The 57,671-nt window shown below is 26.4% G+C and carries 55 protein-coding genes (2 of these 55 cut by a window edge); 53 read left to right on the forward strand and 2 right to left on the reverse strand.

Going from position 1 to position 57,671, the window contains the following annotated elements:
* From ARA19_RS00550 to ARA19_RS00575, 8 genes are all read left to right on the forward strand, one after another.
* Positions 1-1,316, forward strand: the 3' portion of a protein-coding gene (locus ARA19_RS00550) for an N-6 DNA methylase (RefSeq protein ID WP_055069027.1). The gene continues 3,601 nt to the left of window position 1, outside the view; 1,316 of the gene's 4,917 nt are visible here — the last part of the coding sequence; its start codon lies off the left edge, out of view; its stop codon occupies positions 1,314-1,316.
* A gap of 336 nt (positions 1,317-1,652) precedes the next feature.
* Complete coding sequence (locus ARA19_RS00555) at positions 1,653-2,039, forward strand: hypothetical protein (protein ID WP_055069028.1); 387 nt, start codon at positions 1,653-1,655, stop codon at positions 2,037-2,039.
* A 117-nt stretch (positions 2,040-2,156) separates the two neighbouring features.
* The gene (locus tag ARA19_RS17315; RefSeq protein WP_157452204.1) at positions 2,157-2,312 is read left to right on the forward strand and encodes a hypothetical protein; all 156 of its coding nucleotides are present in this window, start codon (positions 2,157-2,159) and stop codon (positions 2,310-2,312) included.
* The gene (locus ARA19_RS18165) at positions 2,312-2,446 is read left to right on the forward strand and encodes a hypothetical protein (protein WP_341381171.1); all 135 of its coding nucleotides are present in this window, start codon (positions 2,312-2,314) and stop codon (positions 2,444-2,446) included. Before ARA19_RS17315 ends, ARA19_RS18165 begins: the two co-directional genes overlap by 1 nt.
* Positions 2,447-3,156: 710 nt before the next feature.
* A complete protein-coding gene (locus ARA19_RS00565) occupies positions 3,157-5,139 on the forward strand; it encodes an ATP-binding protein (protein WP_055069029.1) in 1,983 nt (660 codons plus the stop codon).
* Between the two features lie 312 nt (positions 5,140-5,451).
* Positions 5,452-5,577: a hypothetical protein gene (locus ARA19_RS18055; protein ID WP_278321649.1), complete on the forward strand. Its 126-nt coding sequence runs from the start codon at positions 5,452-5,454 to the stop codon at positions 5,575-5,577.
* 148 nt (positions 5,578-5,725) lie between these two features.
* Entirely contained in the window at positions 5,726-8,125 is a 2,400-nt protein-coding gene (gene secA, locus ARA19_RS00570) for a preprotein translocase subunit SecA (RefSeq protein ID WP_055069030.1), read from the forward strand.
* A 17-nt stretch (positions 8,126-8,142) separates the two neighbouring features.
* Positions 8,143-8,400, forward strand: a complete 258-nt coding sequence (locus tag ARA19_RS00575) for a hypothetical protein (RefSeq protein ID WP_055069031.1) — start codon at positions 8,143-8,145, stop codon at positions 8,398-8,400.
* A 25-nt stretch (positions 8,401-8,425) separates the two neighbouring features.
* Here ARA19_RS00575 and ARA19_RS00580 read toward each other — a convergent pair whose 3' ends face one another.
* Positions 8,426-9,016, reverse strand: coding sequence for a helix-turn-helix domain-containing protein (locus tag ARA19_RS00580; protein WP_147574328.1), 591 nt, complete (start codon positions 9,014-9,016; stop codon positions 8,426-8,428).
* A 221-nt stretch (positions 9,017-9,237) separates the two neighbouring features.
* Here ARA19_RS00580 and ARA19_RS00585 point away from each other — a divergent pair, with 221 nt between their 5' ends.
* The 4 genes from ARA19_RS00585 to ARA19_RS00600 all read left to right on the forward strand — a co-directional run bounded on the left by ARA19_RS00585 (position 9,238) and on the right by ARA19_RS00600 (position 12,154).
* On the forward strand, positions 9,238-9,585 hold the full coding sequence (locus tag ARA19_RS00585; protein ID WP_055069033.1) for a hypothetical protein: 348 nt from the start codon (positions 9,238-9,240) through the stop codon (positions 9,583-9,585).
* A gap of 305 nt (positions 9,586-9,890) precedes the next feature.
* Positions 9,891-11,576, forward strand: coding sequence for an ATP-dependent helicase (locus tag ARA19_RS00590; protein WP_055069034.1), 1,686 nt, complete (start codon positions 9,891-9,893; stop codon positions 11,574-11,576).
* 12 nt (positions 11,577-11,588) lie between these two features.
* Positions 11,589-11,810 (forward strand): hypothetical protein, encoded by a 222-nt coding sequence (locus ARA19_RS00595; RefSeq protein ID WP_055069035.1) that lies wholly within the window; start codon positions 11,589-11,591, stop codon positions 11,808-11,810.
* A gap of 47 nt (positions 11,811-11,857) precedes the next feature.
* Positions 11,858-12,154, forward strand: a complete 297-nt coding sequence (locus ARA19_RS00600) for a hypothetical protein (protein WP_055069036.1) — start codon at positions 11,858-11,860, stop codon at positions 12,152-12,154.
* 42 nt (positions 12,155-12,196) lie between these two features.
* Here ARA19_RS00600 and ARA19_RS00605 read toward each other — a convergent pair whose 3' ends face one another.
* Positions 12,197-13,342 carry a replication initiation protein gene (locus tag ARA19_RS00605; protein ID WP_055069037.1) on the reverse strand — a complete coding sequence of 382 codons (1,146 nt, stop codon included), beginning with the start codon at positions 13,340-13,342 and terminating at the stop codon, positions 12,197-12,199.
* A gap of 1,022 nt (positions 13,343-14,364) precedes the next feature.
* Between ARA19_RS00605 and ARA19_RS00610 the strand changes: the two genes are divergently transcribed.
* From ARA19_RS00610 to ARA19_RS00810, 41 genes are all read left to right on the forward strand, one after another.
* A complete protein-coding gene (locus tag ARA19_RS00610; protein ID WP_055069038.1) occupies positions 14,365-14,583 on the forward strand; it encodes an RpnC/YadD family protein in 219 nt (72 codons plus the stop codon).
* A gap of 252 nt (positions 14,584-14,835) precedes the next feature.
* Positions 14,836-15,387 (forward strand): hypothetical protein, encoded by a 552-nt coding sequence (locus ARA19_RS00615; protein WP_055069039.1) that lies wholly within the window; start codon positions 14,836-14,838, stop codon positions 15,385-15,387.
* 80 nt (positions 15,388-15,467) lie between these two features.
* On the forward strand, positions 15,468-15,695 hold the full coding sequence (locus ARA19_RS00620; protein WP_055069040.1) for a hypothetical protein: 228 nt from the start codon (positions 15,468-15,470) through the stop codon (positions 15,693-15,695).
* A 13-nt stretch (positions 15,696-15,708) separates the two neighbouring features.
* Positions 15,709-15,999: a hypothetical protein gene (locus ARA19_RS00625; RefSeq protein ID WP_055069041.1), complete on the forward strand. Its 291-nt coding sequence runs from the start codon at positions 15,709-15,711 to the stop codon at positions 15,997-15,999.
* On the forward strand, positions 15,992-16,939 hold the full coding sequence (locus ARA19_RS00630; protein WP_147574329.1) for a hypothetical protein: 948 nt from the start codon (positions 15,992-15,994) through the stop codon (positions 16,937-16,939). The genes ARA19_RS00625 and ARA19_RS00630 overlap by 8 nt, the downstream gene beginning before the upstream one ends.
* A 2-nt stretch (positions 16,940-16,941) precedes the next feature.
* Positions 16,942-17,367, forward strand: a complete 426-nt coding sequence (locus tag ARA19_RS00635) for a hypothetical protein (RefSeq protein WP_055069043.1) — start codon at positions 16,942-16,944, stop codon at positions 17,365-17,367.
* A gap of 321 nt (positions 17,368-17,688) precedes the next feature.
* The gene (locus ARA19_RS00640) at positions 17,689-18,075 is read left to right on the forward strand and encodes a hypothetical protein (protein WP_055069044.1); all 387 of its coding nucleotides are present in this window, start codon (positions 17,689-17,691) and stop codon (positions 18,073-18,075) included.
* 23 nt (positions 18,076-18,098) lie between these two features.
* Positions 18,099-18,800 carry a ThiF family adenylyltransferase gene (locus ARA19_RS00645; protein WP_055069045.1) on the forward strand — a complete coding sequence of 234 codons (702 nt, stop codon included), beginning with the start codon at positions 18,099-18,101 and terminating at the stop codon, positions 18,798-18,800.
* 241 nt (positions 18,801-19,041) lie between these two features.
* Positions 19,042-19,998 (forward strand): hypothetical protein, encoded by a 957-nt coding sequence (locus ARA19_RS00650; RefSeq protein ID WP_055069046.1) that lies wholly within the window; start codon positions 19,042-19,044, stop codon positions 19,996-19,998.
* Positions 19,999-20,075: 77 nt separating this feature from the next.
* Positions 20,076-21,146 carry a beta clamp domain-containing protein gene (locus tag ARA19_RS00655; RefSeq protein ID WP_055069047.1) on the forward strand — a complete coding sequence of 357 codons (1,071 nt, stop codon included), beginning with the start codon at positions 20,076-20,078 and terminating at the stop codon, positions 21,144-21,146.
* Positions 21,147-21,226: 80 nt separating this feature from the next.
* On the forward strand, positions 21,227-22,336 hold the full coding sequence (locus ARA19_RS00660; protein WP_055069048.1) for a CHC2 zinc finger domain-containing protein: 1,110 nt from the start codon (positions 21,227-21,229) through the stop codon (positions 22,334-22,336).
* 634 nt (positions 22,337-22,970) lie between these two features.
* Positions 22,971-24,224, forward strand: a complete 1,254-nt coding sequence (locus ARA19_RS00665) for an acetate and sugar kinases/Hsc70/actin family protein (RefSeq protein WP_055069049.1) — start codon at positions 22,971-22,973, stop codon at positions 24,222-24,224.
* A gap of 89 nt (positions 24,225-24,313) precedes the next feature.
* Positions 24,314-24,874, forward strand: coding sequence for a hypothetical protein (locus ARA19_RS00670; RefSeq protein WP_055069050.1), 561 nt, complete (start codon positions 24,314-24,316; stop codon positions 24,872-24,874).
* Between the two features lie 333 nt (positions 24,875-25,207).
* Positions 25,208-25,792, forward strand: a complete 585-nt coding sequence (locus tag ARA19_RS00675) for a sigma factor (protein ID WP_207643329.1) — start codon at positions 25,208-25,210, stop codon at positions 25,790-25,792.
* On the forward strand, positions 25,789-26,109 hold the full coding sequence (locus ARA19_RS00680; RefSeq protein WP_055069052.1) for a hypothetical protein: 321 nt from the start codon (positions 25,789-25,791) through the stop codon (positions 26,107-26,109). The genes ARA19_RS00675 and ARA19_RS00680 overlap by 4 nt, the downstream gene beginning before the upstream one ends.
* A 38-nt stretch (positions 26,110-26,147) precedes the next feature.
* Positions 26,148-26,405 carry a hypothetical protein gene (locus ARA19_RS00685; RefSeq protein ID WP_055069053.1) on the forward strand — a complete coding sequence of 86 codons (258 nt, stop codon included), beginning with the start codon at positions 26,148-26,150 and terminating at the stop codon, positions 26,403-26,405.
* Between the two features lie 23 nt (positions 26,406-26,428).
* Positions 26,429-26,767 (forward strand): hypothetical protein, encoded by a 339-nt coding sequence (locus tag ARA19_RS00690; protein ID WP_055069054.1) that lies wholly within the window; start codon positions 26,429-26,431, stop codon positions 26,765-26,767.
* Positions 26,768-26,876: 109 nt separating this feature from the next.
* Positions 26,877-27,224 carry a PrgI family mobile element protein gene (locus ARA19_RS00695; protein ID WP_084764104.1) on the forward strand — a complete coding sequence of 116 codons (348 nt, stop codon included), beginning with the start codon at positions 26,877-26,879 and terminating at the stop codon, positions 27,222-27,224.
* Between the two features lie 37 nt (positions 27,225-27,261).
* Complete coding sequence (locus tag ARA19_RS00700) at positions 27,262-29,985, forward strand: VirB4 family type IV secretion system protein (RefSeq protein WP_055069056.1); 2,724 nt, start codon at positions 27,262-27,264, stop codon at positions 29,983-29,985.
* 1 nt (position 29,986) lies between these two features.
* Positions 29,987-32,944 carry a hypothetical protein gene (locus ARA19_RS00705; RefSeq protein WP_055069057.1) on the forward strand — a complete coding sequence of 986 codons (2,958 nt, stop codon included), beginning with the start codon at positions 29,987-29,989 and terminating at the stop codon, positions 32,942-32,944.
* Positions 32,945-32,977: 33 nt separating this feature from the next.
* Positions 32,978-34,912, forward strand: coding sequence for a C40 family peptidase (locus ARA19_RS00710; protein WP_055069058.1), 1,935 nt, complete (start codon positions 32,978-32,980; stop codon positions 34,910-34,912).
* 73 nt (positions 34,913-34,985) lie between these two features.
* On the forward strand, positions 34,986-35,294 hold the full coding sequence (locus ARA19_RS00715; RefSeq protein WP_055069059.1) for a hypothetical protein: 309 nt from the start codon (positions 34,986-34,988) through the stop codon (positions 35,292-35,294).
* A gap of 442 nt (positions 35,295-35,736) precedes the next feature.
* Positions 35,737-36,372 carry a hypothetical protein gene (locus ARA19_RS00720; RefSeq protein ID WP_055069060.1) on the forward strand — a complete coding sequence of 212 codons (636 nt, stop codon included), beginning with the start codon at positions 35,737-35,739 and terminating at the stop codon, positions 36,370-36,372.
* A gap of 322 nt (positions 36,373-36,694) precedes the next feature.
* On the forward strand, positions 36,695-37,684 hold the full coding sequence (locus ARA19_RS00725; protein ID WP_055069061.1) for a hypothetical protein: 990 nt from the start codon (positions 36,695-36,697) through the stop codon (positions 37,682-37,684).
* 235 nt (positions 37,685-37,919) lie between these two features.
* Entirely contained in the window at positions 37,920-41,360 is a 3,441-nt protein-coding gene (locus tag ARA19_RS00730) for a VirD4-like conjugal transfer protein, CD1115 family (RefSeq protein ID WP_055069062.1), read from the forward strand.
* A gap of 37 nt (positions 41,361-41,397) precedes the next feature.
* Positions 41,398-42,375, forward strand: coding sequence for a hypothetical protein (locus ARA19_RS00735; RefSeq protein WP_055069063.1), 978 nt, complete (start codon positions 41,398-41,400; stop codon positions 42,373-42,375).
* 76 nt (positions 42,376-42,451) lie between these two features.
* Positions 42,452-43,123 carry a hypothetical protein gene (locus ARA19_RS00740; RefSeq protein WP_055069064.1) on the forward strand — a complete coding sequence of 224 codons (672 nt, stop codon included), beginning with the start codon at positions 42,452-42,454 and terminating at the stop codon, positions 43,121-43,123.
* A gap of 1 nt (position 43,124) precedes the next feature.
* Positions 43,125-43,772, forward strand: a complete 648-nt coding sequence (locus tag ARA19_RS00745; protein ID WP_055069065.1) for a CPBP family intramembrane glutamic endopeptidase — start codon at positions 43,125-43,127, stop codon at positions 43,770-43,772.
* A gap of 133 nt (positions 43,773-43,905) precedes the next feature.
* Positions 43,906-44,103 (forward strand): hypothetical protein, encoded by a 198-nt coding sequence (locus tag ARA19_RS00750; RefSeq protein WP_055069066.1) that lies wholly within the window; start codon positions 43,906-43,908, stop codon positions 44,101-44,103.
* Positions 44,104-44,338: 235 nt separating this feature from the next.
* Positions 44,339-44,707: a hypothetical protein gene (locus ARA19_RS00755; RefSeq protein ID WP_055069067.1), complete on the forward strand. Its 369-nt coding sequence runs from the start codon at positions 44,339-44,341 to the stop codon at positions 44,705-44,707.
* Between the two features lie 670 nt (positions 44,708-45,377).
* A complete protein-coding gene (locus ARA19_RS00760) occupies positions 45,378-47,162 on the forward strand; it encodes a replication initiator protein A (protein WP_055069068.1) in 1,785 nt (594 codons plus the stop codon).
* Positions 47,163-47,419: 257 nt separating this feature from the next.
* A complete protein-coding gene (gene cas9, locus ARA19_RS00765; protein WP_242862364.1) occupies positions 47,420-50,605 on the forward strand; it encodes a type II CRISPR RNA-guided endonuclease Cas9 in 3,186 nt (1,061 codons plus the stop codon).
* An 881-nt stretch (positions 50,606-51,486) separates the two neighbouring features.
* Entirely contained in the window at positions 51,487-52,068 is a 582-nt protein-coding gene (locus ARA19_RS00770; RefSeq protein WP_055069070.1) for a hypothetical protein, read from the forward strand.
* Positions 51,993-52,658, forward strand: a complete 666-nt coding sequence (locus ARA19_RS00775; RefSeq protein WP_207643330.1) for a DnaA N-terminal domain-containing protein — start codon at positions 51,993-51,995, stop codon at positions 52,656-52,658. The genes ARA19_RS00770 and ARA19_RS00775 overlap by 76 nt, the downstream gene beginning before the upstream one ends.
* A gap of 173 nt (positions 52,659-52,831) precedes the next feature.
* Positions 52,832-53,197 carry a hypothetical protein gene (locus ARA19_RS00780; protein WP_055069072.1) on the forward strand — a complete coding sequence of 122 codons (366 nt, stop codon included), beginning with the start codon at positions 52,832-52,834 and terminating at the stop codon, positions 53,195-53,197.
* A gap of 370 nt (positions 53,198-53,567) precedes the next feature.
* Complete coding sequence (locus ARA19_RS00790) at positions 53,568-54,356, forward strand: hypothetical protein (protein WP_055069074.1); 789 nt, start codon at positions 53,568-53,570, stop codon at positions 54,354-54,356.
* Between the two features lie 42 nt (positions 54,357-54,398).
* A complete protein-coding gene (locus tag ARA19_RS00795; RefSeq protein WP_055069075.1) occupies positions 54,399-54,728 on the forward strand; it encodes a hypothetical protein in 330 nt (109 codons plus the stop codon).
* Positions 54,729-54,820: 92 nt separating this feature from the next.
* Positions 54,821-55,954: an RNA-guided endonuclease TnpB family protein gene (locus ARA19_RS00800; RefSeq protein ID WP_423230598.1), complete on the forward strand. Its 1,134-nt coding sequence runs from the start codon at positions 54,821-54,823 to the stop codon at positions 55,952-55,954.
* Between the two features lie 271 nt (positions 55,955-56,225).
* Positions 56,226-56,288 carry a hypothetical protein gene (locus ARA19_RS18245; RefSeq protein ID WP_084764118.1) on the forward strand — a complete coding sequence of 21 codons (63 nt, stop codon included), beginning with the start codon at positions 56,226-56,228 and terminating at the stop codon, positions 56,286-56,288.
* A 639-nt stretch (positions 56,289-56,927) separates the two neighbouring features.
* Complete coding sequence (locus ARA19_RS00805; protein WP_055069076.1) at positions 56,928-57,419, forward strand: hypothetical protein; 492 nt, start codon at positions 56,928-56,930, stop codon at positions 57,417-57,419.
* A 14-nt stretch (positions 57,420-57,433) separates the two neighbouring features.
* Positions 57,434-57,671, forward strand: partial view of a hypothetical protein gene (locus tag ARA19_RS00810; protein ID WP_055069077.1) — the 5' portion only. It continues 197 nt past the right edge of the window; the window shows 238 of its 435 coding nt (coding positions 1-238); the start codon lies at positions 57,434-57,436; its stop codon lies off the right edge, out of view.

Consider the following 57,671-nt stretch of genomic DNA (forward strand, 5'->3'; position numbering starts at 1 on the left):
TTAAAAGAGCTGAAAGTATATCTAATGGGGGAGTAAATCCTGCAATAGATAATATGCTTAAAATTACTAATGAAGGTAGAAAAATAGCTGTTGCTCCTAGATTAGTTGGGATAGACCAAGATTCTCCTAAATTATTAGCTGTAGCTGATGATGTAGCAGAAATCTATAGAAAATTCCCTAATGGAACTCAACTATTATTTTCAAATTTAGGTACTCCAAAAGATGATGGAAGTTATAGTGTTTATGATGAATTAAAAACACACATTATAAATAATGGCGTTCCAGAGCATGAAATTAAATTCATTCATGATGCAAAGACAACTGAACAAAGAACTAAAATGATTTCAGATTTTAATGAAGGAAACTTCAAAATTTTAATTGGTTCAACTTCTACGTGTGGAGAAGGTGTCAATTTTCAACAAAATATCAAAAGTTTGTCAAATATTGACGTACCTTGGAAGCCGTCTTCAGTAGAACAAAGAGTAGGTAGAGCTTTTAGATTTGGTAATGTAAATGAAGAAGTCTATGAATTTAGATATGTAACTAATTCAAGTTTTGATGCTTATAGCTGGCAACTTGTTGAATTTAAATCTAAATATATAGCTCAAATCCTTTCAGCAACATCTAGTTCTAGGGTAGCTGAAGATTTAGAATCATCAACACTTACTTATGAAGCTTGTAAAGCGTGTGCAGCTAATAATCCTAAATTATTAGAACTTGCAACTATGAAAGAGCAAATACAAAAGCTTCAAGTGATGGAAAAAGCTCATAAACATCAAATGCTTATGTCTATGCAACAAGAAAAAATGACAAAGGAACATTTAGCTTTCACAAAAAAATCTCTTGAAAAACTAAATGAAGATATTGCTGTTATGAAAGATACTGGAGACTTTATTATTAATCTTAATAATAAAGATTATTCAGATGATACTCTAGCAATAGAACAGTTAGGTTTAATAATGAAAGGAATTGATTCAAAGGTTATAGGTTATATTTATAATCTTCCTATAAAACTTGAAGTTACAACAACATCAGGTATGCTAAATAGAAGTTTTTATATTGGTTCTAATTATAATTATAAATTAGAATATAAAGTATATCCAAAAATGATGTTTAATTCTATTAAAAAAATAAATACATTATTAATAGAAAAAAGAGATTCTATGATTGAGAAAATAGAACAATATTCTAATGATTTAAGATTATTAGAAGGAAAAACAAATGTTGAATTTAAACATAAAGAAGAACTTCAAAACTTATTGTTATCTAAAAATAATTTAGAAACAGAACTTTCATTAGATGGAAATATAAAATAATAAAAAAAAGAACTCCAAATTATATTTTTAAATTTGGGGTTCTTTTTGGTTGGGGCATAAATAAATAAAGAAAATATTTATTTAAGACAATCTTTATATGTACAAACTTTATAAATCAAATAACATATTAATTATATCACAAAATCGGATATAATTCACACTTTTTTTACAATTTTAAGGTTCAATTTTTTTTTGTAAAACAACATATTTAAGATATAAAGGAAAATTTATTTTATTTAATATTTATATTGAAGTATTAAACAAACAAATTTTAATTAGCTTTAGCTAATGGAAAAAACAAATAAATAGCCAATAGGCTCACAGGAGGAACTGAAAATGAAAAATATTAGATTAGAAATTTTAAACTTTTTGCAATGGAATGATGAAGAAGGAAATTATTCTGATGAAAGACAAATTGCTTTAGGTAATAAACCTTTTACTCTTCAAGAAAGTAAAATTTTGCTTTGGCATACTTTATTTATTGATATCATCAAAGAGTTTGAAGTTATAAATCCTTTGAAAGTAAGCTATGAAATAGTTGAGGATTTAGTTTATTCAAATAACTTAAAAAAACTTTCTGATGCTATCTTAAATGAATTAGCTGAAGGGAAAAATGACGAGGAATCTTATTATGAAATTTTAAAGGCTGTTGCTCATGAGATTTCTCAAAAAAGAAAATTTTACTTTTTATTAAAAGGACTTTTAAATCAATCAGAAATGTAAAAAACAAAATAAGGACCATAAATATTAAAATAAAAATTTTTTTAATTTCAAATAATACACCTATTCAATTATGTAATAATATATAATTAAGTTGTATTATTTGAAAAGGAGGATTATATGGAGATGAGATTAAAAAAAGATGATTACTCAAATCTTTCAATTACAGAATTAATGACTTTACTAAAAAAAGCTTCTTCAGATGATGAGAGAAAATTCTTTTTTAATTTAGTTAATGAAGCAAGACACATTGCAGCGAAGAAGGTGGTTAAGTAGTGAATACTTATACTATATTTGCAGGTGTGAATGGAGCTGGTAAATCTTCATTATTCGCTTCAGATTATGCAATTTTAAATAAAAATGAGAGAAGAATTAACACTGATGAAATGGTTTCTAGGTTAGGAAATTAGACTGATGATAAACTTCAAGCTAAATGTGCAAGAGAAGCTATTAGGTTAATTAGATTTTATTTTGCTAATGGCGTTTCTTTTAACCAAGAAACAACTTTATGTGGTAAGTCAATAATCAGTAATGTAAAGAAGGCTAAAGAATTAGGTTATTATGTATCAGTACATTTTGTTACTGTAAACAGCTATAAAATAGCACAAGAAAGAGTTTCTCACAGAGTTGCTATTGGTGGTCATGGTATACCTAATGAAACTATAAAGAAAAGATATTTTGAATCTTTTGAGAATTTAAAAAAAATAATTCCTATATGTGATGAATTAATAATTTATGAAAATTCATTAACAGATGAAATGCTTAGAACTGTTTGTATTATTGAAAATGGTAATATAACTGCTAAAGATGATTTAGATGATTATTATTATATTTTTAAATTACTAGATTTATAATATAAAACAATAAGAAAGGACTCCGAAAACTAAAGCTATTTAGTTTGGGGTTCTTTTTTTGTTGTATAAAAAACTTAAAATCAGTTATTATTCACATATTGTTTACATTTTATAAGTTCAAAAAAATAATGTAAATTAGCATATTTAAGGTATACAGGAAAATTTATTTTATTCAATTATTATTGAAGGCTTAAATAAATTTAAATTAGCAGTAGCTAATGAAGGAAATAAATAAATAGCCAAAAGGCTCACAGGAGGAATAACAAATGAAAATCAAAGAAATCAAATTAAGACAATTTGGAAAGCACTATGAAAAGGATTTAAAATTAAGCAATATTACTTTAATTAAAGGTGATAATGGTTCTGGAAAATCAACTATTTTAGAAGCTATAAACTATGCTCTAAATGGACAAGTAAGACGATTACCTAAAAAATTAGAAAGTATTTCAAAGCTATCTAAAGATGGATCATTAAGTGTTGAGTTATCAACTGATGAAAATGTAATTACCAGAAGTATCTCTAAAGGTAAAAAACTTAGTGAAACATTAGAATGTAGCACTATAGATAATTCATTAACTTATACTGAGAAAAATTTAATTCTTAGTAATACTTATAATTTGGATGAACTGTTACTTAACCCATTGAATTTTATTAATTTATCATCATCAGATAAAAGTAAATATATTTTATCATTACTTAATGATGTTACTATTAATAAAAATAATATCATTTCAGAGTTAGAAACAAAATTCCAAAGCAGCCAATTAGCTTTAAATTGTATAAATGAACTTAAAGCTGAGGAAAGTTTAGTTGACTTATTGGATTCTTGTCTAAAGTTAGCAACTTCTCAAAAAAGATTACTTTCAAAAGAATTAAATGATAATACTGATAGTTTTAAAATTGAAGATTTGAAAAGGGATATTCAACTATTCGATTCAAAAGAATTAGAAAAGATTCCTCAAATTTCAAAAGAATTAAGTGAAATGAAATATAATCTAAAAATAGCTAATGATAAAAAGGAAAAAAAGATTGCTTTAAACAAGCAAATAGAAAATATTAAGAAAAATAATTCTACTTTAAATATAAAGGCTATTGAAAAGGAGTCTAAAGAGGTTTCAGATAAGTTAGGTAAATTATATTCTATAAAGCCTAATAATGAATTAGAGAGCCAATTAGACACTTTAAAAGATGAATTATTGAAAATAAAAGAAGAAGGACTTAGTATTAAATCAAAAATAGATGTTGCAAATGGCAATATGGCTAATTTAGTGAATTTGAATTTAAGAATAAAAACTATAAGTCAATCCAAAAGATGTGTTATAGATGATTCTATACCTTGTAATACTCAATTTAATAATTCCAGCAATAAGTTATTAACTGAAATTAATGAATTGAAAAATGAAATAATAGGATTACAAAATTCAAGAAATAAGTTAGCTCAAAAATATATAGTCAAAAATCAAGAAATTTCAAAGGTGAAGGAGCTTTATGAAAACGCTAAAGCTGAATACGCTAAAGCTCAATCAGAAATTCAATCCTTAAATAAAAAATCAGAGGATTTAAATAAAAAATCCAGAGAGATTCTTGAACATAGTTTAACGTTAGCTGCCTTAGAAAAATCTTTTAATGAAATAGTTTTAGAGGATACAACTATCTTATCTAAAATTATAGCTGTGAAAGAAGAAGAACTTAATCAACTTCATATAAAGAACAAACAGTATATTGAATTATCACAGGCTTTAAAATTAGCAGAAATGAATGATAAATCAAAGGATTTAAAGGAAAATGATTTAGTACAACTTAAAGCATTAGAAAAAGATATTAAGAAAATAAAGTTAGAACTTCTTGAAGAAGGAATTAAACCTATCGAAAATACAATGAATGAAATTCTTAAAGAATTACAATTCAACTATGTTGTATTTATAAATAATGATGGTAAAAAAGCTACTTTAGGATTCACTAAAAAGGATCAAGATGATAAAGATGTTAATGTAGAAATAGACATGTTATCTACTGGTGAAACTATGATTTTTATTTTAGCTTTAATTGGAGCAATCTATAAAAAGAAAAATTCTAATTTTAAGTTATTAGCATTAGATGATATTGATAACTTAGACAAGGAAAATCTTCATAAATTATTTAGTATGTCAAATGTTTTAGAAAAGTATTTTGATAATATTTTATTCATTGGAATTTTAAATGATTTAGATATATCAGAATATGAAAATATTAGCGTAATAAATATGTAAATTGATTTTCAAGATAAAATTTGCTTAAAAACAGAATAAAATAAATAAAATTAAAATAATAAAAGTAGGAATGGTATATTTAAATTAAATTTTACCTCTTCCTACTTTTTCTTTTAGGATAAAAATGTTATAATTCTAATAAAAAAACCCATAACTTATAAGTTACAGGTAATTTTGAAATCACTTTAATTAAATATTTTAGTGTCTTTTAATTATCAAGCACTCTTTTAATTATCAAACACATTATAGCATATAGTAAATAATTTTATCAATGAAATTATTAAATATTAACAATTAATGGGGTGAGTTAAATTGAGAGATAAAATAAATGAATTAAATAATTTGAAAAAAGAAATAGAAGAGATTTTTGATTTTTGTGATAACAAAATAGAAGATTTACTTAAAGAATTAGACAAATTAGAAAGTGAAATAAAATAGAACTTTGAACATATCAAAAGTAATATTACCATTCAAACTCTGAAGTTATACTTTGGAGTTATTTTTTTATTCCAAAGCCACTTTATGCGAATTGGAAGAATTTAATATATAATTAAGTACATAAAAACACACAAAAGAGGGATGATAAATGATTTTTAAGGATTATGATAATAGAACAATAAAGTTATTAGATAAACAAGCAAATAAAATTATCGAGTTAAATAAAAGTCTTGAAAAACTTTCAGATGAAGAACTCTCAAATAAGACATTAGAGTTTAAAGAAAGACTTAGTAAAGGGGAAACATTAGATAATCTATTGGAAGATGCTTTTGCGGTATGTAGAGAAGCTACCTATAGAGTTTTAGGAAAAAAACAATATAAAGTTCAATTAATGGGTGGAATAGCTTTACATCAAGGAAGAGTTGTAGAAATGAAAACTGGTGAAGGTAAAACATTAACAGAGTTATGTCCTGCTTATTTAAATGCTCTATCAGGAGAAGGTGTTCATGTAATTACTGTTAATGATTATCTAGCTAAAAGAGATAAAGAAGAAATGGAACCTCTATTCCAATTCCTTAATTTAAGCACAGGTCTTGTTATTGATGGGATAGAAAATAAAAAAGAAGAATATTATAAAGATATTACTTATAGCACTAATACTGAACTAGGATTTGATTATTTAAGAGATAATTTAGTTTATCGTTCAGAAGATAAAATGCAAAGGAAATTAAACTATGTAATCATAGATGAAGTAGATTCTGTACTTATAGATGATGCTAGAACTCCTTTAATAATGGCAGGTGCTGGGGATGAACCTAGTAAGTTGTATTATCTTGTTTCAAATATAGTATCTAAATTAAAAGAAGAAGATTATGAAAAGCAAGAAAAAGATAATTTTATATTCTTATCAGATAGTGGAATTGAAAAGATTGAAAAGATTTTAGGTATAGATAATTTAGCAGAAATTAAATATTCATTATTAAATCATATAATTTCTCAAAGTCTTAGGGCCTATTACTTAATGGAAAAAGATAAAGATTATATAGTTTCAGATGGAGAAATAATATTAGTAGATACCAATACAGGTAGAATTGCAGATGGTAGAAGATTTTCAGATGGACTTCATCAATGCTTAGAAGCTAAAGAGAGATTAAAGGTAAATGCAGAAAATAAAACTATTGCCAGCATAACATATCAAAATTTCTTTAGATTGTATAATAAAATTTCTGGAATGAGTGGTACAGTTAAAACTGAGGAGCTTGAATTTAGAGAAATTTATAATTTAGATGTTGTAGTAATACCAACTAATAAAACTATAAAAAGAATAGATAAAGAAGATAAAATTTTCTTAGATAATGATTCAAAATTAAATGCTGTTATAGAGGATATAATAGAGACACATAAAACTCAAAGACCTGTATTAGTAGGTACTCCGTCTATTGATAAATCTGAGGAATTATCAGCATTATTAATAAAAAGAGGAATTCAACATAGATTATTAAATGCAAAAACTAAAAAAGATGAAGCTGATATAATTAGCCAAGCTGGTAATAAAGGTGCTATAACTATAGCTACTAACATAGCTGGAAGAGGTACAGATATAAAAATCACAGATGAAGTTGATAATTTAGGTGGATTAAAGGTAATAGGAACTGAAAGAACTGAAAGTAGAAGAATAGATAATCAGCTTATAGGGCGTTCTGGTAGACAAGGTAATAATGGTGAGTCACAGTTTTATTTAAGTTGTGATGATAAGCTGCTTAATATATATGGAGAAGGTAAATTAAAGGCTAAACTTGAAAAAATGGGATTTGAAAATGGACAAGAAATTAAAAATAAAGTAGTTTCAAAGCAAGTTGATAAAGCTCAAAATGTTATTAATGCTATAAACTTTGAATCAAGAAAAGATACTATTAAATATGATGAAGTAGTAAACTCTCATAGAGAAATTATCTATAAAGAAAGAGATATTGTAATAAGTGAAAAAAATATAGCTATACATATATCAAATATAATATTGGATAGCACATTCCATATGGTAGCCGAAACTTTCAATGAAGCAACAAATTCTAATCAAGATATAACAAAGAAAAATATATTAGGTTTATCATTAGAATATGTTGATGAAGAGGAAAGAGACAAGTTCTTTGAAATTTTAATTAAAAAATTACCTAGCATATATCATTATGATTTTAGCTCTGCCATTTGGAGTGAATTGAAAAAGATTGATTATTTATCTGAAATAGTAGATTTTATAACTCATAAATTAATAGAATATGTTAATAATTCTATGAATAAATTGAATTTCTTAACTTATGAAACAATGAGAGGATTACTAATAGAATCAGTTGATACATCTTGGATTAATCATTTAAATGAAATGGAAGTTTTAAAGAAGGTAGTTAAGGATCAGTCTTATAACCAAAAGAAACCTATTGATGTTTACACATTAGAAGCAGGTGCTAAGTGTGATGAACTAATTAGAAATATTAGAGATACATTTATAGAGAAAATGTTCCATATAATTAATCTTAATTTAGAAGCTTAATGAGGTGCAGAGTAGATATGAAGACTTTAAAAAATTTTATAATATATGATAATTATTATTCAAAAAAATTTGAAAGAAAAATTGAAGCAAGAGTATTAAATATGAGTAAAAAATCCTTGTCTATAGATGAAATGACTTATAACGGAGAGAAATATGAGATAAAAGCAGAGCTTGTTGAATTAGCAGAAGGAGAAAGTAGAACAGTATATTTAATTGAGAAAATACTTCCTGAAGAAAAAATTTCATATGATGAATTAATGGAAGTATTAAATTGATGTTTAAAGAACCTGGATTTAAAATCTAGGTTCTTTTTGTTTCTAATTGGATGTTGTATTTCTCATACACAAATTTACTAAATTCTTCGTAACTAAATATATCTATCTTATTAGTACCCCCTAAATTGTAAACTAATAAAACTTTCTTTATACAGTCAATATTATCAACATATATTTCGCAGAATTCTATTTTTTCTAGTTCTAACAATCTTTCTATCCTATCACAATAATACTCTCCATTTCGTTCAACTCTTTGATATGGAGTATCATTAACCAAGTATTTTTGATTTTCTTCTTGAAATATATTAGGGCATTGTATTTTATACAAATATTCTATTTTGCTACTACCACTTAAAACATTTCTCTCCATTTTTAAATATCCCAAAGTATCCAGCTCTTTAAAAGCTGTTGCAATGGAAGTTTTTCCATCTGTTAATTCATTTTCTATCGTGTTTCTAGTCACTTTTTTATTGGTATAAGACATTAATTTCATTAACAAACCAATAGCTTTTAATGACATTCTAGTATCGTTTAAAGCCATATTAATTGTATCATTCTTGTTAGAACAGCATATAATTTTTGGCATTATTTCACTCCTCAATGGTCGTGCGGCCATTTTTTATGAAGTGTAATACTAAAAGTTTAACATTTTTCCCCTTGTTTATCTACCATAAAATTATATCAATTTCTTAAAAAAAGCCATATAAGAGTATATAATCACACTTATTCTTTAAAAGTCTACTTGATAGACTTTTAAAAGTCTGCAAAATATATTATATAATGATATAATTTTTTTATATTTTAAAAGGATTAAATTAAGATAATGAGGGATAGGAAATGTTACTTAGTAAAGAAAAATTCAATGAAAAAATAGAGGAAGAACTAAACTATTATGAAGGTAAGGTTTATAAGAGCCTTTTAACCTTTAAAGATAAAAATTCTAATATTATTTCTCCTAAAATTTTAGATGTTACACAAAAGAGTGGTTTAGGTAGATGTACCGTAATGAAATACATAAAAACATTACAGGAAAAGGGATATCTTTATATAGAAAAACAAAGGGTTGGAAGTGGTAACAAAAATATTTATACTTTAAATATAATTTGCAATTCACAATCACATTCTGGAGAATATGAAGTTGCTGATTGTCTTGAAACAGGACTTCAGCAAGTTATGGAGTTTTAATACAGATGGACAGTATATACTTTGGGAAATATATTAACTTAAAATAAAAGGACCAATAATCTTTTTTTAATAATAATAAAAGAGCACTTAGGCATTAAGTAATGCTTATAGTGTTCTTTTTATTTTTATTAACAAATTGTTTACAAATTTCAACTTCAAAATTTACCTGCAAATAAACATATTTAAGGTATATAGGAAATTTTATTTTATTCAATTGTATTGAAGTATTAAAAAATAAATTTAAATTAGCAATAGCTAATGGAGGAAAAAATAAATAGCTAAGTATAGCTCATGGAGGAAATAAAATGAAAAACAAAATGATAGGATTAAATGAAAAACAAAAATCTGTAGTTTCATGCGAAAGCAACAAAATATTATTGATAGCTTGTGCTGGTAAGACTTTAACAACAACAAGGAAGGTGGGAAGTCTTTTAGAAAAGAGATATGCACCTGAAAGGATTTATTGTATTAGTTTTACAAGAGCAGCCGCTAGAGAATTAAAGGAAAGACTTATCAAAGTAGATAAGCTTGGTAAAGATGTTAAAACATCAACATTTCACTCATTTGTAATTGAATTTTTCCAAAAGAAATATGGTGAATTTAGTATGATAGGTGATTCAGAAAAAGAGACTATATTAAATACTTTATCTAAGAGATTTAATATAAAATCACCTAAAAAGCTAATTGATGCTTATAAAAAATCTTTATTCAATGATGATAGAAATATCCAATATGCCATAGATGCTTATATATTTGAACTTAAACTATTAAAGCTAATGGATATAGATATTCTGTTACCTTGGTTCCTGAAAGAACTAGAAGAGGATGAAGAGTTTCTATTGGAAATAAGAAATTCAATTGATTACTTAATTTATGATGAATCACAAGATGTAAATGATTTGCAAAATTCTATTTTAGAAAAAATTATCCCAGCAGGTTCTCCAATAGGTTTTATGATGGTTGGAGATGATGACCAAAACATTTATCAATGGAATAACACTAGTGTTGAATATATCTTAGGATTTCCTAAAAGATATAATGCAACTGAACTATTGTTAAATGAAAATTATAGATGTTCAAATCAAATAATAGCTGCTGCTAATAATTTAATTTCACAAAATAAAAATAGATTTGCGAAAAAAATGATAGGAATGTTTGATGCAGAGGATATTAATTTAGAAAGTTTTGAAACTGAAACTGAAGAAATATTAAGAATTATAGGTATATCAAGCTCTTATATCACAGGAGATAGAAAATTAGCTATCTTATGCAGAAGTAATAAAGAGATTAAGGATATATATAAAGTTTTTAAATCACTTAATATTGATGTTAATACCTCTATAAAAGAAGAATTAAATAGAGAAATAATAGACAGGCTTAAACTTATAATAAATCCAGCTAATGACCTTTTAACTGAAAAAATCATTGGCACTGATAAAGATATTAAGATCTACGCCTTAGATAATAAAATTTCTTTATTCCAAGCTTATGTAGAACATGAAAATGAGATTGCATTAAAAATGCAACTCTTAAATACTGCATTAAATAGTAGTAAAACTGCTTATTCAATGTACTTATTGATATGTGAAAAATTAAATATGATACCAGACGAAAAAATAATGAAAGCTATTAATCTATGGACTTCTCGAATCAGGACTGAAACTAATAACATAAGTAATTTTGTTAATTATGCTGAAAGTAAAGAAGCCCAAGAAGCATTAAAAGAAGGAAATAGCAATATAAGTTTAACTACTGTTCACGCATCTAAAGGCTTAGAATTTGATGAAGTTATAATTTATAACTTTAACAATATTAATTACAGCTTTAAAGGTGACAAAGAAGAGAATAGAAGATTACTTTATGTTGCAATTACAAGAGCAAAAGAAAAGCTCAATTTCTTTTTTTCAAATGAAGTTAATAAAAATGGACTTGCATTAAGAACTGAAGTATCACCTTTCATTCAAGAAATAAAAAGCGAAAATAATATTTAGGAGATGACAACAATGGAAATGAAATATTTTAATAATGAACTTATAGTAATAGATGAGGAAATAGAAAAAAGATATGCAATAGGAGATACAGTTTTAATTGACGTAAAGTGTAATTATTATGGTGGATATAGTGGAAGAATATCAAGCTTAGAAGAAAATAGGCTTACAATTTCTGAACTTAATACACCATCATCATATACTGTTGCATTTGATTATATAAAAAAAATTGTATAAAACTAATTGATTTAAATAAAAAAATAATAACTAAAGGAGCAATACAAATGATGTTAATAACAAATAAAGAGGGTTTAAAAAAATATGAGGGAGATAATTTCACAGTCTTATTAACATTTGATAATAATAAGAATTTAATAAATTTTAATATAAAAAGCGAAGATAGTTATTTGCCAAAAATATTTCCTGTATTTGATGAAGAAGATTATGAAGTAATAGATTTTAAAATAGAAACTAAAGGTAGTGGAACATTTTATAAGGATGAAATAAAGAAAATTATAGCTGGCTATGAAAAAGCAGTAAGTATAATTGATGAATTAAAAGAAATAATAGAATTAAAATAAAATTAATAAAAGCTATCTAGGATATACCTAGATAGCTTTTTGCTATATATCTGATTTAGATATTTCTTCATTCATCTTATTTTCATAATCTAAATACTTATTTTTAAACACAGCAAAAAAGTATTTAAATGAATTTCCTTTAGAACCTATTAGTCCTTCTCCTTTTTTTCTATAAGTTTCATCTAAACTTTCTACTAAAATACTATTGAAATATTCAGCAGAAAAGTCTATCATATTAGTTAAACAATAATTTAAAAATTCTAATAAGTATTTATCTTCTATTAGTGATTCAGGAAGATTAACCCACTTATTGATTTTTGCAACTTCAGTTCTCTCTACATCTGAAGTTGTTTTTTTATTTTCTAAAATTTCCTCTTCATTATGCAAATTACTTTCTATATTTTCTTTTAATATTTCAGATGCTTCAGATACTTCAAAATTAACACCCTCAATAACTTTATCATCAATTAAATTCTTTTTCTTATTTTTAAAGTAAACCTTTGGCTCATGATCAAGTACGATAAATTTAATTTTACTTACTTTTCTGCCTTCCTTAATTTCTTTAAAATCAACTTCCATGTTTCCATGTTGCTGAATTTCCTTTACAGCTTGATTAATAACTCTTTGCTTAAAGTTTTTATATTGAGGATATTTGTCCATTGATGCACATATAAATCTTAATTGCTCTATTCTAAATTCTTTCTCAATAACTTCTCCTGTTTTGCTCCATAACCTTAATAATTCATAAATCCTTTGCGCATAAAAACTAGAAAACTTACTTATAATAGCTAAATTTAAAGGAGCATATACAGAGTATTTGACTATATGTTCATAAATTCTTTCTAAGAATATTAATTTAAATTCATTTTGAGTGATATTATGTTCTATTGCTGATACTAGAGAATAATCACATTCAATGGTATCACTATCATCAACATGTTCAAAAATAAGGCTTGTCCCTTTCAATGCTTCAAGCATTTTCTTTACTGATTCAACCTTCTTTTCATTGTTATTATTTATTAAATTTTGAAGTTCTGATAATTTTAATGTGCAGCTATAAATTCCATTCTTCTCTTTTTGAGCTGAAAATAATAAATGATAAAACACTCTATTTTCTACAGCTGTAAGTTCATAAGAAGTATGAACTAATTGTTTGCTTTGCATTAAAACTTTTACTTTGTCTGTCATAGCTTATATTTAGCAATATGTATTGCTAAAACAGCCTCCTTTCTTACTTTGATGTTATTTACATAAATTATTTTATCATAAAATTTCCCAAAAGGCAACATTATTTTAAATCCGTTACCTTTCTTTCTTAATCCGTTACCTTTAGAAAATCTTAATTTGTTACCTTTGAGCCTTAAAAATATTATTTCTAAAATAGAAATTTAAATAAAAGCTAGATATAATGCCATTTATACTAATTTTCTTAATCTGTTACCTTTTAATTTTTTAATTAATTCCCCACATTTCTTAATCCGTTACCTTTCTTTCTTAATCTGTTACCTTTTCTTCTTAATCCGTTACCTTAACACCCTCTAAAGCTAGTTATTTCAATGGCTCAAAAATCTCTAAATACTATTAAAGACTATATAAATACTATTTATATACTAAAGAAGAAGAAAGAGAGACTTAACTTTTCTTTCTCCTCCTCCTATTTTAAAAAAATAAATTTATTTTAGATTTATTTATTTTGTTATTCCTAGTAATTTAAATTGCTCTAACTTTAATTAATATAATTGGACCAATAAATCTTTTATCACAGCAAATAGAGAAAAAGGGTACACACACTAATATAAGCGTAATGTTTTTTGAGCACCTTATATTTGAGTATTTTTTACGTACATCTTCATAAAGAACTTTTTTTTACACACCTAAAAGTTATTTTATAGATTAATTTATATCATTATTCCTAACAATTAAGTTTATTACCCATTATTTCCTCAAAATAAGGTTATTATAGGAGTTTTCATTATTGTTTGGTATAAATTATTATGTAAAGCGAAAAACCTCTTAAAAACGATTTTAAACGTTAAATATAAAATTCAGAAAATAAATAAAAACCATACCTCCGAAAAGTAGGGTATGGATATTGTGCAATGTGGTAAAGAGACTAAATAGTAAATAGGGGTATATAATAATATTAATTTAAACAACAATCTATCTTTTACTAGGTTATATAATTATTATATTGGGAGAGGTGTTTCAGATTGCATATTAAATCTTTATATGATCCACTGGTTGAAAAAATAGGAGAAGAACGTGGAGAGAAACGTGGCGAAAAGCGTGGCGAAAAAATAGGAGAAAAGAAGGCATTAATAAAAGTAGCTATAAATTTATTAGATATATTGGATGATGAAACAATAGCTTTAAAAACAGGATTAAAAATTGAGGAAGTAAAGAAACTAAGAAAAGAGAATTTAAATTAAAATTCATAAATTGCTGATAGGCTGTGCTATGTTGGTTTTTTAACCAGCATACATGGTCTATTTTTTTATTATTTATTGTTCACAAATTATTTACATATTAGAGGTTCAAAAAAATAATGTAAATTAGCATATTTAAGGTATATAGGAAAATTTATTTTATTCAATATTTATTGAAGATTAAAAAAAAGTTTAATTAGCACTAGCTAATGGAGAAAAAAATAAATGGCTTTATAAGCTCACAGGAGGAAAAAAATGAATAAAAAGTACAACAAGAAATTTACAAAGTCTATGATTGATAGTATTGATTTTGCTATCAAAAGTTTTAAGGAAATTTTCAGTAGTAAGCTATCTAAGATTTGCTCTTTAATAGTTGCTATTGTAATCTTCATTTTTGGTGATTTTTCAGATATTGTTTTCATGCTTTTAGGTATGTTTACAGCTTATGTAATGTATAAGCACTATATCAATAAATTCATCAATAATTATCAATTTTCTTCAGAGAAAAAGGAAGAGGTAGTTATAGAAAATGAAGAAGTAATTGAGGAAGTATTCAACTTCGATTTAATTAACAGTAATGTTACTAGAGAAGATGATACTTATAAAATATTACTTAAAGATATTGTTAGCTTAACAGGGCAAAACATTGAAGAAATTAATATAATTCTCAATTATGAAAAAGTATATGCAACAATCAATGCTTTTGATGAAAAACAAAATTTTATTTTCAGAACTGTAAAAGCATTAGATAAAGGTGCAACGCTGGATACAAATTTTCTAATAGATTTAATTAATGAAAATTGTTAATTAGACCTTATAGACCTAGAAATAAAAATATGGATTTAAAGAAATAAATAAACAAAGAATGTTAGGAGTAAATAAATAAAATGAATATGCAAAATAAAGTTAAAGAATTAAGAATTAAAATAAAAAAATCTTTTGTTAACACAGGTAAAGAAGTAACTGTTGTTAATCATGGAAGAACATATAAAATAAAAGCTGAAAAAATCAATGGCTTATGGATGGGAGTTTTATATAACGAGCAAATTAATGGATTAGCTGTTAATAGAAGCGTTATTGAAAAAATGATAGAAACAGATGAAAGTATCATTTAAGTGAGGTATCCCAATGATAGAGATTGATTTTGAATATATTGAAAAAAGAAAAATAAATAAAGATGAATTATTAGCTAGAGAATTACTTAATGTTTCAGCAACAATTCGTGATGAATTTGATAGTGCAGCAGCTTTTAAAGTTTTAAATAAAGTTGAGAAAAAACATTTTGAACTAGCTTTTAAGATATTAAGTGAAAATGACAACCACCAATTAAAAGATATGGCAATGTTTGAAACTTTAATATCTAATATTCTATCAACTCCGATTATAGAAGATGAGGAGGATGATGAAATTTATGTATAAGAATTTAAATCTTTCAGAAATGTATACTTTAAAAAGAAATTTATATAGATTAGAAAATCTATATAATCTAAAAAACTTTTTTAAAGAACATGATTTAAACAACTTATTAGAAGAGCATAATGAAGAAATTCTCTTTGATGCTTTGAATGAATTTGAATGTCATGATATTAAGGAACTTAATTGCATTTTAAGTAATGAAGATATTCATAAAGTAATCAAATTTATAAATGATAGTTATAAAGAAGCGTTTAAATCAAATGATACAAAGAAATTTATAAGTTATTTAATTAGTAACATACTTTTCTTTAATTCAATAAATCAATATGATAATAGTTGCTTTGATTTTAACTCTCTATTTGATTCACTTTGTGAAACATTTAAAATCCCAGAAAACTTAAAGGAATCACTAATACACTTAACACAAGGGTTCTATTATCAGCAAAAAGCTCATAATGATCCAGAAGAGGATTGGGTAGATGATTATTTTTATCACTGTCCATTCGGTTTAGATTTTATTACTGTTGTGGAAAGATTAGCAGCTCATTTTAATGTAACTTGCGTTGGTATTAGCAAAGAGGAACTTGGAACTGAAGACTTTTTCTCTGATGGTTATGACAAATATTTTCAAAGTGAGTTTGAAGATATTAAAGATAGTCTTACTTTTACAGAGGAAGGTTATGTTGAAGAAGGTTCTTATTTTGATGCATTCCAGTCAGATGATTATGTCTTATATATAGAAAAAAATATAAGTGAGTTAACTCTGGATTTTCTTAAAAACATTGCGCCTAATTATAGTCCTTATCATCAATATATAGAATTTTTCCCTTTTAAACAAAGTGATAATACGGTGAAAATTTCCTTTAATGATGGAGCTATATTCCCAGGAGTATCTATAATGTTTTTAGTTTTACTTATATTAATGATGGTGGAGGAAATTTGAATATGATAATAGATATAAAATTAGATACAACTAGTAACACTGCATTAGTTACTAAAAATGTTAGTGGTGTGAAAAAAGAATTTACAGTAGCTACTTCTGACTTGATTGATAGTTTTAAATTGTCTAAAAGTAATACAGATGATAAAAACTTTAAGCCTATTATTGGTCTTATTCAACAAAAAAAGAATGGTTATGAGTTAATTCAAACTATACAAATAGCAAAACAAGGATTCATATATATTTTTAAGGTAGATAAAAAAAGAGTACCTTTTTATATATATGATAAATGTTATGGGGTATGTGGTATGCCTAGCTTACTAGTAGCTGTTAAAGTTGTTAATAAGAAATTTAACGGTATGTATGTACAAGCTATAAAGGAAAATACCATTATAGAAAATTCTAGCCCTTTATATATATCCTTTTTCTAACACATCTTGTAATACTGGAAGTGTTTGCTTTGGATTAAATTCTTTCGAGCAAAAACTAAATAGTATTGAAGATATAGTTAGGCTAATTGATTATTTTTATGAAATACCTAATACATCAGAAATGTTTAGAGTATTGAATAATAAGCCTAAATTACAATTTAGGGAGTTAGCATCCACTTTGAAAGATGAAGATTTTAATGATGACTTTTTAGTAGAGAATTCAAGTGTTCCTAATTATGAAATGTGGTTATCTCAAATTTTAAGATAAAAAGTATAGAAATAAATAAATAAAATTTAAGAGTAAGAATGGAGAATGAAATCATGGATTTATTAACAATGTTCAATATAGAAAAGAAAGAAGAAACAAAAGTAGAAACAAAGGTAGAAAAGAAAAAAGAAAACAATAGTAAAAAAACTGAAACAAAGACTAAGAAAGTTACTAAAAAATTAGATAACTTAAATGCTAATAAGGAAAAAGAATTAAAAAATTTCACTAAAGTTGAATTAAAGGCTTTTGGAGGAAGAATCAAGATGATTGAGGGTGAAGAACTTGAAAATATCAAACTTGATACTCTTCAAGAGGAATTAGTTGAATTAGGATATCACGAATTCGCAGCTAACGTTTTATGGTTAATAGTACCTAATAAAACTAAAACTGAAGCTGTATTAGTGGCATCATGTGGCGAAAAGTTCCATGCAAAAGGCTAAATTTTATATGGAGGTGGAATAAGATGGAGTATTCAATTTTTTTAATAGGCACAGGAGCTACTGGAAGTAACTTAATTGGTAATTTGGCTCAATATGCTATTGGTGAGAAAAAAATAAAAAATATAATTTTAATAGATGGTGATTTGGTTGAGAGTAAGAATTATCGAAATCAAAAATTCACAGCAAAAGATTTAGGGAAAAATAAAGCTAAAGTATTAGCTAATAGATACTCTAAATTAGATATTGATGTAAGCTATGTTGATTCTTATATAAAAGATAAAGAAAGCTTAATTGATATTATAAAAAACTATAACACAGCACCTATTATAATAAGTTGCATAGATAATAATAATGGCAGGATAATCTTAGACCAAGTGTTTAGAAGTGATGAAATTCCTAATTTAGTATACATTGATACTGGAAATGGAGATGAAACATCAAGATTAGGTCAAACAATTATTGGTGCAAAACAGGATTGTAAGATAATAGCTCCCCCGGTTGGAGATTATTTCCCTCAAATATTTGAAGGTGATAAAGATGTTGAAACTATAAAAGATTATAGTTGTTCAGCACAAATAGTTGAAAAACCTCAATGCCTTACAAGCAATGTTTTAAGTGCTACTACAGTCTTTTTAATACTTGTTAATTTAATAAGTTATAACAAAGTTGAAGGTAGATACTTTAAATTCAATGCTGAACATATTGGTATTGAGAAAGTTAGATAAAATTAAATAGTTTTTTTATAAGCAACCTTTAAGGGTTGCTTATTTTTTTACAAATATTAAAGTTCACAAATTATTTACAATTTTGAGGTTCAAAAAATTAATGTAAATTAGCATATTTAAGGTATAAGGGAAAATTTATTTTATTCAATTTATTGAAGTATTAAAAAAACAAAATTTAATTAGCAGTAGCTAAGGAATAAAAAAATAAATGGCTGTATAGCTCTAAGGAGGAAAATTTAATATGTTAAATGTAGATCGCTTATTCAAAGCTGGAAGAGAAACTAAAATTTTTGAGGTTGTAGATAAACTAAGTGTTAATGATTTTTATAATAACACTGGGTATCAAGATGTAACTTCTATTCATGAAAAAATGTCCAGAATAAAATTAGTTATAGTTGATATTTCAAAAGGTAAAGGTCCGTCAGCGTCAGTCGGTGAATTTAATCTTAAAGCGAGTGAATGGAACCAACACATGAGAACTTTACTTAATTTACAACGCTTTTTAAGTCTTTATCCAAAGAAAATTTTATCTATTTCAAAAGCTAATCCATATAAAAAATTTGAAAATGATTTTATAGAAGTAAAACATTTAAAAATAAGTTATCAAGATGGATTAAGAGTAGGAGTAAGATGGAAGTTTGAAATAATTACTGGAAGAGCTAAAGCCATGAGTGATGGTTTTGGTTATGAAAATAAGACTTTTCAAAAAATAAATAATGTTGATTTCTTACTTAGTCCAGAGGAATTAGAATCAATGATTACTTATATCACTAAGTATATTTCCTTATGGGAGCAATCATCATTTAATGAATTCATGCTTAATAAAAAAGAGTTTATTAAAAGATGTTGTGAAAATAACTATGATGAGAAAACAATTAAAGAATGGAATAAGAACCCTAATAGTTATAGAGATAATTCATTTAGGGGAAATACTTCTAATTCAAATCCATCTGAAACAATTAGGAACGTAAACTCAAATGTTAAAAGGGATATGGCTACACAAAGTAGTTACTCCTCACAGGTGAGCGTTAACCTAAATCAAGCACAAGGTCAGAAGGTAGGAAACCTTCAAAAATCACAGTTGACCTGTGAATCTTGTGGCTGTGAAGTTACATTATCTATTGCCAGCACAACTAAAAAACAGTTTGGCAAGGCTTTATGTGAGACATGTTTGGTTAAAGAAATATATAAAAAATAAATTTGAGAATTAAAGAATTGAAGAATTAAAGGAATAAAAAAATAAAAATTTTAGCGGAAAGATAGGAGAATAAGGATATGAAAATAGAAGGATTAAAGGAATTATTTTTAAAAGCAGAGAAGGTTTCAGAATTAGTAAAGGTGTCATCAGATGAGAATATGATAAAAGTATCAGCTAATTCAGGGAATATTTATTATACTGCTGGAGTTGCAAATGAGGAAAAAGAGGTAACAGAGTTTATTTTAGATAAAAATAGTATTAATCTTTTAAAAGCTATTGAAGTTGGAGAAGTAGCTTCAGTTACTGTTAAAGGCAACAAGATAGAGATTAAAGGAGGTTCTACTAAAGCAACATTAGTTCAATTAGAGGATACTGTTAAGGAGGTTAGCTTTGAAAGTCAAGCTATGGCTAGATTTGATATATCAAATATTAAAAAAGTTTTATATACTTGTGCTGTAAATAGCCCACATGCAATCCTTAATGGAATTTCATTCAAAACAGTTTGTGGTGATGTTGAAGTTGTAACGTGTGATGGAATAAGAACTGCTATAACAACTATACCATTGAATCAAGTTCCTAACATGGAAATGTTAGCTGATGGTTTAGAATTCGTAATATCAAAAAATGATATCACTAAAATTCTTTCTATAATGCAAGGTGAAATATGTCTTCTATATGATAAAGAAAAGAATGTAGCTACTTTCTTACAAGAAAACAACATGATATCTGTCAATTGTTTAACTGAGAAGTATATATCTTATAATAAAATATTAACAAATATACAAACACCAAATTATATTTTAGTTGATAAAGATGCTCTTTATAAAAACATTAATAGATGTGCCTTAGCTGGTAATTTAAAAGTATCTTTAGATATGTCTAAAGTAGAAGTTGATGTAATATCTAAAAGTGAAACTATTGAAATTGTAGATACAGTTAAAATAGCTGAAAGTAATTTAAATGAGAATATCAAAATAGATTTTAACCTTAAATATCTAAATGATATGATTAGCTCAATAAGAAGTGAAGTTGAAGAAGATGAAATAAGACTAGAGTTTAATTCACCTCTTCTTCCTATTAGATTTATTTCTGAGGATACTCAACACTTATTACTTCCAGTTGCTGATAAGAAAAAAATAGAAAAATAAACTTATAAATATGGACTTAAATAAGAAAAGAATTTATTTCTTTTCTTATTTTTTAAATGGAAATATAGGAGGAAAGATTGATGAATGAATATTCAAATGGAAATAACAATTATGATGATGTGAGATTAAGTATATTAACAGTTGCAGATAAATGTGGCATAGATTATGATATGAAACCTTATGCACATGGAAGATATTTAGCACACTGTCCTTTTTGTAACAGTGACAGTAAAAAGCTATCTTTAACAACTGATAATGGGAAAGGTTATAAAAATGTATATAGATGTTATAAATGTGGCGAATCAGGCTCAGCTATAAAACTTTATGCTACTTTAAAAGGCTTAAATAACAAAGAAGCTTTTAAAGAATTAATAACAGACGGAGATATTAGTAAAAATACAAAAATAGAAAAAATAATAAAAGAGGGAAATGAAATTCCAAGTTGTTTAGAAACAGCAGATCTTGATACATTGGATAAAGTATATAAAGATTTTATTAAACTTTTGAAATTGGACAGGAACTCATATGAAAATCTTAAAAGTAGAGGTATTAGTGATGAATATATAAAGGCAAAAGGGTATAGAAGTATTCCTTATAGCTATCAAGAAAGATATGAAATTACTAATAAATTAATTAATATGGGACATTCATTAGAGGGGATAGCTGGTTTCTATAAGGATGAATATAATAAGTGGACTTTTAACGGAATACAAGGATATTTAGTTCCAATAAGAGATTTAAAAGGCAGAATAAATTCATTTCAAATTATGATGAATCAAAAGGTCAAAAAATTAAGATACACTTATTTTACATCAAGCAAATATTCTACTGGAGCAAAAGCTCTTGCTGTACCTAATATTTCATCAGGTAAGAATACTGATTATGTTTATATAACTGAAGGACCACTAAAAGGAGATATAGCTAGTTTCTTTTCTGGGGATACATTTGCTTCAGTTCCAGGAGTGAATTCTGGTATAGATGTATTAATTGAATACTTGAAAGAAATAAATCCAATCAAAGCTATTATTTGCTATGACATGGATATGTATGAAACTCCAGAAGTTAAAAACGCTTTAATCAAATTAATCAATAGATTAAATGATATTGGAATATATTCAGAATTAAAACTTTGGGATAAAAAATATAAAGGGATAGATGATTATTATTATTCACTTAATAATGTAAAATAAATAAATTTATTTAGAATAAAGTTTTGATAACACTTCAATTATCAAGGCTTTATTTTATGTTTATATATTGTTTTTCTTAGAAGATAAATGGCTTAAATAAAGGACTTTCTATCAATAAAGCTAAAATAAGCAAATAAAAAAAATATAATAATTTAACTTATTAACTATTTAATTACTATATATATTTAATAATTAAATAAATTTACTATTATACTTTTTAACTTATTAAACAAATTTACTATTATACTTTTCAGCTTTTTTAAAAATTTAGTTTTATAATTTTTATATAGTACATTTTTTAAAAAGTATAATTCTTATATAGATTTAACAAATTAAAAAGTTAATTACACATAATAATAACTGTATTTAATTTTTTAATTTGTTAAATAGTAATAATATTTCATAATTATAATTATTAAAAAATAAATTAATTATTATATTTAAATTTTATATTAGTTAAATACTAAATAAATTTAATTAGTAAAAAATATATGTTATTTAACAAATTAAATATTATTATAATTTTATTTTTTTACTATTTTGAAATTCATATAATTAATTATTGAACTTTTTAAAAAATTATGTTAATATAGGTATGAAATCACAGTAAAAAAATATTTTGGAGGATGAAACAATGAGTGAAAATCAAGTAATAAAAATGAAAGTTGCTAATGATAATGGTAACGGAAATACGAAAATTTTAATTAACGGAAAATATACTGAACAACCTAATGTAATGTATGAAAGAGGAACAGCAGTTCCAGATACAAGCTCTTGGGATATTGAAACTATTAAGGATTTAAAAAACAATCTTATAATTGGTTTTTATAAGGAAGAAGCTAACTTCTTAGGAGAAAAAGAAATACAAGAAATTATATACCATATTGGTAATTGTGCTTTAAGAAGTGGTAGAAGACTTCAAGGGCTTAACATAGATGTTGATAATGATAAAGTTAAGAATGATATAACTATTCTTTCTACAATAGGTTACATGGCTGCTGAAGGTATAAAAAATAAAGTTGAAAAAATAGAAAAAGCTAATAATGGGAAACCATTTGAATTATCAGATATAGATGAAATAGGCTCTATAGAAATAGAAGCTGATTTAGCTACTTCAATTCCTATAAGAGTTTATACTGAAAAATTAGCTCTTCAATTAGCTAATAGATTTAAAAATAATGATGAAGCTTTTGAATTTAAGATATATATTCCTAAAAATAGATTTATAAATGTTAAAGTTAAATTTAATGAAGTTGATGTTGAGAAAGAAGGGGTTACATCTGCTTATTTCTTAGCTAATGCACAAGCAGATGTATTTGCAGAACACAATTCAGCTTTTAATGATAATTTAAGTGCAGATTTCTTTAGAGATAAAAATAACGAAATAATGCACATAGCAATCGGTGAGGGTACAACTGAATTCCCTAGAACAATCTTATATAATTGGTTACCTGAGTTTAAGACTGGAACTAAAAATGGAATAGGTCATGCTATGGTTGAATCAATTAACTTCTTAAAGGATATCCCTGGTACAGAAGATATTCTTGAACCAAAAAAATTAGCAAATATAGTTAGAAATAAAATGGAGAATGACAAGGATCATAGATTTTTCAATGAAATAGTTAAAAATCTAAATTCACCAATTTCAAGACAAGCTCGTGAAATAAAAGAAGTAATGATATCAGAACTTAATAGACAATCTCCTTCTCTTGTATGTGTATATGGCGGTGGTTCTATTATGATGAAATATAAACTTGAAAAAGAACTTAGAGAAGTTTGTGATGAAAAGAAACTAAAATTATTCTATGTACCAAAGAAATATGCTGTAAAATTAGAAGTTTATGGACTTTTCACAAAAGTTAGTTCTCCTAACTTTAAGGGACTTTAAAATTTAAGGAACTTAAAAATATATATAAAGGATTGAGTAACATCAATCCTTTATTACTAAAGAAATTATATTAGGATGGTGTGTTTATAATGGCAAGAAAAAAAATCAAATCAGAAAATGAAATAAAAAGAAAAGCTATACCTGTTGATGTTTCTTATCACAGTAAATTAAAGGTTTTAGCTTATTTAAAAGGTCAAACATTAACTGAATTAACAGAGAAAATATTTGATGATTATATAAAGAAACAAGAAAAAAATAATGGTTTAAATAGTATAATGGCTCAAATAGAGCAAGTAGAAAAAAAGCCAGCAAAAACTAAAACTGATAAAAGTGCTACTACAGAATTAGCAGCTACAGTAATGGAAGAAGAAACTATTGAAGAAGTAAAAATCAATTCTGAGCCAAAAGAAGAAATTAAAAATGATATTAAAGAAGAAAATAACGAGCAAGAAGTTTCTCAAATTAAAATTGAAACAGAAAAAGAGGTTGTTCAAGCACAAGAAGTTATCAAAGATGATGCTGAAGTTGAATTAAAGCAAGATTCTCAACCAGTTAGTGTTGAAAATGATTCCTCTAATACAATTTTTGTCTCACAAGAAGATGATGATGTTTTCCAAGTAGGAACTATATATGTTGATGAAGAAAATTAAAAGTAAATAAAATACATTTTTACAGAGATTTATGAAAAATCTCTGTTTTTTTATTGCCTTTTCTACAAAATATTTCCTCTAAATGTTAATAAATTGTTAAAACGAGCCGATTTTGTGGACTTTTTTTAATGGAATTGTTAATATTTAAAATGTAATTAAAAAAGTACCATTATTTATCGCAAAATTTTCTATTTTTTATTAAGTATAATTTTGCATTTTAATTACAGAAGGGAGTTAGTAATATGAATAAACTTTCTAAAAGCACTACACATGAAAAAAATAAATTAAACATTCAAGTCGGAGTTAAAGAAAAAATACTTATCTAAATAAATTTTGGATAAAACAGAACTTATTCTAAAAGCTCAAAATAACGATAAGGAATGTTTGGAGGAATTAATCAATAGTTATGAGTGCTATATGAAAAGTCTTATAAGGTTATTTAACCTCACATATGCTCAAGAAGAGGAAATATATAATAGTGCGGTCATTGGACTTCTAACAGCATTAAAGACTTTTGATATAAGCAAAGGATTTAAGTTGCATACATATGCAACTGGGTTTATCAAAAGAGAAATAGTAAAATTTATTAAACTAGAAATACTATCATTCTCCTATAAATACAATAAGGCTCATGGAACAGAAGCTGAGATTATTTATTTAGATAGCTTGTGTACAGAAACTGAAGTGTTTAGTGAAGTGATAGGAAGCGAAGATAAAATGTTACAAAGTGTAGAAAGTGAAATGTTTATCGAGTCAATACTCAATGAATTCCCTCGTGAGAAAGACTGGTTAAGAGAATTTTTCGTAGAAGATAAGAAGATATCTCTAATAGCTGAAGAAAAAAATGTTAGTATGTCTTATTTATATTCAAGAAAAAGAAGCTTATTACCTAGTCTAAGGAAGGAGGTGATTCTATGATACTGTCTTTTCTATCAGGAAGTTCACCTCAAGGTAGCGTTGCTAATCAAATAGGTATTCCAACCGTAACAACATCTCAAATGACAGATAAAGTTAATGGCATTACAACTCAATTCTATACTTTTTTTACAGGAATTTTTAATAATGTAGCTATAATTTGTTTGATTTTAGCTGTATTTGCTCTAATTTTAAGTGCTGTATTCTTTAAAAAAGGAATGAAAGCCGCAGGATTCTCAATCGCAGGAATAATAGCAGCGATAATCTTATTTATGAATGCTCCTTTATTAGTAGGTTGGATTTCAACAATGGCTAAATAGGGCAATCTTGCAACAATAAAATGTAAAGGGGAAAATACATGCAATTAAATCAATTACATCAAAGTACAGCCCAGTTCGTTAGCCATTTTATTAATGTATCAGTACCTTATATTTTAGTTATAGGATTACTTTTAGCGATATTTTCGCTATGTCTTATAAGTTGGAATATAATTGTTGCTAGAAATGGCGAAGAACGTTCAATGGTGCTAGATGGTTTTAAATGGGTTATAGTCGGAGTAATTCTATTAGGAGTTATAAGTCCACTAATAGCTTATTTCATAGTTAATTTTTATTAAAAAAGAATGGGAGAAAAATTGTAATGGAAAAAATAATTTTATTAATTAATCATTTTGTAGGAAAACTAAGTTTTTTAAGTGGTAGTTCTTTAAGCTCAACAGCTCAATCTTTAGGTATTCAAACAGCTAACACAAGTCAAATAGGACAAACTATTATTCCAGCTATACAAAAAGTTACTGAACTTGTTGCTTTAATAGCAGCAGTTGGTGTTGTTTCACTAGCGGCTATACTTATCATCACAGCTAGAAGACAAGAATCAAGATCAGATGCTATGATTCGTATAGTTTGGGTTGGTATAGGTTTATGTGTTGCTTTATTAGCTGTAGGAATCGTTGGATACTTAGTAACAGCAATAAGCTAAGATTTAGAATAATTAAATTTTGATAATACATTAAGTTAATTGTTTTAAATAGCATATTAAGTATTGATGGCAAGAGTGAACTTCTCTTGCCATTATATTTAAAAATATAATGCAGGAAGGATTTGATTATATGACACAATATAACATACCTTTTGACATGAAGTTCGAGGACAAAATTTTAGGTGGTAAATTAACACTAAAACAATTTGCTTACTATGTACCTGCTTTAATTCTAGGTGGAATGTTAATAACTCACTCATCAGCCTTTGCTAAGAAGGCAGGAACTATAAATATTGATTTTGGTTTATTGATTTATTACATAGTAATAGAAATAATCTTACTATTAATAGCTACTGTATTTGCTTTTACAAAAGTAAATGGTGATTCTTTAGCTGGATACTTAATTAAAAAACTTAGATTTCTATTAAGAAAAAGAGTTATAAGATTTTATAAGTAAAAATTTCAAATTTAAGGAGTAAGGAGTTGATGATTTAGTGGAGTTTAACAGTAAAACGAGTACCCATAAACTAGCAACCAAAAAAGATGCTAAGAAAATTCAAAAAACTGCAATTCACAAGAAAATGAATGAAGTTATTGGATTTCAAGAATTCTTAGATATAGAGGAGAAAGGAAGAAAAGTAACTGCTGTTTTAAAGTGTAGTTCAGGTTATTCTATGATAATAAGAGTTTCCTCTTCTGACCCTCACTTACTTTCAGATGATGATTTATTCGCATTTGAAACAACTGCATTATCCTTTACATACGCATTAGACTTCCCCGTTAAGTATAAGAGAAGTAGTAGAAAACAAAATTTTAAAAGATATATAGAATTTATAAATGCAATTTCTAAAAATGTAAAATGCTCTGAGTATGTAGAAGAATATAAAAATTATCTTATTGATGAATTAAAGATGATGGAAAATCAGACTGGAAGTAATATTAAACTAAATTATATAGTTGTTTTCTCTAATGATCCTAATGAAGCAGTTGCAAAGAAAGAGTTATTAGATAGAGCAAATTATATAATGAGAAATCTTCAAGATGCTAACTTTAGAACTAGCGTAGTAGCGAATTTTGATTTATTAGAATATCTATACAGAACATTCCATAAGGAATTAGATATTGATTTAGAAAAATTCATAGAACAAGACGCATTTAGCTTTGTTACTAAGAAAGTAGATGAATTTGGAAAGCCTTTTAGGGTTACAGATGAATTTCTTAGAAATGCTATGGCATCAATAGAGGGTGAAGCTAAGGCTGAATTACAAAAAAGAGAACAGCTAAAAGAACAAAGCCCTAAAGAATACAAAAAATACATAGCAAAACAACGCAAACTTAAAGAACTTGAAGAGAAAAATCACAAGAAATCCGTTGAAGAATATAATTTAACTCAAACTGGATTTGTTGAGATATTAAAACCAGATGTTTTCGTAGAAGAAGCAGATTATATAAGATTAGGAAGTAATAGTTACCTAAGATGCTTAGTAGTTAATACATTACCTTCCTCTCTTAATATAACTACCTTAAACAATTTAAATACATTAGAAAACATGGAACTCCATGTAGATTTAATCAAATTAAATGATGCTAGAATGAGTAAAACACTTAGGGCAGAATCCAATAAAGTTATATCTAATATATATCTAAAAGAAAAGGAAACTGGAACTAGGGAACACGCTCAAAGAAAGCTCGTATCAAATATGGAAGCAATTATCGAATCTATAGAAACTAATGCAGATAAATTATTTAGTTGTCAAGTAATAGTAGTTCTATATAGTGATGATTTAGCTGACTTAGAAGATAAGACTAAAACTATAAAAGAAAACTTCGCCAATCTAGGTATGGATTTAAGAGTTATGTTCTATGACCAAAAAATAGGTTTCATGAATACTTTACCAACACCATTTATGAAGTATAAAAGTAACATGAAGAATATAACTGCTGGAGGTGCTAGTTGTCTTTTACCCTCTGGATGTACCCATCTCAGGCATCCCGAAGGAAGATTTATAGGAAGAAGTTTATTAACTAATTACCCTGTGATTTTGGACCCATTTATATGCCAAAAGCCACATTTACCCGAAAGTGAAATGTATTCCAACCCTAATGTTTATGTGTGTGGAAAACCAGGTTCGGGGAAATCATCATTTATGAAAACTCAAATTTCAAGAAGCTCCTTCTTAGGAGATTTATATGTAGTTTTAGACCCCCACAATGAGTATCGAGAAGAAGCAAAAAAACTAGGTGGGAAACATATCTATTTAAAAAACGGTATAAAAACAGGAATAAATCCGTTAGAGATTAAAAGTATTATTGATGATGAAACAGGAGAAGAAATTGTACCTATTAACGAGAAAGTAGCCACAATAACAGCTATGATAAATAACTTCATTGCAACTTATCGTGCTGGAAATGGGCTAAAAGGAATTGAAATATCAACTGTTTCTGAAGCTGTTAAAACAATTTATGAGAAAAAAGGAATAACCACAAACCCTGAAAGCTTATTTATAACAAAAGATGGTATAAAAATAGATAGGTCTAGACCTACATTAAATGATTTGAGAATGGAACTTGAAGCAAGAAAGGGAGAAGTCCCAGAAATCACAGAAATAGCTGAAATGATGAAAATAATCACAGGAGATGGAATGATGAATTTATTCGACTGTGAAACAGATGAAGCAATAGCTAAGTTGCTAGATACAAGATTTGTTGTTTTCTCTCTTAGAGATTTAGATGATTTAACTAAAACCTATGCAATGACAACAATTCTAAACTGGTTATGGGCTATGTTTTCAGCGAAAGAAATGAAAAACATCCAAAAGAATATTGGACTTGACGAAGGTCATAGATTGGCAAAGCATAAACAAAGCTTAGAGTTATTAGAGGAATTCGCTCGTTCTGGGCGTAAGTTCTTAATCAGTCTAATAATATCCTCTCAATCAATTCAAGAGTTCTCTTCTACAATAGAAGGAAGGGCTATATTAGACTTTTGCAGTTTCAAATATATTTTTAGACAGGATGCAAGACTTTCAAACGAAATTGCTGAATATTTTGGATTATCAGATTCAGCTAAGAAGAGTTTACCAAACTTCCAAAAAGGACAATGTATTATTAGTACAGAGCTTGGAAACATAATGGCACAAGTAGATTTATTTGAAAAAGAAAAAGAATTTGCTACTACATCAGGTAATACTTTAGCTGAAAGTACAGGAGGTAGATAGCATGAACCAACAATTTCCCCAAATAATATCTATTTTACAATTAATCAGTGTAATTGCTATTTTGATTACACTGACAATAATTATTTTTAAATTAATAGTTTATAAGAAAAATTCAGATAAAAGAGAAGTTTTGATTGATGGACTTTCCAAATATGTAATTGGTGTTCTGATACTTGGTTCTTTAGGTCTTATAGTGAGTTTTCTATATGGATATTTAATGAGCCTTGGTTCAAATACTTTAAATTCAAGTGTTGCGAGCACCAATGCAAATATTGCTAAGATGGTATCAAATCCTACTGGAGATACAGGTGGATTTTTAGGATCAATGTTTGGAGCGTTTATTAAGGCTGTAGCAGATTGTATAAACTCAATCTTTGGTCTTACATCAATAAACAAATTAGTAACACCAGCAACAGCTTCTATTTTCACTCAACAACAATGGAATGTATTAGAAGGAATTTATGGTGTGCTAACAATACCAGCAGTAGCTTTATTTGCTGTAATGGTATTTAAAACAGGTATTTCATTTTTAAGAAGTTCATTAAGCCCTAAAGAGATAACAGCCGCTAAAGATAACATTTTTAGATGGTGCATTGTAATAATTGTACTAGCTGGAGGATTCTTATTATGCCAAATCATAGTTGCATTTGGTAATACATTATGGGATATATTCAATGAAACTGCTAAAAATGTAATTCCAAACTTAGATTTCTCTAAATTATCAAAGGATAGTAGTGGAACTTTATATGGAGGATTTGTTGCATTTTACTTCACATGGATAAATCTTAGAGTAAATGTACTTTTCTATATAAGAGATATAACATTAGCTGTATTTATAGTATTCACTCCTATAGCTATTACACTTTGGGGATTAGATAGAAATATTAACGCCTTTTCAATATGGCTTGGAGAGTTATTATCAAATGCCCTTATGGGATTCTTCTTATCAGTAACATTTACTGTATTTTCAGCTTTATTAGTTTCTTTACCAAAACATAATTCAAGTCAATTCTTATTCTTATTGGTGGGATTACCAATGACATTAAAAGTTGCAAGTGTTCTTAGAAATTCAGTCCAAGGTTGGATGACTAGAATGAGTGGAATTAATGAGGATGAATTTGCAAGAAGAGCTACTATTGGAGGTATGATAGGTGGAGCATTAGGAGTAAGTAGAGATATCCAAAACGCTAAAAGATTAGGTTCTGAGATTAAATCTACAGCTCAAAAACTAGGCAATAAAGTTGCTAAAGTTCCATCAAAAATTAATGATATACCAGAAAACTTCGCAGCTGCTAAAGCAGGAGTAGATGATATGGGAGCAACTATAAAAGATGGATTCTCTTCTAAAGCACAAGTTGTATCAGATAGTGGAAAGGTATTTGGTGGATTTTCAGCAAGTAATAAAAATAATAATTTAAATAATGTAGCTTCACAGGCTAGAAAAGACTTAATAGATAACGCAAGTAAAAATGGACAAACTATTAATCCTAATGGGGTTTCTGGATTAGGTAATGATGGATTAGAAAGTATTAATGGTACAGCAACTAAAAATGCTTTCCTTAAAAATCTTGAAGATTCTACTAATGAAAACCCATATTCAAGCCCTAGAGATAATATAGAAGATGCTAAGGACAGAACAATATCTCAAATTGAAACTGCTATGAAAAACGATCCAGATTATTTAGTAACAATGCCAGACTTTACTCAACAAGCAAAAGATGAAACAGATGAATTTATAGCTAATAATCCAGAAGAAGAAGGAAATAGAGACGATATTCAAGATAAAAACTTAAAAGTAGCTCAATCAGAATGGATTCAAGCTAAAGCTGAAAATGAATTTGCGAATAAAGTTCTAGGTATAGGAGATGTTAATAGATTTGAGAAAGATTCTAATGGTTTTGAACACTTAGCTAAGACACCAAATCAAAGTAACAATGATGGTTTAGCTACAGGACTTTCACACGCTGAAAGTAATTCTGATAAACCTAAGCCTACTATGGAAGATAAAAATAGAAGAAGAATGAATAATGCTATTACTAAACTAGCTTCTCAAAATCAATCTTCTTATGATAACATAGTAAATTCAGCTAATTCTGAAGGACAACAAGTTAGACCAAACTATACAATGACAAAACAATTTGAAAATGAAGTTGCTAAACATAATGGAGGATTAGTAAATTATAATCCTCAACCTTCAACAACTGTAAGCCAAGATACAACTCCTATAGATATTTATAGTGGTGGTTCAAGTTCAACAACTTCAACAGGAAGTGGAATGAACTCTGTAAGTGATACTAGTAGTAGTTCATCAAGTCCTATAAATACTAGTAGTTATGGTGATAGTTCAAGTTCAACAACTTCATCAATTCCAACAGCTTCTGTAGGAAGTGGAATGAACTCTGTAAGTGATACTAATAGTAGTTCATCAACTCCTATAAACACTAGCAGTTACGGTGATAGTTCAAGTTCAACAACTTCATCAATCCCAACAACTTCAGCAGGAAGTGGAATAAATTCAGTAAGTGATGCTAATTACAGTAGTAGTTCATCAGCTCCTATAAGCACTAGCAATTATGGAAGTGGTTCAAGTTCAACAACTTCATCAAGGAGCGGAATAAACTCTGTAAATGATACTAATTATAGTAGTTCTTCATCAATTCCTACAAGCACTAGCAGTTCAAGTTCAAGAACTTCAGTAGGAAGTGGAGTAAATTCAATAAGTAGTAATAATTCTTATAACAGTAGTAGTTCTGGAATGACTTCTACAAATACAACTTCAAATAGCCAAAATTCAAATAATGGAACTTTAAAAGCTCCTAGCACAAGAAACTCAAAAATAACAAATTCAAATTCTAATCAAGGTGCTTCAACACCTACAACATTTAATAAAAGTGGTTCAAATGGAAAAAAGGTTAACATTGACAAAACTACTTTCACAAATAAACCACAAAAGAAATAACCCCTTAGATTAAAGGAAGGAGGTTAATAATAAATGTTAAAAGATTTTCTAAAAGGTGCTATGAAGGGATTGCTACAAGGTAGCAAAAGAGAAGGTGAAGAGGGAGCTAGAAGACTTAAAAGTGGATTAAGTGAAGGTATTAAAAATACCGTTAAAGGTTTTCTCAATAAACCAGCTAAAGAAGTTTTAAAAAAGGGGGGCTTTGCCCTCCTTAGAATTATAATGATTCCTTGGGGAATAATATTTATAATCTTTTTTATATGTACTATCGGTGTAGTTGGGTACTTCACAGGAACTCAACAAGAAACTCAATCTATTATTTCAAGCTCACAAGAACAGTTAATAGTGCGAGATGTAAATCAGAATATTGATAAAAATATCCCACATGATTATTTAGGATTAACAGGTGAATGTTTAGCATCACCTCATATAATAGAAAACTATATAAGATTTCTTATCTTAGATAAAAGAGTTAATTTACCTTTAACTAATAGTGAGATTAATAAACTGGTAGCACAAGCATTAAAAGATTTAAAACCTCAATTTACATTTGAAAATGGACAAGTAACAACAACTACTTATACAACTAAAGGTGGAAAAACAACCAAAAGTGTTTCAGTCCAAAATGTAAAATTATTAAAATCAAGTATAAGCGTTTATGGAGATTATACTTATACTTATTCAACAGAGCAATATACAAGCAGCTATAACAAAGATGTTAAGGTTGTAACTTCATATCCTGCACTTGCGAATAAAATAATGAATAAAAAAGATGAATATGAATTATTAAGTAACCTTCTGACTAAACAAGGTGTATCAAAGGGTGATTTACAAGTTGCTATAGGGGCTATATTATTCTCTAAACAAGGGGATACAAATAGCTGGGATTGGTTAACAGATGATAAACTACCTGCACCTCCTATTTCTAGTATGGGTGGCTTTGGTGGAGGTCTCCTTGGTGGTTCTGTTGGTGGATTACCACCACAAGCACAAGCTTGGGAAACTTATTATCAAGAAGCTCAAAAAGCAACTAGAGTTCCTGATTGGTTATTAGTAGCAGATACTAACGCTGAAAGTTCATTTAATCCTAATGCTGTATCTTGCACTGGTGCATATGGATTACTTCAATTTGAAAAATATAACTGGGACTATGATTTAAGTCAAGGTATGGGACAATTTTTAAATCATGCTGGTTTCACTGGAAGTCCTCAACAACTATGGAATGAATTCGTGAAAAGTCCTAAAATGCAAATTTTCGTTGGAGGATGGGAATGGAGATGGTATCTAAATTATTATTTAATCCATTCTGGATTAGTTTCTAATAATAATTATCAGAGTACAGCCAATATGAGTAAAATTGATTGGAACGCACCTGTTGGAAATGCTCAACTTGCAAAAGCTATAAAGGAAACAGCATTTATTTATAACTGTGGACAAGCTTATTTTGATTGTGGTCATTACAATGCTTATGCCGATAAAGTTTATAGACTTGCAATGGAATATAGAAGTAGAACATCAGCTTCTTCTGTTGGAGTTAATGGTATTAGTGGATTACCTGCAAATCAACAAGCTATAATCAAAAAAGTTATAAGTGTAGCTGAATCTTGCGTAGGAAACTCTACTTATGTTTTAGGTGGGGGAAGAACATTCCAACAAGAGCAAGAGCATATCTTCGATTGTTCAAGCTTTGTTTGGTATTGCTATGACCAAGCTGGAATTCAACTAGGGCCTCTATCTAGTGTTACAACGTGGACATTAGTTCAAGCATATCCTAGAGTTCCATTATCTCAAATGAGACCAGGTGATTTGATTTTCTTCAATGTTGAAGGACCAAACTCTCACGTTGGAATTTACTTAGGTAATGGAAAATTCATTAGTGCTGAAGATCCAGCGTTAGGTGTTGGAATTGCAAGTATAAATAGTCCGTACTGGGCGCCAAAAGTTAGCGAAGCAGTTAGACCTTATTAAAGGAGGGGGAGCGTTAAATCGCTTCTCCTTTCTTTATATCAATAAAATTAAAGAATGGAATGGAGTGGATGAAATGGGATTAAAAATTATTTTCGGTAAGAAAACAGATGAAGAGATAAAAGAAAAGGAAATCTCAAAACTAGAAAGATTACATAATTTAAAAGATTTATCACAGGAGGAAAAAGAAAGTTTCTATTACGCCCAATTAAATTTTAGTAATAAAACAATAAATAAAAATTTAATTGAGGTAACCAAAAATATGTCAAAAATTATGGCTGATGAAAATAGTTCAAATAGTGATGTGATATTAGCACAGAACTTTTTGATAATAGAACTTTTAAATGATATTCGAAACAGTTTGAATAAACTGGAAAAGAAATAAAAGTCATTTGAATAATCTTATTAAGAAAAAACTTAATAAGATTATTTAATTTAAGTTTATTAATTAAAAAATATATAAGTTAAAAACAATATATATTTAATTATAAAATTATTATATTAATTAAATAATTAATTCATTAATAATTTTAGTATTTAATTTATTAACTATTTTAATATTTGATTAATATAATTAGTATATTTTTTAATTAATAAATTACATTTGATTTTTAATAAATTAAAAATAATTTATTTTTATAAAATTATATATTTAATTAATGTACTTTTTAAAAATATAAATAACAAAATAATTTAATAATTTAATTATTAAACAAATTTAAAATTCAAATTATTAAATAATATATTATTTAAAAAATATATTAAATTACTTTTTTAAAATATTTATTTTTAAAAGAATTAACTTTTTAAAAAGGAAGGATTTTTAAATGGATAAAAACATCAAAAGACAAATCTCCGAATGGAGCTTAAATGATTATAAGGATGTATACAATAATTCAATTGATTTAATAGACGATACAATTGAACAATGCTTTCAAACTATCCATAACTTCATAGACATTAAACAGAAGATAGAAGTTGAAAATAGTATGTTAGATTTCAGAGAAGTTGAAAATGTTGGAAAAGATTTAATCACTATAGTTGATTATGTTGAAGATGAATTTGTAATCTTTGAAAGCAAAATCTTCCCAATAAATTACTATAAAGTGGAAAGTTTTAGATATTACACTTCTGAAAAAAATTTAATAATCAATGCTGTTTCTGAAAAATTAAAAGAAATTAATTTCAAGGAAAAGGGTTTTGTTGTTAATAATTGGGATGAGTCACTGCTACTATTTCAATTAAAAAAAATAGGTAAGGTTGCAGATTTTGATAATTATTTTTGCAAACCATTTGTTGATGGTATTAGAAATTCAAGATTTATAAAAGATGATTCCAGCAATAATTTAACTATAAGTTACTCCAATTTAAATTCAGAGCAACAACTATTAAGAGCAACTTTAATAAATAAAAAACATAAAGAAAAATACAAAGAAAAAATATTAGATATAATTTTAAATTAAAAAAACTTCCTCATAACTTGCATATGCAAGTTATGGAGCAATTTTTGTATTAGATTTTTAAAAACACCCTCACAACTTGCATATGCAAGTTATGGCTTTTTTTCAATATCACGACTTGCATATACAAGTTATTGAAGAAAATCAGTAAAAAAGGTGTTTTAGAGGGCTAAAAAATGAAAAATGAATTGGACATTGGCGTTGGAATTTTAAAAAGAGTAGAAAGCACTCTTAAAACCGTTAAAAAAAATAGGGAGTTTCAAGTACAAAAATACGAGAAAAGCTAAATCTAAAAGCGATAGGTTTTGTAGGAGGGAAATCAAGAATGGCTAAAGGAAATTTAGAAATAAGTGAAAGAGATTTTAATATGTTGAAGCTTATAAATAAATATGGATTTATAAAGAAGGAAACATTGGTAAGATATTTTTTAGAGAATGAAATTGATATTATATATAATTCTTATGTTTATAAAAGAATAGTAAAGTTGCAAAAATATAATTATTTAAAAGCAGAAAGACTTGCATATGGATTAGGAGAAAAAGGAATAGAATATTTAGAATTAATGGGAATAGATATTTTATATTCATCACCACCCAAAGGAGAAAAAGTAAAAGCAAATTATAAAGATAATGATATTTTGTTTAAAATGAAATTTAAAAACATTCAAAGCAGGATTGAATTTTTAAAAGAAGAAGAAAGTATTGGACATAGTATTAGTAAGATAAAAATTTTTGCTGGTGTCGGATGGAATGATCCAGAAGAAAAGTATTTGATTTATAGAGTAGAAAAAAGATTTACGAAAATGACATTGGAAAGAATTTTAAAAGATATAGAAAACTCTTATATAAAAAACATAATAATAATTGCAGATAATTTAAACCAATTCAAAAGATATAAGAATGAGTTTAAAAAGAGTAAGCTAAATAAAGCGTTAATAATACCAAATACAAGTTTAGGTTTTGAGACGTTGGAATTGTATGTGAAAGGGTACTTTATTAACGAAAATTTGGTTGAATTTATAAGTAAAGTCGCTCCAAATGCAAACGCTAAAATGGTTAATAATCGCATGGAAGTTTTTAATGAATTTACATCTAATTTAATGGTGCTAGATTTAAAAAAAGAACTGTTGGAGTCCAACCTAGCAAATATACAAAAAGTACCTAGTGCCAGCGTTATATTTTCAGAAGTTTATATGGATTATTTTATTGAAAAAGATACATTTAAAATCAACAAAAAAACTGATTCAAAAGTAACTCAAAATAATAGAAAAGTTACACTTGAAAACTTCAAAGAAAAACTAAAAATAAGCCTTTAAATTGATGAAAAAAATAAAGAAATAACTAACAAGAAAAAAATTGAATATATAGAATATAAAATTATAATTTATAAATATTTGAATTAATTATAGAAAATTCAATAAATAGTATTTTAAATAATTAAGGACAAATTTTTGAATAAATACTTTTTATTTAAAATTGAAGATTCATTGGAATATTCTTTTTCAAATAAAAGTTTATATATATTTCTTACATGAAGAGGAGGTCTTGTTTTTGAAATCAGAGGAAAAATTCAACACCATTTTAAAGAAACTAAAGAAGGGATTAAAAGCTCTGGGTGAATTATTAAAACAACCTAAAGTTTTACTAATAATAGCTTTGGCTTGGTATATAGAAACTCCTTTAGTTATTTTAGCTGAACAAGGAATAGTCAACACCAATCTAATGGACTTATATATAAATCCATTAAGAACATTTATAGATTTTATAACTAGCTTTTCAGTTATATGTGGATTAATAAAACTTAATTTATTTTTCTTTATAATATTTGTAATTGCATGTGTAGTATTACATCTATCAGGACATGAAACTGAAAAATTACTTGATTTAAATAAATTAAAAGTATTATCAGATTTACTTCAAAAGGAAGAGGGAGAAGTAACATACTCTAATAGAGGTGACTATGGTACTTCAAGATGGGCAGATGAAAAATTTATAGATAAGATGAATAGAGAAAGTGTAGCTTCTAAATCAGATGTTTATATTGAAATTTCTAAAGAAGGTAAAAATGGATTAGTTTATGGTTATTTTGAAAATACTAAGAAAATAATAACTTTACCTAAAAAGACAACACTTAATAGAAACTTCGCAGTATTTGGTTCATCTGGTTCAATGAAATCTCGTTCATTTGTTATTCCTAATATTCTTAATTTAATAGAAAATGAGGAAAGCATATTTGTAACTGACCCTAAAGGTGAACTACTAGCAAAAACATATGATGTTCTTGTTGAAAATGGTTATAACGTAAAAGCTTTTAATATTAATAATATTCCTTGTTCCGATAGATGGAATGTTTTAAAGGAAATAAGGGATGAGCAAACTGCATCAATTTTTGCTAAATCTATAATAGATAATACAAAAGGACAAGGAGAGAAAGGTGATCCATTTTGGGACAACCACTATGTTAACTTTTTAAAGGCAATAGCTCTTTATGTAAGATACAATGAACCCGAAGAAAGACAAAACATGGCAACAGTGTATGAGTATATTACTTACCCACAAGGTTTCACAGGATTAGATGAATTAATAGGCTCAGTTATAAAGAAAGAAAAAAATCACCCAGCAGCTCAATCATGGATTGCATTTACAACAGCCGCTGGAAATGAAAAAGTAGCTGCAGGAGTTATGTCTGGACTAGCTATAAAACTTGATACTCTTCAAATACCTAGTTTCAGAGATTTACTTAGTGGAAATGATATTGACCTTACAGCTCCGGGTAGAGAAAAATGTGCATACTTTGTTGTAGTTCCAGATACTCATGGAACATTTAACTTCCTAGCAGGATTATTCTTTACTTTTGCTTTCATTAACCTTATAGATTTTGCAGATAAATTAGGAGAATCTTTACCTTATCATGTAAACTTCCTGTTAGATGAATTTCCTAACATAGCGAAGATACCAGACATAGAAAAGAAAATATCTACTGTTCGTTCAAGGGGTGTTTCAATTTGTATAATATTCCAAGCTTTATCTCAATTAGCTAGTAGATATTCTCCAGAAATAGCAGAAGAAATTCTTGCCAACTGCGATAATAAAATCTTCTTAGGAGCAAATGAAATGACTACTTCAAAATACATTTCTGAAATGCTAGGAGATGCAACTATAGAAGTTCAAACTGAAATGAAAGAAAGACATAAGTTTTTACCAAGTAGAAGTAGCAAAGGCCTTGCTAAGAGAAATCTTATGACACCAGATGAAGTTTTAAAGAAACCAAAAAAGAATTCTATCTTACTTCTTACAGGTATGAGACCTATTAGAGCAACTAAAATGGACTATACTCAACATAGAGATGGAGATAAGATACATGAACATAATATCTATGATATGTTAAAGCCTTGGTCCGAAAAATATCATGAACATTATTTAGAAGAAATGTGTAAGCAATTAAGAAAAGCTATAAATAAAGATGGAGTTCTTGATTATATAGATACAAGTAATATGGGTTCAAGAACTGTAGATGAAATGGAAAAGGAAGTTGTTGCTAGAGCTGTTCCATCTGCTAAAAATGAAGAAGAAAAATCTAAAATGGAAAAAACACTTATTTTATTAGAAGAAAAATTAAGAGTTTTAAGAGAAGAAAAAGAGAGAAAGAAAGATTTTATTAGTAATGAAATAACTAATTGTTATGAAAGATTAAATGCTGATGGAAATAGTATAGAGATACTAGAAGAAATTAAAGCTACAGTAGATAAGTTAAGAAAGGAAACTCTTACTGAAGAGGAAGAAAAATCACTTGATGATTTAATGCAAGTATTAAATGATAAATTTGATAAAATCACAGCTAGTAATATAGCTGATAAAGTTCAAGAGATAATGAAAGACTTAAATAGTTGTAATTTTGATTATTCCTCAGAAGAAGACTTTAATAAGCTAACATCTATTGTTCAAAATATGGATATCCATGAATTAAAGGATATTCAAAAAAATAAAATTTACAATCTTATAGAAGAGATAATAACTAAATATGCTATAAAGGGTATTAAAGCTAATATAAAATCTGAAAATTTTGATATAGCAAATAAAAGTATCCAATGCTTATTTGAAATATTAGAAAGCTCAATAGTAATAGAGTGTACTACTACAGAAAGGTCAAAAGAAAAAGAAATATCTGCGTTAAAGGAAAAAATAAGAGCCTTAGAATTTGAATATAATGAAGCTAGTGAAAAAGCTTTTTATAAGAAAAAGGAGCAGGAATCACTTATTAATAATTTAGATGATTTAGAAGATAAAATAAATAAAAACAACCCCTCTTCTGTTAAATTAGATATTACTAAAGAAGAGAAAGAAGCTATTATAACTAATATAATAAATGATTATTACGAGAAATTATCTAATAGTAAATATGAAGATATTGAGATATTAGAAGATGTTCAAGAAAATGCAGAAAACTTAAAAAATAGTAATAAGAATTTATCAGAAGAAGATAAGAGGTCTATTAATAACTTATTAGAAATAGTCAATATTCATTTGGAGAGAGTTCATAAAGATAACAATGAAAATATAATTGATATAGAAGATTTAGAGGACATAAAAGATATAGATGATATAGAAGAAAACTCTAAAGATGAACTTCCTTTTGATAATGATGAAATGGAAGGGTTCTCTGATGAATTATTAGATGAAAATACTAGTGAAATTAATAGTGATATCTCTTTTGATGAATTTGATTTCATTAATGAGGAACCTACTACTAGCATTATAGAAAATTCAGAAGAAAATCTTAAAAATTCAGAAAAGGAAAATGAAGATAAAATAATTGAAGAGCAAATGAATGTTGCTGAAAAAAAGAATAAATTAAGCTATAATAATAATATTGAAGAGGTCAAAAAAAATAAATTACCAGGTACTATTAAGCAAATTGATAATGCAAAGAAAACTTCAACAGACAAAACAACATCCAAAGAAAATGATTCAACAGCGGAATCTTGCTGGTAATTAACCTCAATTTAGAAAAAATGGAGGATTAATATTTATGTTAACAAATGAAAACAGAGAAATTTATAATGCAGAAAAAAAGTTCTTTGAGGATGCTATGAGAGATGAGATTGAAATACCTTTAACTATTGCTCTTATAAATCCTAATATAATCAAATTAAATCCAGAAGAGGAACTTAAAAAATATGTAATAGAAAAATTTGATTCAATATTTAGCTCTGGTTTAAGTAAGGAAGCTAGAGAAGCAGTTTTCGCTAATAAATATTACGATATAATCATGGAAAATGAAGAAAGCACATTGTATATACCTAGATTTTATAGAGGGGATACAGAGGGGCTATCTAAAAAACAATTATTTGAGAAAAGAGAATACCTTAAAGGCTATGTAGGTGCTAAGGTGAATGTTATTATAAAAGAGATTATGTATAATGAAGATGGAAGCATAAAAGAAATTAAAGTTTCTATGAAGGCTTTAAAGGAAAAAATGTTAGCCTCATTAGAAGAATTAGCAGCTAAAACACCATTTGAAGTTAATGTAAATGTATTGGCAGCTAGAAGAGACTATTTAGTGGTGGAATGGAAAGGGTTAGTTCAAACAATTTCTCGTGCTAAATTAAGTTATGCTGAAATACCTTCAGTAAAAGATTTTTATATTTCAAACCAACCTAATATATCAAGAATGCAAATAAAGAGCATAGATGTAGAAAAAGGCGTTATAGATATAGATAGAAGACCAGTAACTGAAAATAAATTTGGTGAAAGAGTAGTAAACCAAAAATTCTATAACGTTGGTGATGCTTGTTTAGGTAAAATTATTGGGGTGACTCCAAAGGGACAACTATTAATAGAAGTTGAACCTGAACTTGTTGCAGTAGGTTATAGACCAGAAGGAATTAAGTTAAAACTTAACCAAAGAGTAAAATGTACTGTTTCAGGTATAAGAGTTGATAAAGAAATTTCAAAAAAATTAGGATTCATCTCTGGAAAATTAATTTTAACAAGAATAACTGTATAAGGAAACAAGGTTGCTAGCATAGCAGCCTTTTCTTTTACAAAGAACAGAAGAAAGTAATAGTAGGTGAGGAAAAAATATGAAAATACAAGGCACAAGAGAATTAAAAAGCTTAGTAATAGAGCTTATAGATAGAATGGAAGTTATAACTGAAAATGATATTTATAAAATTTTAAAGGTTAATGAAGTAAAACCGAATAAGATTCTCCCATATGATATAGCTAAACAGCTTAGAAATTCTGATAATAAAGAATTATTTTCTATAGCTATGAAAACAATAGAAAGCAAAAATAGATATTCAATGGATTTTATTAAAATGGATGATGCTTATATATCTAATATTGCTACTAAGAGAATTAAGGATCATATAGATGATTATAAAAAATTTATAGATTTCTTTTCAGCTATCGCTAATACAACTGAAATTGAAAATATAGATGATATATGTGTTTTATCAGAAAATGAAATAATATTTACACACATAAATAATAAAACAATTGATTTAGAAAATGTTAAATTGGTTCATTATAAGAGAGGTATGAGAGAAGATTTAATATTAAATGAATATGATATTAAAAATAAAGTTAAATGTATTATTCTCCTTATTGATAATGAAGATTTAGCCTTCTATGAAGATATAAATGTTCCATTAGATATAAAAAGCTTTGTTTACTCTAAAGTAGATAACACATATTTAATGGGGCAAAATATAAATACTCTAAAGAGAAAAATAGAAGAGAAGGCAAATTAAGATGCTGGTAAAAAGAGAACTTAAAATAACAACAGATCTAATTGTAATAATGATAATTTCAGATATTATTGTTACTCTGCTAGGGAAATATGTTTATATTAATAACTCAATATTAATGCTAGAAAATTTATTAAGCAGATTATTAGTATTTATAGTTTTATTTGGAGTATTTAAAATTAATCCTGTGAAAATGATAAGGAAAATTAAAATTAAATATATAATCTTATGTATAGTTTTAGCTATTCTATATTCAATATTTGAATTGTTAATAATGAATTCTTTGTTTTGGTGGCTACCAACAAAGTCAATATATGATTACTTTATGAAAGGACCTTTATTAACTACTAATAATCTAAGGATATATGTATTTGTATATAGCGTGATAATGGCTCCTATTTTAGAGGAAATTGTATTTAGGGGTATTATACTGGACAACTTATTAAATAAGTTTAAAAAGCCGTTTTTACCAGTTTTAATATCATCATCATTATTTGCAGTATATCATTTAAGTTTCACAGCTGGATTAAATGCTTGGTTCTTTGGAATTCTTTCATCTGTAATTTATATTAAGTATAAAAATATTAGATATAATATAACACTTCATAGAACTATTAATCTAATAACATTTTTACTTTTATTATTCCATTAGAGATTAGAGGTGAATAAGAGTGTTTTATTTCGCAATATTAATAACAGTATTATCAATATTTATGTTAGGACTTATTATAGGAGCTGCTGTCTATTATGGAACAGCTAATTAACAAAAGAGGAGGGGGCTTGCAATGAGTATCATATCATTAGCACTTATTGCATTTGGAATACTTATATTACTTTCTGTAATTATAGGTATAATTAAAAAATCATTTGCTATAGTGAAGTTTGGAATACTTATATTTGCTTTTTATGTAATATGGACTTACCTAATGTCTAAGGGATTCCATTTTAACATTGAAAATTTTTTAAGCAATATTATTAAATAGATATTAGGAAGAGGTGTCTTTAGAAGTAGAGATAACCTCTTCTTTATTATCTTTTTATAATAAAAATAAATAATTAAGAATATATCATTTTATTTTTATTGCATTATTTATATTAAAAAATACTTTTAAATATATTAAAAAGATAATTAGTTTGTTAAAATCCATACATTTTAAAAATATTTTTTTCTTGTTTTGTTATACTATAAAACAAAAAAGATTGGAGTGAATTTCATCTATGAAAGACAAAAATGTATCTGAAAGAATAAATTTAACCCAAACTGTATATGATAATGGGAAAATAAAATCTCAAGTGAATTATAAAAATAAAAATGAAGTCATATATGTAGAAAAAACTAATGATTCTGATAACGAATATTATAGTGGATTTATACTAAAATTTAATCCACAAAATAAAGAGAGTAGAAAACAAGTTCATCAAGAATGTCGTAAGTATTCAACTTATGAAGATGCAGCTCTTATAACTGGATCATCACCTTCAACTGCATGGAATGATTGTAATAAAAATATTCAAAAAACAAAGAGCTTAAAGGGAAATAAAGAGGAAAATAAAGAAGAAAAGAGAGTATATAATATATTTAGATAAAAATAATAAATTGTTTTTATAAAGATAAGAGGTATCTATAAATTAATAGATAACCTCTTTTTATTATTTACAAGGATATGATTTTGAAAAATAAATTTTAAAATAAATTTAATAGTCATATAGTCTATTTTAAATGAATATATAATATAATGACCCTTTTTATGTATAAAATATAGTATAAATAACAATAGAGTATAATGTTGTTGTATAAATATAGTACACTTTTGGGAAGTTGCTCTACAAGCTGGTTAACATAGTTTTTTTTGTAAACTATGTCGATAGTATTTGTAAACTATGTCGACCATATTTGTAAACTATGTCGGTTATAATTTGTAAAGTATGTCGAGTGTATTTGTAAATCATGTCGATTATAATTTGTAAACTATGTCGATTATATCCCGATATATTCTATAAACCATTCAAAAAATATGTAGAAAATTTTCCAAAGTATATTAAATCAAAATATAAAATAATAATCTAAATTACATATATTTGGTAATTTTGGATTGTAATTAGTTAATTAGATAAATATAAATGATTAATTATTGAAAAAAATATATTTTGTAAAACATGTCGTTGATTATTTGTAAAGCATGTCGATATAATTATATATATAGTTATAAATAATCAAGTATAGAATGTGGGATAAAGAAAGGTTAAGTATTGATATATGAATGGTGAGAATGATAATAAGGAACTTGTGATTTATGAGAATGAAGATTTAATTGAAGTTTATGAAAATGAATATGCAGTTGAGATTTATAATAAAAAAGATTTAAATGAAAATTTCATAATGGATATTAATATGATTGAAAATCCAATGTGTAGATATGGTAATTCGAGAAAAGTTAAAACTGTTGCTAACTGGCTTGATGATCCATCATTAAGTAAAAGTGCTAGAGAGATTATAGAAAAAGTAGCTTCTGCTGACACTAAAATGGAGTTTCTTTCATGGACTGATAGTAAAGGGAATGATAGAGAAATCTTAGCAATATCAGCTTTCAAATTGCCTGGACAATTTGCTATGGATGTTTATTATGCTCTAATTGGTCTTTATATAAAACAAAACAGCCCTATTAAGCATGGTAGTGATGATAAAGGTAATAAGATATATCATATGCCTGAAAATCGTCTTAGATTTAAAATATCTGATGTATGCAAATACATGAGGTTGCCAAACTCTGGGACAATATATGGTAGGATAAAAGATTCAATTCAAGAACTTAAAGCTGTTAGTTTTTATAGCTTAGGAAGTGGGGCTTTTTATGATAAGAAAAAAAGGGAATATACAGTTTCTAAAACTAAAACTATTTCTTTAATAGCAGATTATGAATTGGCTGAAGTGAAAAATCATAAAGGTGTTTCTCTTGCAGATAAATGTGAAGTTATCTTTGGAAACTTAGTTATGGATAATTTAACATATAATTATATAAAATTTTTAGATGATGATATATATTATAGTTTGAAAAGTGGTTTAACAAGAAGGTTATACTCTTATATCACAGGAAATATGTATAGAAAGACACATATAAAAAGAAGCTTCGAGAGATTATCTCAGAAGTTGCCCCTTGAATATACTTATCCAAGTGAGCTGAAGAGAAAACTTAAAAATCCACTAAATGACTTAGTAAAAAGGAATATTATTAGTGATTACTTCTTTGGAAATGAAATATTAGTCAATGGTATTAAAGAAAATGCACTCTATATTATCTTTAAGGGAACTAAAAAAGAAATTATAGATGAATTAGAAAAGGATAAGAAGAAAAAGATTGAACCTCCAAAACAAGAGGATGAATCTAATGAGAATGAGGGAATAAAATTAGAGTTTCCAAAGGATATAAAGAAAGAATTAATTGACTTAGGTATTAATGATAAAAAGATTTCTTCTTTAATGGCCCAACATTCTAAATATGAATTGGCTAAATATATTTTATTTATTAAAGATAATATCCAAAAAGGAAAGACAAAAAACCCTGCTGGATTTTTTGTTTTTGCAATTACGCCAGGCGAAAATGGAAACATGGTAAATGTAGAAAAGACTAATCCAGAAATAGTTGAGTTTATAGAGGATTACAAGTTGAAGGAAGGCATAAAAACTGGGATTGATGAAAAAGTTATAAAAAAAGCTTTTGATAAATATATTGAGGAGCAATTAAAAGAGTTTTTAGAAGATGAGGAATATGTTTATAACACAATGAGAGAATCAATTCTATCTAATATAGAATTAGTTTGTGCTGATAGGATTAAATCTCAAAAAAGAGTTTATAATAGTGCTACTTCAGATAAAGATAAAGAATCCATACTAAAAAGTATTGATAAATGGGAAAAGTTTCAGATTGAAAGAGAAGAGTCTGAAATTTTTAAAGAAATGTTTATTAAAGAAAGTAGACTTTATAGAAAATTTATGGAATATCAAGAATTTAAAGTACAATACATAAATGGGAAAATAGAATAAAAATATAAGGAAAATTTAAATAAAAATATAAAAAAATACATAAAAAGTTTACATTTTATTAAAAATTGGTTAAATTTGGACTATTTACACCCTAAAAATGTTATTGTATAATATAGAAAACTAATAAATGTTTATAGCATATCGAGAAATTATTAGTTACTATAACAAGACGTAAAGTCGTAAAGTAGCCCCTATTCTCTAAGATGAGATATTCTTAGGAGTAGGGGTATCTTTTTTATATAGAGGAGAAAATGCTTATGAAAGACATAAATTATAGGTTAGGGTTAGACATTGGGATTACTTCAGTAGGATGGTCTGTGATAAATTTAGACAAAGATAGAATAGAGGATTTAGGGGTTAGAATTTTTAGCTTAGGAGAAAATCCAAAAACAGGCGAATCCTTAGCAACACAAAGAAGAATAGCAAGAGGCAGGAGAAGAGTTTTAAGAAGAAAAACTCATAGAATAAAAAGAGTAAGGAAACTACTTATTGATACAGGAGTTATAAGTCAAACTGAACTTGAAAATCTTTATAATGATAGAAGTGTTACGGATGTATGGGAAGCAAGAATAAAAGGACTTGATGAAGTTTTAAGTAATAAGGAATTGGCTAAACTTCTAATTACTTTTGCTAAAAGACGGGGCTTTAAATCAAATAGGAAAAGTGAACGAAGTGACAAAGAGATTAGTGTTCTTTTAAATGATATAAATAGTAATAAGCAGGGAATGATCGAAACTAATGCTAGAACTATAGGAGAATTTATTTATAATAAGGTTAAATCTTCAGAAGATAAGTATGCTGGCTTTAGAAATAAAGCTGGTGAACATTTAATGTCAGTATCAAGAGATATGATTGTAGAAGAAATTGAATTTTTATTTAAAACCCAAAGGGATTTGGGTAATAAATTGATAAGTAATGAGTTAGAAGAAAAGTATTTAGAGATATTTAATTCTCAAAGACCTTATTCTAAATTTGAGCAGCTAGAAAAATTAGTAGGTAATTGCACTTTTGAAAAGGAACTTAAAAGAGCACCTAAGAATTCAATATCAGCAGAAGAATTTATATTATATGATAATGTGAATAAATTATCAATTATAAATAAAGGAGCAAAAAGAAAACTCACAGAAGATGAAAGGGAACTTATAATCAAGGAAGCCTTTAATAAAAAGGAAATTAAATATTCAAGATTAAGAAAGCTACTGGATATTAAAGATAACGAAAGATTTTCCACATTAACTTATAGTACAGATAAGGATATTAATAAAACTGAAAACACAAAATTTATTGCTATGAAGGGCTATTATGAAATAAAAACCGGAATAGAAGAATACGGTGGTAAGGAACTTTGGAACTCAGTAAAAGACAATAGAGAAATGCTAAATAATATAGCTTATGTTATTACCTTGGGAAAAAGTGATAATGAAATTTCAGAGCAGCTAAAATTAAGAGGTGTTCCAGATGATATTATTGATGCTACTTTAGATTTAACATTTACTAAATTTATGAATTTATCTGTATATGCAATAGAAAAAATATTGCCTTTTATGAAGGATGGATTACAATACAATGAAGCGTGTGAAATAGCTGGATATGACTTTAGAAATATTTATAAAGGTGAAAAGTATAAAAAACTTCCTGTGATTAATATAGATGAAATAATTAACCCAGTAGTTAATAGGTCATTAGCTCAAAGTAGAAAAGTTATTAATAGCATTATAGATAAGTATGGCTCACCAATAGGTATAAACATAGAGCTTTCAAGAGAATTGGCTAAAAGCGTTAAAGATAGAGATAAAATTAAAAAGAAACAAATAAAAAATAGAGAAAAGAGTCAAAGTCTAAAAGAGGAAATTAAAACTTTATTAAAAAAAGAACCTACCTCTTCTGAAATACTAAAATATAGATTATGGGAAGAACAAAAAGGGAAATGTGCTTACACTCAAAATGAAATAACAATTAATAATTTATTTGAAGATGGATTTTGTGAGATTGATCATATTATTCCATTTAGTAGGTCATTTGATAATAGTTTATCTAATAAAGTTTTAGTTTTATGTTCTGAAAATCGAAATAAAAGTAATAGAATTCCATATGAATACTTTGGACATGATATTGAAAAGTGGAGTAATTTTGAACAGTGGGTAGTGAATAGTGGATTAGATTATAAAAAGAAATTAAATCTTCTTAATAGAAAAAATTCTAAGGAAGAGATGAATATTAGAAATATTCAAGATACTCAATATATTTCTAAGTTTATAGCTAATTATATAAATAATAAATTAGAATTTAAAAAATCTGATATTTATAAAAGCAAACAAAAAGTTATAATGATAAATGGAATGGCAACAGCTTATTTAAGATTAAGATGGGGCTTAATGAAGGTTAGAGAAGAGGGGGACAAACATCATGCTTTAGATGCTACAGTAGTAGCTGTAGCTACACGAGGATTAATAAATAAGATTTCTAGGCATAGTAAAGCTCATGAACTTAACTGGCTAGCTCAACAAGTTAAATATATTGATATTGAGACAGGTAAGGAAATTAATATTGAAGAATATAAAGATGTATTGAAAGAAAAATTTCCTAAACCTTGGGATGAATTTAAAGAAGAACTTCTTTTAAGATTATCCAACAATCCCAAAGAGGAACTAAAAAATAACAATATAAAAACTTATGATGAAGAATTTATAGAGAAAAGTTTAAGACCTATTTTTGTATCAAGAGTTCCTAACAGGAAGGTTAAGGGGGCATTGTTTGAAGAAACTATCTATTCAAAAAAATCTTTCAAAGATGGAAAATATATAACTAAAAAGAATTTATCAGATTTAACTAAGAAAGATTTAGAGAATATTTATAATTATAAAACTGATAAAAAGCTTTATGATTCTATAATAGCTAGAATGGAAGCAGCTAATTATGATGGCAAGAAAGCTTTCACAGAAGAATTTAGAAAGCCAACTAAAAATGGAGAATTAGGTCCTGTTGTAAGGTCTATAAAAGTAAAAGCAAAACTTCCATTTAAGGATGGGTTTGAATTAAAAAAGGCTAATGGAATGGTAGCTAAACAGGGGCTTGTTAGAGTTGATATTTATTATAAGGATGATAAATATTATACTGTGCCTGTTTATAGATATCAGATATCATCAGGAGAGATACCTAAAATGGCAGTAGTTGCTAATAAACCAGAAGAGGATTGGGAATTACTAGATGAAAGCTATAAATTTAAATTTTCAATATATAGAAATGATTTAATAGAGGTGAAGTTCATCAAAAAGGGAACTTTTTTTGGGTATTTTGATGGTTTTGATAGATCAACTAGTGCAATTGCAATAAAAGCCCATGATTCTTCTGAAAAATCAAGAATAGGAATTAAAGTAGGAGTTGCTGAATTCAATAAATATGAAGTTGATGTTTTGGGGAATTATTATAAAATAAAGTTATAAAAAATATATAAAAAAATATATATTTAGGTTAATAAAGATATTTTTAGGATAAAAAAAGCCCTTGAATCTAAGTGATTACAAGGGCTTTCATTGTTCCTATTATAGCATATCGAGAAATTAATAGGAACTATAACTCTGATCTGTATTGGTACTATTCTTTTATATTATAGCATATCGAGAAATTACTAGGAACTATAACCACATTCCCTTGTACCTATTTACTCAACTATTATAACATAACGTTACGGTATTTTCGCAACTTTTTTATATCATATTACGTATTATATTAAAAATATTTTATGTATTTATCAAAAATAACATTGTTTTCTTAAAAAAGGAATAAATTGAATTTCAATATTGCCCTAATAAATTTATCAATAAAAATAAAATAATTTAAATAAATTCCAATAAATCATTCAAATTATTTCAGAAAAACCTTCTTTTTGTTCTTTAATATGAAAAATATACAAAAAAAACAATAAATTTTATATTTATGGATTTTTATATATTTACTTGCTATAATTATATCATAAAAAAATAAAAGCACTTAGATTGGACCCCAAGTACTTTCGTAGAAGTATTTAATCACCTAATAATACCACTTATTAAGTAATTATATTGTATTATTTAATCAATTATATTCTATAGTAAAAGAAAGAAAAATACAATAGACAATAGCTAAGTTTTCTAATTTTTCTGAGATTTTAGAATATATTTTGATTCAAAATGGTAAATTTTGCTTTAATTATAACCTTTTTTGTATAGAAGATATATCACGTAACCTATATATGGAAGATTTAAACAAAGTAAACATCAGGTGATTAATATTAATCTACTTGATGTTTATTTTTTTATAATTCCAAAGTGTAGAGGTGTTTATTATGAGCAAAAGTTTAAAGGTAGAGGAGTTATTATTCAATAACGAACCAATAACCATAAATCGTAAATTGGCTAAGTGTTTAGGTCTTAAAGAGGCTGTGATTTTTCAACAAATACATTATTGGTTAAAGATCAATGAGAAAAAGAATAATAATTTTATAGAGGGAAGATACTGGACTTTTAATAGTGTGAAAAAATGGCATAAAGAAGAATTTGATTTCCTTTCTCTTAGAACAATAGAAAGAATTCTTAAAGCTCTAGAAAATGAAGGGCTGCTTATAAGTAATATGTTCAATAAGATGAAAGGTGATAAAACCAAATGGTATTCTATAAATTATGATAAGTTACTAGAAGTTGCTGAAATGAGATTAAGTAAAAAAGAAATTTTATCTAAGAAAAGAAGTGAAGCAGCTAAAAAAAGTGTTTTAGCAAAAAAAGAAAAATCTAATAAACTTGCTAAAACTAGTGATAATGCCACTTTAGAATGTGTAGATACCATACAACCAAATTGGCAGAACCAATACCAGAGACTTCTACAAAGACTTCTACAAAGATTTCTCTTAGTAGTAGTAATACTGATTTGATAAAAACTTTTGAAGAAAATATCTGTGAATTAAAAAAGACTACTAGAGAAAAATTTATGAAATTTATATCATCAGAAAGTAAGGAGTTTGTATTAGCATTAATTGAATACCAATCATCAATCAGAACAAAAAGTTGGGCTGGTTTTAATAAAGCTATTGAAAATTTTAAAAATAATAACATACATTCTCCTGAAGATTTAAAGATGTTCTTAGAGGAATATCATGCTTCTAAAAGTAATTTAAAAATCACAGAGGAAAAAGAAAGTGTTGAAATAGTTAGCAATACAATAGTTAATAATGCAATTGATGATATGACATATTATGATGAAATTACAGACTGTGAATTTGATATGACAGGAGCTAGAAGTTTAGATTTCGTTAAGGAATATTTAAAAAATGAACTAGGGGAATTAAAATTCAACACCTGGATTGAACCTCTTCAAATAGTAGAAAAAGATGGAGCTGTTATTATAAAAACATTAAGATCATTCCATAGAGATAAAATTAAAAAAGACTATTTAAACTTAATTAAACTAGCTTTAATTAAAAACGAAATAAATGGAAGAATTAAGTTAGTAAGTAATTGTTAATTATTATGCAATAAAGTAAAGCAGGATAATATAGAAGCTAAAACAATATAAGGCTAGCTAAAATAAGATGTAGTATAAAAATTGTAGTATTATAAAATCGAATAAGTGTTATAGCTACGAAAAAAATATAGTTTTATTAATTTTAAATTTATGGAGGTTACAAAAGAAAAAAAGTGATTAATGATTTAGAATTACAATTTGAATTTGGAATTAGAGAGAATTATGAATGTTATATAGGTAATTTGTATGATGGAAATTTAGATAATAAAGATGGAAATTTAAATAGATTAATCGAATATAGTAAAGAATTTGCTAGGTTTATTGCATCTAATTACAATATAAAAAATATATCACAAATTAATCTAAAACATTTTAAAGATTTTATTGATTTAAAGAAAATAGAAAATGGAGTAGAACAAGCAACTAAGATAGGCATATCTTTATTAAGGGTTGAAAATATTATAAATATAATTACCATACTAAGTTGTATTTCTCATATAATTTGCATGATAATTTCACTGAAAATCTTGAAGCTTTAGATAAATCTTATATATTTAATTTAAAAACTTTTTTGAATGATGAGTATTTCAACATTTTAAATTTTTTATACTATTGTGAATTAGAATATAAGTATATAGAGTGTTTAGATGATTTAAATATAATTGTTAGAGAGAATACAATTTATATTTATATAAAGGATTTTATTTATAGGATTTTTGAAGTTGATAATATTACTAAAAAGCATTTTAAAAATTTAGCAGACTTCACTTTAGAGAGTCGTTTTATATTATCTAAACGCAAGACAACAGTAAGAAAATATTTCATAAGAATTTTAAATAAAAATAAAATATATAGGGAAAATTTTTTTAAGAAGTTATTAATTACAAGAATTAATGAGAGGTATGAACTGTGGAAAAAAGCAAGAATAAATTAGGAGTTTATGAAAATATTTTATTAGCATTTGATTTTGCAATGATAAACTCAAAAACATTTGAAAAGAGAACTGAAAAGAATAATAGGAATTTATTTCATAAAACAGAATTGTATTCAGATAATACAATTAGAAATTTAAGAGAGACCTTCATTAATTTTTTAAAATTTATTTTAAATAATAATGAGGAAGTAAGAGTTATATCTGATATTGAATTAAAAGATTTTGAAAATTATTTGGGATTTAAAAGAAATACTGTATCAGAAATAACATATAATCACATTGGAGTAAGATTGGGCAAAATAATAAATATTATGCAAGTTACATATGGGGATATATTTAATTTTAAATATAAAGTTGATTATATTTCTAAGTTTGATTTTACATATAATGCTAATAATATTGAGCGTATGAAATCAGAAGACTACACCAAAATACTTAAAGAATGTTCACCTAGATGTAGATTATACTTAAAAATCATTAAGAATTTAAAAGTTAAGATTTCAGATTTACCTAAAATAAAAATGAGTGATATTTATATAAGAAATAATAATCTTTTTTTATTTTTAGATGGATATATTAAAAAAATAGAATTAACAGATGAAATAATTAAATTACATAAAGATATGATTGAATTATTTGGAGAAGTAGCTCCCATATGCAATTTAAAACCTGCTAGCATAAGAAGGAATTTTCAGAGAGCCTTAAACAAATCAAATTTAGAGCAGTATAAAGGTTGCTTAGTAAGTTTACTTAAATCTATGTAATATACAAGTTAAGAGAGTAAGAATTTAAGGAGAGGAATTGAAATGTTTTTTGAAACAGAAGAAATTAAGAAAGAAGATAAGAAAAAAATTGATGTAATTTATAGTGGTAAAAACATTGAAGAACTTATACTAAACTTAGTTAAATATAGTGATGTTAGGTTAGTTATTGCTCATGATGATAAGCAAAGTGAGTTTATTACTGAGTTTAATAATCATAAAGGAAAGAGTGGAAGAATAAAAAAAAGTGTATTTGAAATAGAAGATAAAAGTGTGAAGTTAGGTAATTACGTAACTGTTCATCTAAAAATTGCAAGGATACTTCCACTTCTACAAGTGGGGGAGGAATTGCTCGTAGCTTTAGCTAAACGATAACTCTTCCAATTCTTCCTCAAACATCCTTTTTATTTAATATTTCTTATTTACTTTCACTAAAAATAGTATTATAATTAATTTAGTGAAAGGGGTTGAGTATTATAGAAATAACAACTACTTCTAAAATACAAATTAAACCTACTGATGAACAAATAGAGTGTTTAATACAAACTATGGTACAAATTAGAAAAGCACTTAATTACATCTCTAAATATGTCTATGAGAATAATTGCTTAAAGCAATCTGAATTAAATAAAGCAACTTATACTTATCTTAGAGAGCAGTTTGGCCTTAAATCTCAAATGGCTCAATCAGTAATGAAAACTGTAATTGCTAAATATAAAACCAATAAGTCTAATGGACATGAATTTACTTTAGTACAGTTTAAAAATTTAGAATATGACCTTGTTTTTAATAGAGATTATTCTCTTAAACTTGGTAATTTCTCTATAAATAGTTTAAATGGTAGATTAAAAATACCATATGAAACTAAAGGAATGGAGAAATATTTTGATGGTTCTTATAGTTTTGGAACAGCTAAACTTGTATATAAATATAAAAAATACTTTTTGCACATTCCAATGACTAAAGGATATCAACAAACTACGCCATTTGAAATTAATAAAATTGTAGGAATCGACCTTGGAATTAATTTTGTGGCTACTGTCTATGACAGTTTTGGTAAGACTACTTTCTTTAGTGGAAAGCAAGTTAAACAAAAAAGAGGACACTACAAAATATTAAGAAAAAACCTACAAATGAGAGGAACTAAATCTGCTAAAAGAAGAATCAAATCAATAGGTTCAAGAGAAAACCGTTGGATAAGTGATTTAAACCACTCTATCACCAAGGCACTCGTTGACCGATATGGTGCAAATACATTATTTGTACTTGAAGATTTAACAGGAATTAGAAACTCTACTGAAAAAGTAAATATTAATAACAGATATGTTTCTGTTTCTTGGGCTTTCTATCAGTTTAGGCAATATCTTGAATATAAGGCACAGATGAATAACTCAATTGTTATAGCTGTAAGTCCGAAGTGGACTTCTCAAATGTGCCCTAAATGTGGGCATATTGAAAAAGCTAACAGAAACAAAAAACAACACATATTCTGTTGTAAAAACTGCTCTTATACATCTAATGATGATAGGATAGGAGCAATGAATATTTGGAATAAAGGTATACAATATATTGAAAGCCAGTCCAAAGAAGTAGTTGAGTAAACTCTTCTACTTACGCTACTGTCAATCAGCGTATAATGTAACCTACGTTTGAGGAGGGAGGATATTATCTATTGGTACCTCGTGTAGTAGAGTTACAAGCTCCCACTTCAAGCGAAGCTAAGTGGTGAGTAGTTGACCAGGATGAATATGAAATGCTGAAAAATAGTTATGAGGAATTACAGAAATTTAAGAAAAAACATAATAAAATAGTTTCAATTGAAGAACAAGAAAAAATTAAAAAAGTCATGGAGCAGGATTAAGTCAGAGACAAATTGCTAAAGAATTTAACATAAGTGTTGCTACTGTAAATAAAGTGATTAATAATAAATATTAGTTTAAATTTAACATGAAACATCATATATACCATCTATTGTCGATTTACAGCTTTTATTTTTCATTAGAGGTGTTATTTATGTTGTTATACAAAAATACTTTTTATGGAGTTTTAGAGTGGAAAGAAAGTATCTTTATAAAATATTATATTTACAAACAATAAAAGAGAATTATTATCAATTGAAATGATAATGATAATAATTTAAAGAGTATAACAGATTCTATATTTAGTAGACTTTATACTCTTTTTTTATTGCAATAATTAAGTGATAAGTAAAAATAAGTAAGAAAAAATAAAATATGGTAAAATAAGTGTGTGAGGAAAATATTGATATTAGGTATAGGAAAAATAATTATAGAGTTGTATTTGGACAATACAATTTTTAAGTTTTTCGTCATTAAATAAATTGTTATAAATTTATACGATAAACTGCTCTTTGTATAAATTTAAACAATTTAAACATCCCATATAAAATAAATTAAAATCCTATATTTAATATTCAAATTGATGTTTTAAGCATAGAAAAGAGTTAATCATGAGGTATTTGATTAGCTCTTTTTTATTTTAAAAGAATAACTTATTTGATACTAAATTATATCCTGTGAATTACATACTAGAAATTAAAGGGAGGGTAGCTTTATGTTGAAAGTGTTAAATGATAGGAGTAATTCTAAATTAAAAAAAATTGATACCCTTAAAGAGTTTGAATACTTTTTTAGAAACTTTGAAAAAGATAGTTTGGGAGATGAACTTCAATATAATAAAGATGCAATGGATTTAGCCCAAAAAAGTTATTATGGGAATTTAGAATCTGGAATACTTAATGAATATGAAAAATATCAAGGGAGACATTTTAGTGAAAGAAAAGCACTTTTAAAAGCCTATGAAAGATATAATAACTACATAGATTTTAGATTAAAAAATCCTAGTGAGTTTTTATGTGTTCACAGACAAGAAAGGAAAGATGAATTAATAAATATAAAAAATTATCCAGGTATTTCTGTTAAAATAGAATGGATAAGCTTATTTGAATTAGACGCATATTTGGACAATAATTTAATGGTTTATATAATTCGAGATAAAAACAGGAAGATAGAAAAATCGGTAAAGTACATTAGCGAAATTAATTAAAAAGGATGAAACAAATGAAAAAATTATTAGATTTCTTAGAAGAATTAAGAGATAAGTATAAAGAAGAATATTCGTATAATGAGAATATAGAAGATACAAGCATAGATGAGGTTGTGAGCCGAGATGATAAATATAAAATAGCTCAAATAATAGTGAGTGAAAAAATAAAGATACTCCATATAATAATAATGATTGATTGGGTATCACCTTATCCTTATATTAATACAATAAAGTCATATAAGGAAATGATGA

Source organism: Clostridium massiliamazoniense, from assembly GCF_001403635.1.
Lineage (GTDB): Bacteria > Bacillota > Clostridia > Clostridiales > Clostridiaceae > Sarcina > Sarcina massiliamazoniense.

Excerpts from the sequence above, each read along its gene's own strand:
- ARA19_RS00555 (WP_055069028.1), top strand. The coding sequence starts at position 1,653 with ATGAAAAATATTAGATTAGAAATTTTAAACTTTTTGCAATGGAATGAT.
- ARA19_RS17315 (WP_157452204.1), top strand. The coding sequence starts at position 2,157 with ATGGAGATGAGATTAAAAAAAGATGATTACTCAAATCTTTCAATTACA.
- ARA19_RS00565 (WP_055069029.1), top strand. The coding sequence starts at position 3,157 with ATGAAAATCAAAGAAATCAAATTAAGACAATTTGGAAAGCACTATGAA.
- secA (WP_055069030.1), top strand. The coding sequence starts at position 5,726 with ATGATTTTTAAGGATTATGATAATAGAACAATAAAGTTATTAGATAAA.
- ARA19_RS00575 (WP_055069031.1), top strand. The coding sequence starts at position 8,143 with ATGAAGACTTTAAAAAATTTTATAATATATGATAATTATTATTCAAAA.
- ARA19_RS00580 (WP_147574328.1), bottom strand. The coding sequence starts at position 9,016 with ATGGCCGCACGACCATTGAGGAGTGAAATAATGCCAAAAATTATATGC.
- ARA19_RS00585 (WP_055069033.1), top strand. The coding sequence starts at position 9,238 with ATGTTACTTAGTAAAGAAAAATTCAATGAAAAAATAGAGGAAGAACTA.
- ARA19_RS00590 (WP_055069034.1), top strand. The coding sequence starts at position 9,891 with ATGAAAAACAAAATGATAGGATTAAATGAAAAACAAAAATCTGTAGTT.
- ARA19_RS00595 (WP_055069035.1), top strand. The coding sequence starts at position 11,589 with ATGGAAATGAAATATTTTAATAATGAACTTATAGTAATAGATGAGGAA.
- ARA19_RS00600 (WP_055069036.1), top strand. The coding sequence starts at position 11,858 with ATGATGTTAATAACAAATAAAGAGGGTTTAAAAAAATATGAGGGAGAT.
- ARA19_RS00605 (WP_055069037.1), bottom strand. The coding sequence starts at position 13,342 with ATGACAGACAAAGTAAAAGTTTTAATGCAAAGCAAACAATTAGTTCAT.
- ARA19_RS00615 (WP_055069039.1), top strand. The coding sequence starts at position 14,836 with ATGAATAAAAAGTACAACAAGAAATTTACAAAGTCTATGATTGATAGT.
- ARA19_RS00620 (WP_055069040.1), top strand. The coding sequence starts at position 15,468 with ATGAATATGCAAAATAAAGTTAAAGAATTAAGAATTAAAATAAAAAAA.
- ARA19_RS00625 (WP_055069041.1), top strand. The coding sequence starts at position 15,709 with ATGATAGAGATTGATTTTGAATATATTGAAAAAAGAAAAATAAATAAA.
- ARA19_RS00630 (WP_147574329.1), top strand. The coding sequence starts at position 15,992 with ATGTATAAGAATTTAAATCTTTCAGAAATGTATACTTTAAAAAGAAAT.
- ARA19_RS00635 (WP_055069043.1), top strand. The coding sequence starts at position 16,942 with ATGATAATAGATATAAAATTAGATACAACTAGTAACACTGCATTAGTT.
- ARA19_RS00640 (WP_055069044.1), top strand. The coding sequence starts at position 17,689 with ATGGATTTATTAACAATGTTCAATATAGAAAAGAAAGAAGAAACAAAA.
- ARA19_RS00645 (WP_055069045.1), top strand. The coding sequence starts at position 18,099 with ATGGAGTATTCAATTTTTTTAATAGGCACAGGAGCTACTGGAAGTAAC.
- ARA19_RS00650 (WP_055069046.1), top strand. The coding sequence starts at position 19,042 with ATGTTAAATGTAGATCGCTTATTCAAAGCTGGAAGAGAAACTAAAATT.
- ARA19_RS00655 (WP_055069047.1), top strand. The coding sequence starts at position 20,076 with ATGAAAATAGAAGGATTAAAGGAATTATTTTTAAAAGCAGAGAAGGTT.
- ARA19_RS00660 (WP_055069048.1), top strand. The coding sequence starts at position 21,227 with ATGAATGAATATTCAAATGGAAATAACAATTATGATGATGTGAGATTA.
- ARA19_RS00665 (WP_055069049.1), top strand. The coding sequence starts at position 22,971 with ATGAGTGAAAATCAAGTAATAAAAATGAAAGTTGCTAATGATAATGGT.
- ARA19_RS00670 (WP_055069050.1), top strand. The coding sequence starts at position 24,314 with ATGGCAAGAAAAAAAATCAAATCAGAAAATGAAATAAAAAGAAAAGCT.
- ARA19_RS00680 (WP_055069052.1), top strand. The coding sequence starts at position 25,789 with ATGATACTGTCTTTTCTATCAGGAAGTTCACCTCAAGGTAGCGTTGCT.
- ARA19_RS00685 (WP_055069053.1), top strand. The coding sequence starts at position 26,148 with ATGCAATTAAATCAATTACATCAAAGTACAGCCCAGTTCGTTAGCCAT.
- ARA19_RS00690 (WP_055069054.1), top strand. The coding sequence starts at position 26,429 with ATGGAAAAAATAATTTTATTAATTAATCATTTTGTAGGAAAACTAAGT.
- ARA19_RS00695 (WP_084764104.1), top strand. The coding sequence starts at position 26,877 with ATGCAGGAAGGATTTGATTATATGACACAATATAACATACCTTTTGAC.
- ARA19_RS00705 (WP_055069057.1), top strand. The coding sequence starts at position 29,987 with ATGAACCAACAATTTCCCCAAATAATATCTATTTTACAATTAATCAGT.
- ARA19_RS00710 (WP_055069058.1), top strand. The coding sequence starts at position 32,978 with ATGTTAAAAGATTTTCTAAAAGGTGCTATGAAGGGATTGCTACAAGGT.
- ARA19_RS00715 (WP_055069059.1), top strand. The coding sequence starts at position 34,986 with ATGGGATTAAAAATTATTTTCGGTAAGAAAACAGATGAAGAGATAAAA.
- ARA19_RS00720 (WP_055069060.1), top strand. The coding sequence starts at position 35,737 with ATGGATAAAAACATCAAAAGACAAATCTCCGAATGGAGCTTAAATGAT.
- ARA19_RS00725 (WP_055069061.1), top strand. The coding sequence starts at position 36,695 with ATGGCTAAAGGAAATTTAGAAATAAGTGAAAGAGATTTTAATATGTTG.
- ARA19_RS00735 (WP_055069063.1), top strand. The coding sequence starts at position 41,398 with ATGTTAACAAATGAAAACAGAGAAATTTATAATGCAGAAAAAAAGTTC.
- ARA19_RS00740 (WP_055069064.1), top strand. The coding sequence starts at position 42,452 with ATGAAAATACAAGGCACAAGAGAATTAAAAAGCTTAGTAATAGAGCTT.
- ARA19_RS00745 (WP_055069065.1), top strand. The coding sequence starts at position 43,125 with ATGCTGGTAAAAAGAGAACTTAAAATAACAACAGATCTAATTGTAATA.
- ARA19_RS00750 (WP_055069066.1), top strand. The coding sequence starts at position 43,906 with ATGAGTATCATATCATTAGCACTTATTGCATTTGGAATACTTATATTA.
- ARA19_RS00755 (WP_055069067.1), top strand. The coding sequence starts at position 44,339 with ATGAAAGACAAAAATGTATCTGAAAGAATAAATTTAACCCAAACTGTA.
- ARA19_RS00760 (WP_055069068.1), top strand. The coding sequence starts at position 45,378 with ATGAATGGTGAGAATGATAATAAGGAACTTGTGATTTATGAGAATGAA.
- cas9 (WP_242862364.1), top strand. The coding sequence starts at position 47,420 with ATGAAAGACATAAATTATAGGTTAGGGTTAGACATTGGGATTACTTCA.
- ARA19_RS00770 (WP_055069070.1), top strand. The coding sequence starts at position 51,487 with ATGAGCAAAAGTTTAAAGGTAGAGGAGTTATTATTCAATAACGAACCA.
- ARA19_RS00795 (WP_055069075.1), top strand. The coding sequence starts at position 54,399 with ATGTTTTTTGAAACAGAAGAAATTAAGAAAGAAGATAAGAAAAAAATT.
- ARA19_RS00805 (WP_055069076.1), top strand. The coding sequence starts at position 56,928 with ATGTTGAAAGTGTTAAATGATAGGAGTAATTCTAAATTAAAAAAAATT.